Here is a 42,480-nt window from a genome sequence, read left to right as displayed (position 1 = left end):
GACGCTCCAGCGCTGCGCGCTATCGAGCCAGATATGCGCGACCGGGACCAGGGATGTCGTGTCGTCAAGTGTTCCAGGCTTGATGCTTATCATGTCCGGACGGCTTTCCTGACGATGGAAGAGGCGCGTGCCGCATTCGGGGCAAAAATCACAGTGCATGCGCTGGCCGGTCGGTGTTTCCCGCGTCCAGGACGCGAGTTGGCCGGAGCGCAGCGTCATTTCCGGGTGCTGTATCCACAGTGCCATGCCGAACGCGCTGCCGGATTGCTTCTGGCATTCGTGGCAATGGCAGGCGAACAGCGACAACGATTTGCCTCTGATGTGATAGCGGCAATGCCCGCATTGGCAGCTACCTTCGAACAGTTCAGTCATTGGAAATTTCCTTCAGCCTGCCGCTTGCAGGATTTGTAGCCCGATCTGTCGACCTGATCAGCTTCGACGGTGTCCTGTCTCGCCCAGCGACCGCACCAGATTTGCCGCCGCTTCGCCGGCACTCTCCATGTAGCTCGCATCACGGTGCAGCAGCACGACCGAAAAGGCGCCGTCGAGCAGGAGGATGAGCTGCCGGGCCGTTTGGCGGGCGGGCTCGGATTGGCCTGACGGGTCGAGGATCGCGCAGAACCAGTCCTCGACCCGCTTCTTGTGCAGCCTGCCGGCCAGAATGGCGGGATGGCCGGGCAGGTTGATTAGCTCGACCGACGTGCGCAGAAAGCCGCAGCCCTTCCATTTCGGATGCCGCGCGGCCTGGGCGAGCTTTGCGAAAAGCCTCCTTATCTTGTCGGCAACTGTACCCTCGCTTGCGTCGAACCATTGCTGGAACAGGGCCAGGTTCGGTTGGTCGCGCGCTTCGAGATGCGCGGCGATCAGGTCGTCCTTGCTGCGGAAGTGATAGTAGAGCGTGCGCTTCGTCACGCCCGTCCGTTCGGCGACGGCATCCATGCTGACGGCGCGGATACCTTCCTGGTGAAACAGTTTCCCAGCGGCAAGCACGATGCGGTCGCGGGTTGGAAGTTCGGCTTTGCTCATGATGCAATGTATACCGACCAGTGAATATACACAATGTGGAGGTGGCCGTATCGTCGCGGCATGATCGATGAAGTCGCCAGACCACGAGAAAGCTTCCCGAAGCCCGTTGCGATTGCGTGTCGCGATGGCCTTCTACTGCGCGGGCACCTTTGGGAAAGCGCGTTGCGGGGCGCGGCGGCAAAGGTTGTCATCAATCCGGCAACGGGCGTGACGGCGCGCTTCTATCACCGCTATGCGCGCTTTCTCGCCGAACGCGGTTTCGACGTTCTGACCTATGATTACCGGGGGATCGGCCTGTCGCGACCTAAGACCCTGCGCGGCTGCGGCTATCGCTGGCGCGACTGGGGCGAGCTCGATTTCGATGCTGCGGTCCGCTTTCTGGCCGGTTGCGGCGATGGTCCGCTTCTGGTGGTCGGCCACAGCATCGGCGGGTTTTTGCCGGGACTGGCGGAAAGCGGCGTGCGCGTTACGCGGATGCTGACGGTCGGCGCGCAATTCGCCTGGTGGGGCGACTACGCGCGGTCGCAGCGCTTGAAGCTCTTCCTGAAATGGCATCTTGCCATGCCGCTCCTGACGGCGCTCTGCGGCTATTTTCCCGGCCGGCGCCTTGGATGGCTGGAAGATCTGCCGGCTGATGTGGCCAACGAATGGAGTTTTCGCGGGCCGCGTTTCGAGCGCAGCCACCCGCGTGCGGATCGGGAGGTCGTCACGGCAAGGATGGGGGTGTTCGGCGCATCGATCCTTGCGGTGACGGTGTCCGATGACGAGCTAGGGACGCTTGCCGCCGCACGCCGCACGCTGCGCTATTATGCCGGTGCCGAACGAACGCTCGTCCATCTGTTGCCGGCCGATTGCGGGCGCGACGCCATCGGCCATTTCAACCTGTTTCACGACATGCACGCGTCGGGCTTCTGGTTGGACACGATCCTCTGGCTGCGTGATGGCATCAATCCCTGGCCGAATCGGATGGCGGATCTGGAAGCGTCGCTCGTGCCGGATTCTTCTTCCCTACCATCGGCAAGGATCCTCGGCCGGCCCTACTACTAAGCGCCCGCGCCCGGCTAAAGCAGTCTGAGATTGGCGAGCCGCGCGATGGCCTGCGTGCGGTTCCTTGCGCCGAGTTTTCGACGGGCCTTGTCGATGTGGAAGCGCACGGTCGTCTCGGTGATGCCGAGCAGATCTGCGATCTCCTGGTCGCGCCGGCCATCGGCGAGAAAGGAGAGGCAATCCCGCTCGCGGTCGCTGAGGGCGGGGATATCATCCTCGAGCCCGCCGGAGAATTCCATCAGCCGTTCCGTCAGGATCAGGCCGGCCATCTGCACTGCCCGCGCCGTATCGGCATCGATCCGGCGCTCGCCGAAGCCGAGATGCAATGAGGTGATCACGCCCCTGCCGCCATAGGAGGTGGCACAGAGCGCATCGGCGATATCGGCCTCGCCAAGTGCCTCCCAGTAGGCGCCATAGGCGGGGTCGCCATGCCGGGCGAAATCGGAAAAGCGGTAGCGGGTGCGGTTCTCGCGGATGGCCGACAAGAGCGGCTACGGCAACCGGTACGACAACAGCCTCTCCGGCAACAACGGCAACAACTATATCGAGGGCCGCGCCTGCAACGACACGATCTTCAGCATAGACGGTAATGACCTGCTGCATGGCGGCGACGGCAATGACGGCATCGGCGCGGACAAGATCGAAGGCTGTGCGGGCATCGACGCCCTGCATTGCGACGCGGGCAACGACACGCTGGTCGGCGGCGCGCTTGGCGACAGCCTCTGGGGCGGCACCGGTGCCGACACGTTCAAGTTCAAGTCGACCTCCGACAGCACGACCAGCGGATGGGACACGGTCAAGGACTTCGAGCGCGGACTCGACAAGATCGATCTGCCCGCAATCGATGCCGACCTCACCGCCGCGGGTAACAACGCCTTCAGCTTCATCAGCGCCAAACCGGTAGATGCGTCCGCCGGCGCCCTGTGGGCAACCAAGGCAGGCGGCAACACGACCGTCTTCGGCGACCTCAACGGGGACGGCACAGCGGATTTTGCAGCAGCAGCCGTAACCTCGATTGCGACACCGGCGCTCTTGTCCGGAAAAGCGCTGTAGTAGAAGATACCGCGTCACCACTCGCCGGACTGGATGAGTTCTTGGAAGCCACCTCACGCTGTGCAGGAAAGGAATCTGGAGATGACGCTTGTGCCCACTCACGCGCTCACGCAATTCGGGGACGCTGGTTCCCTCACGCGAATTGCCATCATCGGCCGTGGATTTACCGGCCTCATGACCGCGATTGCGCTGTTGAAGGCCTTCCATCATCCGTTCCATCTCGTGATGTTCGATCCGTTCCCGAAGATCGACGGCGGTGAGGGCATTGGCCGTCCGGCCTCGCCGCTTCTCAACAGCCGCGTGCGGGATCTTTCGGTCAATCCGTTGGTCCGGGATGATTTTCGCCGATGGTTGGAGGAAAGTGACAATTGGCGCGGCCTTGAACGGTCGGGATCCGGAAATGTCGATCATGCCTTCGTTCCCGGCGAGGTCTTCAGCGCCTACGCCTATCAGCGCTTTTCCGAGGCGCTGCGCGGACGGACCGATGTGCTGGTTCAGGTGCGTTCCGAAAGCGTGACGGCGATCGGGCGAGGTGAGACGGGTGGCCTCTCTGTTCGTTCCGGTGATGGAGACCCGACGCGCTTCGACGCGGTCTTCCTGGCGACAGGATACGGCCTGCGGGACGGCACCGAGAGGAATTCGGGGCTTACCGCTGCGAAGGAGGTGCAGGTCATCGGCGGCGGTGTTCACGCGGTCGATCGTGCCCTGCGTTTGCTGGCGGCCGGGGAGGCATCCCATGTGACGCTGATATCCGCATCCGGCTTTTTGCCGCAGCCGCATGCGCCATCGGCCGTGGGGGCTGTCTCACCGGATCGTCCATTTCCGAACACGCTTCGCGGCGCATTTCGGCATCTGCGCGAGGCTGCCAATAGGGCGGCGCTCGAAGGGACTGGCTGGCAAGGCATCATGAATGATTTCCGCTTGCGTGCGCGCGAACTCTGGCAGGGCCTGACACCGGACGAGCGGCGGCGGTTCAAGCGTCATGTCAAGCCGATCTATGACAGCCACCGCAATCGCCTTCCGCTCGGTCACTATGAACGTTTGCGTCGAGCCATAACGAGCGGCGCCATCGCCGTGCGCAAGGGCAAGGTCGAGCGCATTGCTACGAATGGCGTGTTGCTGTCAGGCCCTGGAGGTTTGCAGGTCCTGCAGGCGGATCGCACGATCGACTGCCGCGTTCGCCCCGTGGACATCGATTCCCCCTTGTTCCGCTCGCTGCTGTCGGCGCAGCTTGCAAGGCGCGATGAACTCGACCTCGGCATCACCGTCGATAGCGACGGGCGGACGACTACCGATACGGGCTTGTTCGAGGGCCTGTTCGCGATGGGGCCTGTTGGCCTTGGAAGTCTGCCCGATATCGATCTTGTCCCGGAGATCGTTGTCCAAGCCCATGCCGCGGCCAAGGCGCTCAAGACCTGGCTTGCCCAAACTGGCAGCACGGCGGGAGATCGCCGCACACACTGAAGACATTTCTGTCGGCGGTGCGGTGAAAGGCAAAAAATGCACCCTTGTCGAGGCCGCGCGAACAGGAAACAGACACTTCCCCTCTCACCGAAGAGGCACCGGCGGGGAGGCGGATGTCATGTTTGCCACGCAGATCATCGGAAAGGGCAGTGCGCATCTCGAGTAGCGGAATCAGCGTTTTACCTCTCCATTGATGGCCTCATGTTTGTTATGGTGAAGGGCAGGGATGACGCGTGCGAATGCGCTGCCATCCTGCGTCCCGTCATGGAGCCGAGTTTGCATGCTTGATCTCGACTCCTATCTGCTCAGGGCGTTCCTGGCGGTCGCCGAAATCGGAACCGTCAGCGGGGCGGCCGTGACGCTCAACCGGACACAGGTCGCCGTCAGCATGAAGCTTCGCAAGCTGGAAGATCTCGTCGGCGTCAGGCTGTTCGTGCGCTCTTCAAAAGGACTTTCGCTGACGGCACAGGGCCAGATCATGCTCCCCTATGCCCGCGAGATCGTCACGCTTGCCGACGAGGTCGGCAAAAGGCTGAGTGGCAAGACGATCCGGGACCGTGTCCGCCTTGGCGTCGTCGAGGATTTCGCAGCCGGTTACCTCATTGAAATCCTGCGCAATTTCCGGGATCAGAATCCCGATATCGAAATCGATATCATCATCGAGCCGAACCGGCAGCTTGCCACGCTTTTCAACGATGGCGTCATTGATCTCGCGGTCTGTGACGTCGGCTGCCTGTCGCGCAAGCCGACCCTTTTTTGAAAAATAACAAAAACGCCGGGCGCCTTTGAGAGCCGATCAGCATGATCTTACTGCCGAAATCACGCTGCGCCTAATCGGTCGGCGTTTTGGCGACGGCCTCTACACTCACGGCCGAAGGTCCTTCCTGTGAGGTAAAGAGGGCCATGCTCAGGATTGAGCCGAAGATGACGATGAAGGTCGCGAGCAAGCACATGCCGATGAGGTTTGTTCGCATAGATCAATCTCACTGTGAAAGAATCGCGCCATGCCTGGTGACGCAAGATATAACCGGCGTAGAGCTGACAAATAACCAATAGATCGCCTGATTGTTCCACCCTTGATTTGCGCGATTTCTGCATTCCTGCCGCGTAACTTGCTTTCATCATGACCGGAACATTGCCTCACATGGGGTGTTCTTAGAGCATGCGGACTTGACCGCGCCAAAGAGGAGATTTCCATGTTTACGAAATTCACCACGCTTGCTGCTGCCGCCACGCTTATCGGTTTCTCTGCCTTTGCCCAGACCAGCAGCGGCGAGACCGCGTCGGATACGACCAATGCCGGCGATCAGGCGCAGATGATGCAGATGGACGAAGCGACGGGCAACGTCTTCTACAGCGACATGAAGGCCCGCACGTTGCGCCCCGAAGCGGAATGGTCGAAGAACTGGGCGGGTTTGAGCGACGAGCAGCGCGCCAAGATGAAGTCGGATTGCTCGACGAACGGCGCCACGGCCCGTAGCGAAGGCGATACCCGCGTGTGCGAATGGGCTGGCAACAACTGAGCCAGCGTCATGAAATGATGTAAAAGGCCCCGCTAAGCGGGGCCTTTCTATGTGGATGCAACAGCACACGATTTTCGGCTGGAAGGATTTGTCGCGGTGACAATGTGGTTGATCGCCTTCAAGCTATCGGGCGGTCTATGATGGGCGAGAGGAGAACAGGATGACGCTTTTCAGTGGCCTCTCGGCCTTTTCCATCACCCCGACGGATGCGGCGGGTCATGTCGATACCGCGACGCTTGGCCGTCTGCTCGACCGCATCGCGCGCGCCGGTGCCGATTCCATCGGCCTGCTCGGCAGCACGGGCGGCTATGCCTTTCTCTCGCGCGACGAGCGGCGGCGTGCGGTGGATGCGGCGATGGAAAGTGTCGGCGGCAGGATTCCCGTTATCGTCGGTGTCGGCGCCTTGCGCACCGACGAGGCCGAAGCGCTTGCCCGCGATGCGAAGGCGGCGGGTGCGGACGGCCTGCTGCTCGCGCCGATGTCCTATACGCCGCTGACCGAAGAGGAAGTCTTTCAGCATATGGCAAGTGTTGCGGCGGCGGGCGACCTGCCGCTCTGCATCTACAACAATCCGGGCACGACGCGCTTCGTCTTCAGCGACGGTCTCATCGCGCGGCTCGCCGCGCTTCCCGGCATCGATGCCATCAAGATGCCGCTGCCCACCGACGGCGATTTTCGCCGTGAGCTTGCCCGGCTCAGCGCTTTGACACCCGAAGGTTTTTCCATCGGCTATAGCGGTGACTGGGGTGCAGGCCAATCGCTGCTGTCGGGTGGTGACGCCTGGTACAGTGTGGCCGGCGGGCTCCTGCCTGCTGAAGCGCTCGCCCTGACCCGCGCCGCCATGGCCGGCGACCTGGCGGAAGCCGAACGGATCGATGCGCGTTTTGAACCGCTCTGGGCGCTGTTCAAGCAGTTCGGCAGCTTCCGTGTGATGTATGCCATCGCGGAGTTGCTCGACCTCTGCCGGGTCCTCCCGCCGCGACCGGTCCTGCCGCTCGGCGCCGCAGATCGTCTCCGGGTGAAGGCCGCGCTGGAAAGCCTGCAATAATGTCCGTCGCCGGATTGCGCATCCCGGCTTGAGATGTTCTTCCCGCCCGGTCTAAGCTCCTCTCCTGAAATGCGAAAATGCAGAGGAGAGGATGATGCCGCACGTCATATTGAAAATGCTCGAGGGGCAGAGCGAAGAGCAGAAGCAGGCGCTTGCCGAAGCCCTCACCAGAGCGGTGACGACGACGCTCGGCTGCGGCGAGGATCTCGTCTCGGTCGGGATCGAGGATTTCAAGGACGAGGAATGGATGGTGAAGGTCTATGGACCTGACATCCGGGAGCGCTCCGGCACGATCTACAGAATGCCGGGTTACGGTCCGGAAGAATGACCCGCCGCCCCAATGCGCTTGGCAATTGCGGATTCCCGTCGCGTGGGGGCTTGCTCCCGGCCTGCGGGAGTGGTTCGAATAGCGTCCACTCTTTTAACGAAGGGTCGGAATTTCATTTTGGGAGAAGCCTGCAAGAAAGCGGGCAAAAAGGGAGTTGAAACATGAGAAAAATTCTGATCCTCGGCACGGCGCTTGGCCTGCTCATGGGCACTGCCGCGCGGGCTGAAGACATCACCTTCGCCGTCGCCGGCCCGCTCACCGGTCCGCTCGCGACGATCGGCGACCAGTTCAAGCAGGGTGCGCAGGCCGCAGCCGACGCCATTAACGCCAAGGGCGGCGTGATGGGCAAACAGATCAAGCTGCAGTTCGAAGACGACCAGTGCGATCCCAAGCAGGCCGTTTCGGTCGCCAACCGCATTGCTGCGGCCGGCATCAAGTTCGTCGATGGCCATGCCTGCTCGGGTTCGAGCATCCCGGCCTCGGCTGTCTATGCTGAAAACGGCACGCTGATGATGAGCCCGGCGTCGTCGAACCCGGTCATGACGGACGATGCCGCTGCCAAGGGCTGGACGAACATCATGCGCCTTTACACGCGCGACGATGCGCAGGGCGCCTTCATCGGTCCGTGGATCGCCAAGCAATATGCCGGCAAGAATGTTGCCGTGCTGCATGACAAGACGGCCTATGGCCAGGGCGTTGCGGATGCCGTGCGCGCCACGATGAACGCCAACGGTCTCAAGGAAGTGCTGGCCGAAGGCATCAATGCCGGCGAGAAGGACTATAATGCGCTCGTCACCAAGCTGAAGGACGCCAAGGTCGATGTCGTCTATTTTGGCGGCTATCACCCGGAAGCCGGCCTCATCCTGCGCCAAGCGGCCGAACAGGCCTACAAGTTCCAGCTGATCATGCCCGATTCCATCGCCTCGCCGGAATTCTGGCAGGTGGCCGGTCCGGCCGGCGAAGGCACGATGTTCGTCTTCCCGTCCGATCCGCAGGCAAAGCCAGAGGCGAAAGAAGCCGTCGCGAAGATCCAGGCGGGCGGCTTCAAGCCGGAGGGCTTCACGCTCTTCTCCTACGCCGTGATCCAGGCCTTCGCCCAGGGCATCGAGCGTGCCGGCTCGGATGACCCGACCGAAGTCGCCAAGGCACTGAAGGACGGAAAGCCGATCGACACCGTCGTCGGCACCGTCACCTTCGACGAGAAGGGCGACCTGAAGGATGCCAGCTACGACATCAACCAGTGGAGCAACGGCAACTACGCGCCGATCGCGCAGTAAGGCCGCGCAAGCGGATCCAGGATTGAAAGGCCCGGCCCAGCGCCGGGCCTTTTCATGTCGGCGCTTCGATCCGATGGTGCGGCAAAGGTGTTTCGGTAACCATATCTTCAAGAGATCGTCGCACTGTCCTGCCCAGGAGATCGGGCATGGCGAAGAAGACGACGAGACGGAAAAAGACGACGGGTGCGAAGCGGGCGTCGCCGGCGGCGCGGCATGGCGGCATGGCGCATTGGTATGTGCTGGGCGCGGCCGTGATCGGCGGGATCGTCTATATGGATTATCGCGGGCCGGGACCGGAGCCTTCGGCGACAGGCATCCGCACGGCCTCCATCGAGCGTAAGGAAAAGAAGGCCGCGCACGAGACGGTGCAGGTCAAGCCGAAGCAGCGGCCGTCTCCGCTTGACGAGCAGGCGTTGCCGGCCGCCGAAAAGCTGCCGGCCTTCTCCGGGAAATGGTTCATCTGCACGACGCAGACCGACTATTGCGTGCTCGACGGCGGCACGATCCTTTATGCCGGCCAGAAGGTGCGGCTAGCCGATATCGATGCACCTTCCATTGCGGAGGCGAAATGCGATGCGGAACGCTCGCGCGGCGGGGATGCGAAGCTGCGCCTGCGGGAAATCCTGAGCGAGGGCGATGTTTCGCTGGTCGCGGCCAGGGGTGAGGGGCGGCATCTCGTGATGCGCGGCGGCCAGTCGATCGGCCAGCGGCTTGTTCAGGAGGGCTTTGCCCGGTCCTGGACGGGGCGCCATCAATCCTGGTGCGGCTGACATTCGTTGTTGCGAACGCTGTCTCTTTCCGGCACAAGCCATGCGCAAGCCTGCGTCGCTATGGTTTGCATCAACCGGGATGGTGCCGGCTGAAAAAGGACAATGATATGTCGAACGACCTCGAGCGCTACAGCGATCCTGACAATGCGACGGTCGCGCTTTTCCTCCTCGAAAACGATGCGGACGAACTGACGGACATTCTGGTGGCTGCACTGGATGAAGCCTTCCGCATTCTCGATGACCAGGCGTCGCCCGCGACCTTCCACTGATCGCCGAAACGAAGAGGGGCCCTTGAGGCCCCTCTCGCTTTTTGAGGATATCGTTCAGCCGGCGGCCACGACCTGACGCTGCGTGCCGAGACCCGCAATGGAGACTTCCATGCGGTCGCCGGGCTTCAGGTAACGCGGCGGCTTCATGCCCATGCCGACGCCGGGCGGCGTGCCCGTCGTGATGACATCGCCGGGCTCCAGCACCATGAACTGCGAGATGTAGTGAACGAGGAAGGGCACCTTGAAGACCATGGTGCTCGACGAACCGTTCTGCACCAATTCGCCGTTGACGCTCAGCGTCATGGCAAGATCTGCGGTGTCCACTTCGTCTTCCGTCACCAGCCAGGGGCCGATCGGGCCGAAGGTGGGGCAGCCCTTGCCCTTGGTCCACTGGCCGCCGCGCTCGATCTGGTAGGCACGCTCGGAAATGTCGTTGCAGACGCAGTAACCCGCGACATAGTTCAAGGCATCGGCCTCGGAGACATAGGACGCGCGCTCGCCGATGACCACGGCAAGCTCGACTTCCCAGTCGGTCTTTTCCGAGCCGCGCGGGATGAGGATCGTATCGTCGGGACCGCCGATGCAGGAGGGAGCCTTGTTGAACAGCACGGGCTCGGCCGGCACGGCCATGCCGCTTTCGGCGGCGTGGTCGGCATAGTTGAGGCCGACGGCGATGAAGTTGCCGACGCGGCCGATGCAGGCGCCGTAGCGGCTGCTTTCCGGTGCGAGCGGCAGGCTTGCCGGATCAAGGGCGCGCAGGCGCTCGCGGCCGGCGCGGCTCAGCACATCGCCGGAAATATCCGCGACGACGCCCGAGAGGTCGCGGATCCTGCCATCCGCGTCGATCAATCCGGGCTTCTCCGCGCCCGCCGCGCCAAAGCGCACCAGTTTCATGCTGTCCTCCATTCAAATGCCGGCCTGCGCGGCCGGGGCGACCGATTTCGGTTGCAGGCACCATCTATCCGGTTTTACATGGAGTCAACGATTTTCGAAAATGTGCACGACTTTATAAAATGAGGTGACATGGAGCAGAAGCGCACGAGCGGCCGCACGCTGGCGGGCGATGCCTATGAGGCTATCCGTCAGGCGATCGGTGCGGGGACCTTCAAGCCGGGTGATCGGCTGCGCTTTGCCGATCTTCAGGCGCTCTGCAACATGAGCGTGACCCCGGTGCGCGAGGCTTTGGCCCGATTGACGGCGGAAGGGTTCACGGTGCTCGACGATCACCGTGGCTACACCGTCGCACCGCTGTCGCTGGCGGAACTGCGCGATGTCACGGCGACGCGCCAGCTTTGCGAAGGCGAGGCGCTGCGGCTGTCGGTGCTGAACGGCGATGCGGACTGGGAGGCAAGGGTCGTTGCCGCACACCACCTGATGGTGCGCATCCCACAGGTGCGGGAGGATCTTCCCTCGGCCATGCGCGAGGACTGGGAGGCGCGGCATGCGGCCTTCCATGCAGCGCTGGTCTCGGCCTGCGGCTCGCCGATCCTTTTGGAATTCTGTGAGAAGCTGTTTTCGCGGGCGGACCGCTACCGGCGCCTGTCCGTCAGTTTGGACGGCGGAGCGCGGGATGTCGCCGGCGAACATCGCCGGCTGATGGAGCTTGCGCTGGCGCGCGATGCGGAAGGGGCGGCACGAGCCCTTCGCGAGCACTACGGCCAGACAGCCGCAGCGCTCGAAGGGTTCTTTTCTGCCTAACTCTACTTGGTGGCCACGACGGCCGGGGTGCCGATGGCCGAGCCGCCGCCGATGGCGACGTTCAGCGAGACATAGTCGCGGGCGAGCTGGCGGATCGCCGAAGCGAGCGACAGGCGGGCGGTTGCAACGTTGCGCTCGGCATCGAGAACGTCGAGAATGGTGCTGGCGCCGCCGCGATAGCTTTCGCGGGCGAGGTTCAGCGTCTGCTCGTAGGAATTCACGACCTTGCGCAGGGCGGCGACTGTCTGGCCGTCGCGGATGAGCGCGGTCTGGGCGTTTTCCACTTCCTCGACGGCATTCAGCACCGTCGACTTCCAGGTCAGGTACTGCTGCTCGGCTTCCGAGCGGGCAATCTTGACCTGCGCCTTGAGCGCGCCGCCGTTGAAGATCGGCAGCGAGAGCGTCGGGCCGAAGGACCAGCTCGTGATATTGGCGGTGGGCCTGAAGTTGCGCGTCGCGCCGATCGAACCGCCGAGCTCGATGCTCGGATAGAGATCGGCTTCCGCAACGCCGATCGATGCCGTCGCCGCCTGCAGGCGGCGTTCGGCCGCGCGGATATCCGGACGATTGCGGATGAGATCGGCCGGTATGCCAGTGCGCGTCGCGTAACGCGGCATCGGCTGCGAAGAGCCCTTAATCAGGCTGGAGGTGATCGTTGAAGCGGGGACGCCAAGCAGGGTAGCAATATGGTTTGCCGCCTGATGGAAGCCGGTTTCCAGCGCTGGCAAATCTGCGAGCGTCTGGTTGACGAGGCCTTCGGTCTGCAGCACGTCAAGGCTGGAGGCGGCGCCTGCTTCTTTGATCTCGTTGGTCAGCTTCAGGCTTTCACGGCGCGACTGGAGGTTCTTGCGCGAGAGCGCAAGCGCTTCCTGATAGTAGCGCGCGTTGATGTAGCTCGACACGAGGTCGGAGAAATAGGCGAGACGCGCGACGTTGACGTCGTCATAGGCGGCATCGAGCGACGCGTTGGCTGCTTCTTTCTGGCGGCGGTACTGGCCGAAGAAATCAAGCACCCACGACGCGCTGAGGCCGGCACTGATTGATCTCGTTTGAGAGTGGCTGCTCCCGCTGTCCTTGCCTTCTGCTGTGCCTTGAGCGGATGCACCCAGGCTCGGCAGCGAACCTGCGCCGGCAACGATGACGTTTGCCTCCGCGGCTTCGATGCGCTCGAGCGCCTGCAATACGGTCAGGTTTTCGCCCATGCCCTGATGGACGAGATCGTTGAGGCGCTTGTCGCGGAAGGATTCCCACCACGGATTGAGCGTCACATTGTCGGCGCTTGCAGATTTGCTCTCCGAGAACTTCGCGGGCAGCGCGGTTTCGGGCTTCTGATAGTCAGGGCCGACGACGCAGCCCGACAGAAGAAGCATGCTCAGAGGAAAAAGCGTCCTGGTGAAATTCATGGGTCTATCCTGCCGGCCGTCGCGGCCTACTAAACTTAACGGAACATATGTGCGATTCACTCTTTATTCATGTTTGGACCCCAGATCGAGTCCTTCGCAAAAAAAGAATGGTCCCACAGCGTTTTTTCCCCGCTTCCTTCTGTGGGTGTGGCCGCACGGCAACTGGGGCATTTGCTCGGTCGCTTTGAATTTGCTCGCCTTGCGAAAGCGGCTGATTTGCGACGCCCCGCCAGGTTGCGTCACGGTATTTCCCGGGAATGTCCGTCTTCGCGACATATTTTCCTGAAAAATGCTGCAAGCGCGAAGATTATTTTGCGATTCGAATTGTCACACAAATCCGGCAGCAATTTATTCCAAAATCCTGCGGATTCCATTGACATCGAGAGGAGACCCTATTATGTGTTGCAGCATCGCATGAGGGCCGCATGCGTTTTTGTTTCGGTCCATCCTGACGCATCCTTTTTCAGCGTCAGCGCCAACAAGAGGGAGTGTGACATGTATCATATCAACAGCATCGCCTCCGCGTGTGTGGCGTGCTCCTGTCGTGAAGCGATTACCGGGAAAACGTCGACGCTCCGTCGAATGTAATCTGAAATTCCCTCTTCGATTTTAGAGCAAATGAAAATTGGCTGTGCCTTTGGGTGCGGCAGGAGTTGTTATGCAAAAGCAGGTTATCGAAATCGGCGGAGAAGCCTTGGGCGTCGTCGTTCCAGATGAGGATCGGCTAAAGTTTGTGGCCGTCAAATATTCTGTATGGGATCTGGATTCCCAGCGTTTCTCATCGGCAGACGAGGTGCGCGCGGCGATTCGCCGGCTCCTCAACGACCCGTCCGCTGCCCAGCGGGCGATGAACCCGGCCAGTGTCGCGGCCTGAATCTGAATTTTCACGAAACGGCATCGTTTCATGCTTGAAGACAACGGGCCTTGCTTTGCGCAGGGCCCGTTTCTTTTTGTGAACAATCCATTCACCGGACGCCGGCTGGCGCGGGGTGCGGAATTTTGATTGGGTACCTCTCGAAAGGAGGTGCCCCATGCAGAGCGGCATCCATCACATCACCGGTATTACCCGGAAAATCCAGGCGAACGTCGATTTCTACGCAGGCTTCCTGGGCCTGAAACTCGTCAAGCGCACGGCCGGCTTCGAAGACGCCGATCAGCTCCACCTCTTCTATGGCGACGCGGCCGCCAGCCCCGGTTCGCTGGTCACCTTTCTGGCCTGGGAGGATGGTTCTCCCGGCCGGGTCGGTCTCGGCCAGCCCGCCGAGATCGCTTTCGCGATCCGGCCGGAGGCGATCGGCTTCTGGCTGACGCGTGCCTTGACGAAGAATGTCGTCATGACCGGTCCCACGCAGGAGTTCGGCGAACCCGTGCTTCGGCTGAAGGACCCGGATGGCATCATCGTCAAGCTGGTCGGCGAGGCCGGCGTGGAAGGTCCGGCGCCGCATGTCACGAAGGAGATCACGGCCGAGGATGCCATTCAACGCATCCGCGGTGCGACGATCTTTTCGGAAAAACCGGCGGAGACAGCAGCCTTCATCGGAAGTCATTTCGGCTTCCGCGCGGTTGCCGAGGCAAACGGTATCAAACGGCTTGCCGGTGATGCCGGCGATATCCTCGACATCCGCGATGCCAGTGGTTTCTGGACCTCGGCCCCCGGTACGGGGACGATCGACCATATCGCGCTGCGTGCACCGGACAGGGCGGCCGTCGAGGCCGTTGCCGGCCGGCTGGCGGCGGAGGATGCGGGTGACGTCAACATGCACGACCGCACCTACTTCTACTCGCTCTATGTGCGCGAACCCGGCGGCTCGCTTGTCGAATATGCGACCGACGGTCCCGGCATGAGGATCGACGAAACCCCGGAGACGCTGGGCACCACGCTCTTCGTCCCGAAACATTTCGGTGCCGATCCGGCGGATGTCCGGGCGCGCCTTCCGCAATTTTCCTTGCCAGGAGAAGAAAGAATGACCGAACGAGACCTGCCTTTTATCCACCGGGTGCATCGCCCGGAAACCCCCGACGGCACCGCGATCGTGCTGCTGCACGGCACGGGCGGCAACGAGACGAGCCTTCTGCCTTTTGGCACGCGGTTGGCCCCGGACGCGGTGCTGCTCAGCCCCCGCGGCCGCAGCGCGGATGAGGGTTACCCGCGCTTCTTCCGCCGAATCACAGCAACGACCTTCGACCAGAAGGACATTGTCAGTGAGGCGGAAGCCTTTGCGGCCTTCATGGAAGGGGCAAATGCCGCCTACGGGCTCGATCCGGCAAAAACGCTGTTCGTCGGCTATTCCAACGGCGCGAACATGATCGGTGCCGTCATGCTGCTGCATCCCGGCATCATCCGCAATGCGGTGCTGCTGCGCGGCATGAATGTCTTGGAACAGGCACCGGCGGCCGATCTCTCGGGCGTCAACGTGCTGATGGTCTCGGGCCAGTCGGACCCCTATGGGCGCTTTGCCGGTGAGTTGGAGGCGCTGCTAAAGACATCGGGCGCAACGGTCGAAAGCAAGCTGCTGGCTGCCGGTCACGATATCGGCACGGCCGATCTCGAACTGGCCAAGGCCTACAAGGAGCGCATCATAGGCTGAGGCCGGTGATGGCAAAAGAAAAGGAGGGCACACCGCAAGGTGCGCCCTCCTTTTGTATCATCGAATTATCGTGTGTAGTGCGCGACGAAGGCGGCGAAGCCGGAAACGAAATCGCGCAGCTTCTTCTCTGTGGCCTCATCAACGATCTTGCCATCGGCGATGACAGACCCGGCGCGCGAAACCATCAGCTTGGCGCCGAACCACGGCACCGTGCCGAGCGTGCGCATGATCGGCAGCCAGGCTTCCTGCGAAAGCAGCGTGCCGAAATTGCCCGGCGAAGCGCCGGTGATGGCGAAGGGCTTGTTGCCGAAGACGCGAGGTATGTCGGAGGAGGGGCGGCTCATCCAGTCGATGGCGTTCTTGAAAACACCGGGAATGCCGTTGTTGTATTCCGGCGTGAAGAGAATGACGCCGTCGGCATCGGCGACGAGATCCTTCAGGCGCGTCACGGCATCCGGAATGCCCTCGACGGCTTCCACGTCGCCGTCATAGAGCGGAATGCCGTGAATCGAGCCTTCGACGAGCTCGACGCCTTCGGGCGCCATCGTCAGCGCGGCGCGCAGAAGAGCGGTGTTGAAGGAGCCCTTGCGCAGGCTGCCCGAGATAAGGACCAGTTTCGTCATGTCGTTTCTCCGTTTTCAGACATCAAAAACCCCGGCGGACGGTTTGTCACGCCGGGGTTTTCGGTGAGAGTTTAAGCGAGCGGCTTCAGCCTGGCCTCGATCTGCGCCCGGCGCGGCTCGAGGAAGGGCGGCAGCGACAGGCTTTCGCCGAGCGTCTGCATCGGCTCGTCCACCGCAAAGCCGGGACCATCGGTGGCGATCTCGAACAGGATGCCGTTCGGCTCGCGGAAATAGAGCGAGCGGAAGTAGAAGCGCTCGACCTCGCCGCTGGAGGGCAGGCGGAAGCCGCGCAGACGCTCCGTCCAGGCCTGCAGCGCCTCGACATCCGGTGCACGGAAGGCGACGTGGTGCACGGCGCCGGCGCCCTGATGGGCGGCCGGCAGGTTCGGCTCGACGGCGACATGCAGCTCGGCGGCCGGACCGCCTTCGCCCATCGAGAAGACATGAACCTCGCTTTCGCCATCCGGGTTCGGATAGGTCGAGGTCTGCGTCATGTTCATCACATGGACGAGCACTGTCTCCGTGTTGCGGATGTCGGGCACGCTGAGCGTGATCGGGCCGAGGCCCTTGATCTGGTGTTCGGCCGGAACCGGGCTCCTGTCCCAGGGATTGGAGGGCGCGCCGGCATTATCGACCGTCAGGCGGAAGCGCTGGCCTTCGCCATCCTCGAAATCGAGCGTGGCGCGGCCGCCGATCTCTCTGATGTCGCCGGCTTTGACTTTCTCTTCGGCAAAGCGGGCCTTCCACCATTCGAGCGTGGCAACGGTGGCGACGCGCAGGCCGGTACGCGAAACGCTGTGCGTGCCGCGCCGCTCATGGCCGACCGGCCAGTCGAAGAAGGTGAGGTCCGAGCCGGGCGAGGCGAGCCCGTCGGCATAGAAGAGATGGTAGGCGCTGGTATCGTCCTGGTTGACGGTCTTCTTGACGAGGCGCAGGCCGAGTGTCTGCGTATAGAAGCGCAGGTTCTCCGCCGCATTCGCGGTGATCGCGGTCAGATGATGGATGCCGGTAAGCTGAAGGGTCATGGCAAACTCCTCTCCGGAAGCGTCCGGGATGTTCGTGCGGTCCCGCCGTCGGGGCCGTCTGTTGAAGCGAATATCGCCCCTGGACCGCGCTGCCGGAAGACCGGGGGTGGCGAACGGATTGTTCACTTTTCCTGAACGGCGAGCGTGACCTGCCGAAGATCGTCTGCGCCTCGTGCCGTTCAGGCCTTCCGGCAACAGCGTTTTATCCACCCATTCTGTTCCAATATGCGATCATCCGAATTTTATCGTTTCATAAACCAGCTTGCGCTTACGCTGCCCGCCTGCGAAATGATTTCGTCCCTGTCTCGCCGTGCCGACGGCATGTTCCGCAATTTTCTTATTAATTGCCGGCGCGCTCCCCGCGCCCTTCAGGAGACGTTTCATGCTGCCCAAGACTGCGACTGCCCGAAACATGTTCGCCATTGTGGCGGCCGGTGTTGCCACGACCGTGGCGACGGCGGGCGTTTTGCTCTGGCTCTCCTACAATGCGGTGCAGGAGCGTTCGGTTTCCGAGATGGTCAATTCGGCACAGGCAAGCGCCGGCAAGGTGGAGACCACCTTCGCCGGAGTGAAGGCGTTGAGCTGGAACATGCGCTCCGTGCTCTTTGCGATGAAACAGGATGAGGCGCCCAGCCGCGAAAAGTTCAACGCGATGATGGACCGGCTGCTCACGGAAAACCCGATCGCCGTGGGCGTTTATACGGCATGGGAACCGAATGCCTTCGACGGCAAGGATGCCGACTACATCGGCAAGCCCGGTCACGACGCGAGCGGCCGCTATATCCCCTACACGATCCGGGCGAACGGCGGCACGACGATCGAAGCGCTGGTCGATTACGATAAGCCCGGTCCGGGCGACTATTACCAGGTGCCGAAGAATACCGGCAAGGATTACCTCTCCGAACCCTATCAGTACAATGTCGGCGGCAAGGACACGATGATGACGTCCTTCGTGGTGCCGCTGATGTTCGACGGCACCTTCAAGGGCATGGCCGGCACCGACATTGCGCTCGATGCGCTCGCGGTCGACATCGCCAAGCTGAAGCCGCTCGGGGAAGGCTATGTCGCGTTGTTGAGCGCCGGCGGCAGTGTCATCAGCCATCCGGACAAGGCAGCGCTCGGCAAGCCGCTGAAGGATTCCGGCCTTGATGCGACGGCCTGGCAGCAGCTGATCGACAATCCGGGCAAAGCTTTCGAGCTGACGGACGCGAGCGGAATCGCCTCCATGGCGGTTGCCGTTCCGGTTAATGTGAACCCTGGATCGATCTGGTTCGCCGTCGTCTCGGTGCCGAAATCCGTTCTGTTCGCTAGCCTTTCGACGCTGGCCATCACCTCGATCATCGTTATAGCCATCGCTACCGGCCTGATGATCGTCGTCGGCTGGCTGCTCGCCACGCGCTTCCGCAAGCGCCTCGCCACAGTCATCTCCGCTACGAGCGAGATTGCCCGCGGCCGTACGGATGTCGATCTGTCGGAATCCGAGCGTCAGGACGAAATCGGCGAAATGGCCCGTTCGCTGGCCGTGCTGCGTGATGCGACGCTGGCCAAGATCCGCCTCGAGGGCGAGGCCGAGCAGAACCGCGCGCTCTCGGAAGATGAGCGCCGCCAGCGGGCCGAACAGGCGGCCGAACAGGAGCGCCAGACGCGCCATGCCGTCGAGGCGCTGGCCGATGGTCTTCAGCGGTTGGCAGACGGCGACATGACCCACCGCATCGACACTGCCTTTGCCGGCTCGCTCGACGAGGTGCGCCACGATTTCAACGCCTCCGTTGAGAAGCTCCAGGCAGCGCTTCGTTCGGTCGGCGGCAATGCCAATGCCATTCAGGCAGGCTCGGCGGAAATCCGCTCGGCCTCCGACGATCTTGCCAAGCGTACCGAGCAGCAGGCGGCTTCCGTCGAGGAGACGGCGGCGGCTTTGGAGGAGATCACCACCTCGCTCAAGGACGCTACCAAGCGGGCGGAAGATGCCGGCCAGCTGGTCGAGCGCACCCGCATGGGCGCCGAGAAATCGGGCGAGGTCGTGCGCCGTGCCGTCACGGCGATGAGCGGCATCGAGACCTCCTCGCGCGAAATCTCCAACATTATCGGCGTGATCGACGAGATCGCCTTCCAGACTAACCTGCTGGCACTCAATGCCGGTGTCGAAGCCGCGCGTGCCGGTGAAGCCGGCAAGGGCTTTGCGGTGGTCGCACAGGAAGTGCGCGAGCTTGCCCAGCGTTCGGCCAATGCCGCCAAGGAGATCAAGGCACTCATCACCAAATCCGGCGAGCAGGTCAATCTCGGCGTGACGCTGGTCGGCGAGACCGGCTCGGCGCTGTCGGAAATCGTCGATCAGGTACAGGAAATCGACCAGAACGTTGCTGCCATCGTGCGCTCTGCCCGTGAACAGTCGACGGGCCTGCATGAGATCAGCGCCGCGGTGAACTCGATCGACCAGGGCACGCAGAAGAATGCGGCGATGGTCGAGGAACAGACCGCGGCAAGCCATGCGCTCGCCACGGAGGCCTCGGCGCTCAACACGTTGCTGGCGCAGTTCCGCCTCGGAACGGGTGCCACCGCGTCGCGTCCGGTTGCGGCTTCGGCTGTCGAGCATCGTCCGGCACCATCCGGTGCCCGTGCGCTCGGCAGCAAGCTCACCCGCGCCTTCGGCGGCGGGCAGGCCGCAACGGCCAGCGCTGCCGCGGCACAGGACTGGGAAGAATTCTGAGATTTCCCCTGGGGCTGAGGGGGAAGGGCGGTCCGGTGACGGGCCGCCTTTTTCTTTTGCGGGAAAGCCGCGCAAATTTTGGGCTTTGCCCAGGAATTGCACAGGTTGCGATAGTCGCTTTGCGGCTTCGGTGATTTAGGGACATCTTTAGTAATATGAAATCACTTTTGAATCGGGATTTTCTCCGCTTGGCACGCTTCCTGCTTACTCTTTGACAGGTCCAGAGGGGACCGAAGAGAAGCGTCCAACGAATGATGCTCCGATAAGGCCGCCGGGCTGCACGCAAGGAACCAGCAAGGTTCCGGTGCAGCTGGCGGCTTTGTTGTTTGCGGCGCGGGATCACTCTCCGAGCTTTGCCTGTATGCTAGGCCGCTGAAAAATATGATTTATTATATTTCCCTATCACAGCGCCTTGCCGGTTGGCTTTTTTCCTGAACTTCGCCACACTCGGGCCCAGCTTGCGCAACGCCCGATGGTGTTGAGGCTTGCCAGTCTGATCTTCGCGATATAATGAGGACCCATATTAAATGGGGTTTCTGCAAAGCTGGAGATGACGATGACCCGATCGGGCAGAATGATGCTGGCGGCCCTTTTGCTGTCTGCCACCCCCATACCGGCGCTTGCCGACGGCATGGCGCGGCCGGTGCGTATCGCGCCGGTGCATTTCGAGGAACGCGAACAATCGGTCACCATCACGGGTGAGGTCGTCGCACGGGTGGAGACGGATCTCTCCTTCCGCGTAGGCGGCCGCATCACCGGCTGGTTCGTCGATGTCGGAAGTGCTGTAAAGGAAGGCCAGGTCCTTGCTCGGCTCGACCCCGAGGAACAAAAGGCGGATGTCGAAGCTGCGGAAGCCGGGGTGCGCGCGGCGGATGCGCAGCTCAAGCTGGCCCGTGCCAATTTCGACCGCCAGAAATCGCTTCTGAACGACGGCATCAGCACGCGGCGCGATTTCGACGACGCCGAAACGGCCTTGCGCACCGCCGAGAGCGCCCGCGAATCCGCCATCGCCCAGCGCGACACGGCCAAGGATGTGCTGTCCTATACGGAACTGCGCGCACCGACGGACGGCATCGTCACCGCCCGTCTTGCCGAGACGGGCCAGGTGGCCCAGGCGGCGCAGACCATGTTCACCATCGCCGATACCGGCCCGCGCGATGCGGTCTTCGATGTCTATGAGTCGCTGTTCTTCGCCCAGCCGGCCAAGGACGGCGTGATCGTCACCCTGCTCAGCGACGACAAGGTGCGCACGACGGGCAATGTGCGCGAGGTCTCGCCGACCATCGACACGCAGACCGGCACGGTGCGCGTGAAGATCGCCATGGACCGGACACCGCCGGAAATGACGCTTGGCGCGTCGGTCGTCGGCGTCGGCGCCCTTGCGCCGCGGCGTGTCGCCGTCGTGCCCTGGCAGGCGCTGTCGGGCGTCGCGAGCAAGCCGGCGCTGTGGATCGTCGACAAGGCGAAGAACACGGTCAGCCTCCGCCCCGTCCAGGTGCTGTCCTTCGAAACCGGCTCGGCGCTGGTTCTCGATGGTGTCGAGGAGGGCGAGACCTATGTCGCCGACGGCACCAAGTTGTTGCGCCCCGGCCAGACCGTGACCGCCCTTGAAGGAGCCGCCCCATGAGGACGCCTGTTCCACTCGTGCTTGCTCTTGCCGCCGCTCTGGCGCTGTCCGCCTGCAAGAAGGAAGAGGAGGCCGCCGCGCCGCCGCGGCCGGTGCTCTCCGTCGTCGTGACGCTGACTGCGCTGCCCGGCACGCGCTTTGCCGGCACGGTGCAGGCGAAGGTGCAGGCGGCGCTGGGCTCGCGTGTTGCCGGCCGGCTCGTGTCGCGCTCCGTGCATGTCGGCGATCTCGTGAAGAAGGGCGATGTGCTCGCCGTTCTGGACGCGACGGCCTATGAATTGGCGGTCCGCTCGGCGCGGGCGGAGCTTTCCAGCGCCGAGGCGACGCTTTCGAGCGCGGTGGCCAGTGAGGATCGGCAGAAGACGCTGCTGCAATCCAACGCCGCCGCGAAAGCTGCCGTCGAAAGCGCCGAGCAGTCGCGCGAGGCGGCCGATGCCGGCCTCATCCGCGCCCGCACGGCGCTGGTGAAGGCGGAGGAGCAACTGTCCTATACGCGCATCGAAGCGGAATTCGACGGCGTGGTCGTCGCGACGGGAGCCGAGGTCGGCCAGACCGTTTCGCCGGGCGAAGCCATCGTCACGGTCGCCCGCCCGGAAGAACGCGACGCCGTCGTCGATATTCCCGAGACGGCGGAAACCATCGCTGTCGGCAGCCGCTTCACGGTGTCGCTGCAGATCAATCCCGCCATCACCGTCAAGGGCACGGTGCGCGAGGTGGCACCCTCGGCCGATGCCGTGACACGCACACGCCGGGTGAAGATCGCCCTGGAAAACCCGCCGGATACGGTGCGGCTCGGCACGACGATCACGGCGGAACTGGAAGGGCCGAACCTGACGGCGATCATGGTGCCGGAAACAGCCGTGCTGGAAAAGGACGGCAAGCCGCATGTCTGGCTGGTCGATGCGGTCAAGGGCGAGGTGCATCTCGCCGCTATCGAGACGGGCGCCGTCGCCGGCCGTTCCGTGCCGGTGGCCAAGGGGCTGAAGGACGGCGACCGCGTCGTCACCGCCGGGGTGCACAGCCTCGAGGAAGGCCAGAAAGTGAAGATCGAAGACGAGGCAAGCCTATGAAGACGTTCAACCTTTCTGACTGGGCGCTCGAACACGCATCGCTCGTCTGGTACTTCATGATCGTCTTCGCGCTGCTCGGCTTCTTCACCTACCAGAATCTCGGCCGCGAAGAGGATCCGTCCTTCGTCATCAAGACCATGACGATCAGCGCCGCCTGGCCCGGCGCCTCCGTGGAGGAGACGACGCGGCAGGTGACCGAGCGCATCGAGCGCAAGCTGGAGGAGCTGGAATCTCTCGATTTCAGCCGCAGCGTCACGACGGCGGGCCAGACGCTGGTCTTCGTCAACCTGAAACCGACGACGCGCGCCCGCGACGTGCCCGGCACCTGGCTGACGGTACGCAACATGATCAACGATATCAGGGGGCAGTTCCCCTCCGGTGTCATCGGCCCCGCCTTCAACGACCGCTTCGGCGACGTCTTCGGCAATATCTACGCCTTCACCGCCGACGGCCTGACGCCGCGCCAGTTGCGCGACTATGTCGAGGACGCCCGTACCCGCATCCTCACCGTGCCGAATGTCGGCAAGGTCGATCTCGTTGGTGCACAGGACGAGGTGATCTATCTCGAATTCTCGACCCGCCAGCTTGCGGCGCTGGGGATCTCCACCCAGCAGGTCGTCTCGACCTTGCAGGCGCAGAACGCCATCGCGCCCTCCGGCGTGGTGCAGGCCGGCGGCGAGCGCGTCAGCGTGCGCGTCGGCGGGCAGTTCTCCTCCGAGGCGAGCCTGCGCGACGTCAATCTGCGCGTCAACAACCGCTTCTTCCGCCTGAGCGACATCGCCACCATCACCCGTGGTTACGAGGATCCGCCGTCCAGCCTCTTCCGCTTCAACGGCGAGACGGCGATCGGTCTTGCCATCGGCATGAAACAGGGCGCCAACCTGCTCGAATTCGGCGCGAAGGTGGAGAAGGAAATCGAAATCCTCTCCCATGACCTGCCCGTCGGCGTCGACGTGCACCTGGTTTCCGACCAGCCGAAGGTCGTCGAGGAGGCGGTGTCGGGCTTCACGCAGGCGCTGTTCGAGGCGGTCGCCATCGTTCTCATCGTCAGCTTCGTCAGCCTGGGCATCCGCGCCGGTCTCGTCGTGGCGCTCTCGATCCCGCTGACGCTCGCGATCACCTTCGTCTTCATGTATTACGACGGCATATCGTTGCAGCGCGTCTCGCTCGGCGCGCTGATCATCGCGCTCGGCCTGCTGGTCGACGACGCCATGATCGCCGTCGAAATGATGGTGGCGCGGCTGGAGGCGGGCGACACGCTGCGCAAGGCGGCGACCTATGTCTATACGTCCACCGCCTTCCCCATGCTGACCGGTACATTGGTAACAGTGGCGGGCTTCATCCCGATCGGACTCAACAGCAGCGCGGCCGGCGAATTCACCTTCAGCCTCTTCGTGGTCATCGCGATCTCGCTCGTCGTGTCCTGGGTCGTGGCGGTCATCTTCACGCCGCTGCTCGGCGTCACGATCCTGCCGAAGAGCATGAAGAACCATCATGAGCAGAAGGGCTGGTTCGGCCGCACCTTCGCGCGCATCCTCGATGTCTGCATGCGCTGGAAATGGACGACGATCGTTGCGACCGTGCTCATCTTCTTCGTCTCGGTCTTCGCCATGCGCTTCGTGCCGGAGCAGTTCTTCCCGTCGTCGGACCGTCCGGAACTCGTCATCGACTGGGCCTTGCCGCAGAACGCCTCGATTGCCGAGACCAATGCGCAGATCGCGAAGTTCGAAGAGGAAAAGCTGAAGGGCAATCCGGATATCGAGCGCTGGTCGTCCTATGTCGGGGAAGGGGCCGTGCGTTTCCTCCTGTCCTTCGACGTGCAGCCGCCGTCGCCGGCCTTCGGCCAGACGGTCATCGTCAGCAAGGATCTGGAGGCGCGTGACCGTCTGAGGGCCGATCTTCAGGACTATTTGCGCAAAACCTTCGTCGGCACGGATGCTCTGGTCAAGCTGCTCGATATCGGCCCGCCGGTAGGACGGCCGATCCAGTATCGCCTCAGCGGCCCCGATATCCAGGAGGTGCGCAGCCAGGCGCTGGCGTTCGGCGAATTGCTCGGCAGAAACAGCCGTCTCGGCGATATCGTATATGACTGGAACGAGCCGGCGCGCGTCGTGAAGGTCGATGTCCTCCAGGACAAGGCCCGCCAGCTCGGCGTGACCTCGCAGGATATCGCCTCGGCGCTGAACGGCGTCACCGGCGGCACCACCGTCACCCAGATCCGCGACGACGTCTATCTGATCGACGTCATCGGCCGGGCGCGGGCGGTGGAGCGCGAATCCATCGAGACCCTGCGTCAGCTCCAGCTGCCGACGGCAAACGGCACCTCCGTGCCGCTCGCCGCCGTCGCGAACTTCCGTTACGAAATGGAGCAGCCCGTCGTCTGGCGCCGCTCGCGCCAGCCCACCATCACCATCAAGGCGAGCATCACGGGCGGCGTGCAGCCGGCGACGATCGTCTCGGAGATGGACAAGGACGTCGCAAGCTTCCGCGACACACTGCCCGCCGGCTACCAGATCACGGTTGGAGGTTCGGTGGAGGAAAGCGCCAACAGCCAGGCGCCGATCATCGCGGTCGTGCCGCTGATGCTGTTTGCCATGGCCACCATCCTGATGCTGCAATTGCAGAGCTTTTCGCGGCTGTTCCTCGTCTTCGCCGTAGCGCCGCTCGCACTCATCGGGGTGGTCATCGCGTTGCTGGGGAGCGGCGCGCCGCTCGGCTTCGTGGCGATCCTCGGCGTGCTTGCGCTGATCGGCATCCTCATCCGCAACTCGGTCATCCTCGTCGTGCAGATCGAGGACCTGAAGCGGGAGGGCATGCATGCCTGGGATGCCGTGCGGGAAGCGACGGAACACCGCATGCGGCCGATCATGCTGACGGCGGCCGCGGCCAGCCTGGCACTCATCCCCATTTCGCGCGAAGTGTTCTGGGGGCCGATGGCCTACGCCATGATGGGCGGCATCATCGTCGGCACGGTGCTGACGCTACTCTTCCTGCCGGCGCTCTATATCGCCTGGTTCCGAATCAAGCCGGAAGAACGGCAGGAGCCCGTGGCTCAGCCGGAGCCGGTTGAAGCGACATAGTGCTCTCTCAATTTCGCCCATATCCCTCGAAAGGGTGAGGCAAGGCACGGTTCCGAAAAGGAGCCGTGCTTGCGCGCTGCTGATTCCTCTGGACAAGCCTGCGGCCAGTTTGCTGGTCTTTGCTGTCGGCTGGGAGCGGTTGCGTTCTTTTTGTCGCACCCTCCGTTAAAAAGCCGGTGGAAAAAGTTGATTTTGAACACAAACGGGCAAGCCCGCTTTTCAGGCCGTAACGAATGTGCAAGGGATTTGCTCCATGGTGTCGGCGGGGGCCGTGTGGGTGTGCGTGATTGGGACAAGGTTTGGTCATGGGACTTGACGAAACGTCTGAACTGCATGTCTATGCCGATCCGTCGTGGCGAGCGGCCGGCTCTTGCCTCGTGTCTATGAAGGCGCGGTCAACAGGAAATGCAGTGTGATGATCGGAATTGAAGACGTGAGCGGGCTGCGCAAGGCGTTGAGCGTATTTGCGCGTATTCTTGCGGCCGGCACGGTGTTGACGCTGGCCGGTTGCGTGGTCCCCAATGACGGGCCGCTGACCCAGGAAGTGCTTTCCGCCGGCGCGGGCGGCAAGACCTACGAAATTCCCCAGACCAAGCTCATCTTCGACGTCGTCGATATCGACCAGCGCGTCGCCAATGGTGTGAATGCCGGCGTTCGCCAGGGGTTCTCGAGCACCTTCGGCTTCGGCGGTGGCGGCAGCACGCCGGTCATCGGTGTCGGCGACCGCCTGGAAGTCACCATTTTCGAAGCCGGTCCCGATGGCCTCTTCTCGACCGTCGAGCGCAAGTCGACGACGATCCCCGTCGTCGTGCAGCCGGATGGCCATGGCCAGATTCCCTATGTCGGTTCCGTGCGTTTCGCCGGCATGACCATCGATTCCGCTCGCTCGACCATCGTCGAAGCGCTGAAGGCTAAGGCCGTCGAGCCCGATGTCATCGTGGCGATGGCGGACAATGCCTCGCGCACCGTGTCTGTCCAGGGTGATGTGAACAAGTCCTCGATCGTACCGCTGGGCCTGAACGGCGTTCACCTCAGCGAGGCGATCGCCATGGCGGGTGGCGCGTCCAAGCAGCCTTACGACACCTATGTCAGCCTGAAGCGCGGCGGCCGCTCGCGCTCGGTTCTGCTGCAGACGGTCATCGACAATCCGAAGGAAGACATTTACGTCAAGCCGGACGATCAGATTTATGTCAGCTACGATCCGCAGACTTTCTCGGCGCTCGGCCAGACGGAAAAGAGCGGCAAAATCCCGTTCAACGCCGCCAAGCTCAGCCTCGTCGAGGCCGCAGCGCTCGCTGGCGGTGGCAATATCGCGACGGCTGATCCCAAGGGCTATTTCGTCTTCCGCTATGAAAACGAAAACGTCTATCGCAGTGTCGTCGGTGACGATCGCTTCCGTGATCTGATCTCGCGCGGCATGGCGCCGGATGGCGAGGGACGCTATCCGATCGTCTATCGCCTCGATCTCGGCGCGACGCAGAGCTATATCATCGCTCAGAACTTCCCCGTTCGGAACAAGGACGTGATCTATCTGTCGCGCCACATCGCCACGGATTTCGCGAAGTTCATGACCATTCTTTCCAGCGGATCCAGTGCGGCCTACAATATCACGCGTACCGCAAACGCGCTTTGACGGCGTCGCGTGTTGCCTCCGTGGTGCCGGTAGGCGCCACGGATTTGGTGCGGCGATCCGCCTGATCGATAGGAAGCTGGATGGCCGATCGGGCACGCAAGACCTATGCGCTTCTTTCGTATGGCCTGTGGCAGCAGCGGGACGACATCGCTCGCTTGCTTGACGCCGATATCGTTGCCTGGCCCTTCGTTCTTCCGCGCAGGATAGATGGTTTTGTCGGCTGGGGGCGGCGTCCTTCAGGGATACGCGCCGCGCAGCTTGCCAAACTGTTGGGCAAAGAAGTCCTCACGCTCGAGGATGGCTTTCTGCGCGGCTTTGCGCCGGGACAGGCGGAGCCGAGCCATTCCTATGTGATCGACCGGCAGGGCATCTACTTCGACGCGCGGCAGCCAAGCGATCTCGAAAACCTGCTGGCGCAGCCGCAGACCGATCCGCTGGCGCTGGAACGGGCGCGCCTGATGATGGCATGGCTGCGGGAAGAGCGCCTGTCCAAATACAACAACAGCCCGCTCGTGACCCCGGCAGCGGCCGGCGTGCCGCAAGGTCGTTCCTTCGTTCTTCTCGTCGATCAGGTCGCAGGCGATGCTTCCATTGCCGGAGCAGGCGCAAACGCGGCGCGTTTCCAGGTCATGCTGGAGCACGCTGCGGCGTCCAATCCGGGCAAGACGCTCGTCGTGCGCACCCATCCCGCCGCGGGCGAGAAAAGCCTGCTGCGCCAGGCCGCGGCAGCGCTTGGCCTGTTTATCGTCGTGCCGGAGCGCATGAACCCCTGGCCGCTGCTGGAAGAGGCTGACAGCGTCTATACGGTGTCGAGCCAGCTCGGCTTCGAAGCGCTGATGGCCGGGCGCCCGGTTCATTGCTTCGGCTCAACCTATTATTCCGGCCGGGGCCTGACGGTGGATCACGGAGAGCTGGCTGCCACCAAGCCGCCAGCCTCCCTGGAACAGGTTTTCCACGCGGCCTTTCTCGAATACACGCGCTATCTGGACCTGCACACGCGGCAGCCCTGTACGGCGGAATGCGCTGTCGAGCAGGCGATCACCACGCGCAACCAGCGCTCCCGTCTGACCCGCAAGGTCTTTACGGCAGGGTTTTCGCCGTGGAAGCGCCGCGCCATGACGCCGTTCCTGAAGGGCATGGCGGGCGATCCCGTGCACCTGCGCTCCATGGACGCGGCCGTGCCGGCGGCACAGGCGGCGGGTGGCATCGTGGCGGTGTGGGGCAGTGACAGGCCTTTGCCGGATGCCGTGCCCGCGATCCGTCTCGAGGATGGCTTCATCCGCTCGAAGGGCCTCGGTGTGGCGCTGACGCTTCCGTCCTCGATCGCCATCGACGATGATCATGTCTATTACGACGCGCGGGGCGCGAGCCGCCTTGAAACACTGATCGCGGAGGGGGTGTTCGACGAGCGCCTGCTGGCCCGTGCCCGAAGCCTTGCCCAGCTTCTAATCGACCGCGGTGTTTCGAAATATAATCTCGGCACGGTCGCCGAAGCGCCCGTCGTGGCGGACGGACGGATGAAGATCCTCGTCCCCGGTCAGGTCGAGAAAGATGCCTCCATCCGCTACGGTTCACCGAAGGTGCGGTCCAATGCCGGGCTCGTCACTGCGGTACGCGCACTCTTTCCCGACGCCTTCATCGTCTATAAGGCGCATCCAGATGTGGTCTCCGGCGTTCGAAGTGGCGGCGAGGCGCCGCGCGATGCGGACCGAATCGCCACGGATGGAGACATACTCCAATGGATCGCCTGGGCCGATCGTGTGGAAACCATGACGTCGCTGACCGGTTTCGAAGCGCTGCTGCGCGGCAAGCCCGTCGGCGTGCATGGCATGCCGTTCTATGCCGGCTGGGGCCTCACTGACGACCGCCTGACCATCCCGCGCTGCCGGCGCAGAATCAGTCTCGATATGCTCGTCGCCGCGAGCCTCATCGTCTATCCGTTCTATGTGCACCCCCTGAGCCGCCTTCCATGCCGACCGGAGGACCTGATCGCCGAAATTTCCGGCGGCGCCATGAAAAAGTCGGGTCCACTTGGCATGCTTTTTTTGGGTGCGGCGCAGCAAATAAACCGATTGGGGGTCTTGTTGCGCGACTCGCGGTTGCGGTAGTATAACAACCGCAAGGTGGGGATTGCAGTGCCGATCGGGTCATGGACATAGTTGCCCGTTCACATCGCATAGGGGATTTTCGGAGAAGGGTGGCGGATGCAATTGCTAAAGAGGCAGGTTTATGCCATGACGGGTGCCTTCAGCACCATTGCGAGTTGAGCCAGCCTGTCATGACTGAGCAGCATGATCCAGATTTGAAGGCCGGTCGATTTGAGTCCGAGCAGGGTTCCTTGCGTGGTTCGCGCCTGATCAATCTTTCATTGCGCCGCAAGCTTTCGAAACGTTTTCCCTCCAAGAGTGCGCCGCGCGTGCTTCTGTTGCAGGGACCGGTTGGCCCGTTCTTCCGCAAGGTACAGAATCTTCTCAATCAGAATGGTTTCGAAGCCTGGCGAGTCTGCTTCAATGCGGGCGACCGGCTCTTTGCGCGCGGCAATCAGAATCTTCATTTCTCGGGTACTGCAGACGCTTGGCGAGAATGGTTTACCGAGATTGTCGGTGAACATGGTTTCGACTATGTCGTGCTTTTTGGCTGCGAGCGCGAAATCCACCGAATTGCGAGTGAGCAATGCGCGGTGCTGGGTGTTCCAGTCCTCTGTCTTGAAGAAGGATATATCCGCCCCGGTTTCGTTACGATGGAACTTGGCGGCAATAACTGGCGCTCCCCGGCCATGGGTAAGTTGCCGGAGGAGGGGGACTCTGACTCCCGAACGGAACGGCCGAAGGGTGCAAGCTTCCCTTCTTCCTTTGGCGCTATGGCGACCTACGCCTATACCTATTTCGCCGTGCGTGGTGTGTTCTCCAGGCCGAGCGAGCGCAAGCTGTTCCACAAGCCCAGACGCTCGTTCGTGCGGGAAATGTTCTACTGGATCAAGAACTACTACAGGAAGTTCAGCAATCTCGGCCGCAATTACCGCTGCATGGAGCGGCTGCTTGAGCACCACGACAAGCGGTACTATCTGGTGCCGCTGCAGGTGCATGACGACGGCCAGCTCGGTGCCGCTGCGAGCGGTTGGAGCAATCAGAAACTCGTTCTGAAATCGATCGTATCCTTCGCGCGAAACGCACCCGCGTCGGCTCAGCTCGTGTTCAAGATCCATCCCATGGAGCGCGGACACAGCCAGGACAGTCAATTCATTCGCCAGGTAAGCGTCCTGAACAATGTAGCCGACCGGGTTCATATCCTCGATGGCGGGTCGCTCGGCCTTTTGACACGCCATTCTGCTGGCATGGTGACGATCAACAGCACATCAGGCCTCTCTGCTTTGCAGCACGGTGTTCCACTTGCCGTTTTGGGCCAGGCATTCTATCGGCATCCAGCCCTCGCCTTTTGTGTCAACAAGGGTATCGAACTCGATCAGTTCTGGTCGTCTGGTCATGTGGCTCCAGCAAACCTGCGGCGTGAATACCTGAATTGGATCACCCGCAAATGCCTGCAGCCGGGTGATTTCTATGCCTATGAGGGAATGGAAATTGCAGCGAATTCGCTTCTTATGAAGTTGCGTGACATTGTCGAATCCTCTGGATCCGTAACGCCACTGCGGCCGTCAGTCGGCGCGGTCAATTACACGCCCGAGCGTCTGCGCGCTGCCGGTGGCACATAAGCTGACTGTACTGAGTATGCAAAACGGCGACGGCCGCTGCTAGGCCGATTTTCGCTGCGCGGCCGAGGAGCGCAAAATTTCCTCGTGAACCTGAATGGCTTCTTCAATGTCGTTGAAGAACGTCAGCTGTCCATTGTGCATCACGCCGCCTACATCGCAGAACGAGCGAAGCAGGCCTGCCGAATGTGAAACGAGCAGAAGCGAGGAATTCTCCCGCCGCTGTTCGAAAACGTCCTTGCACTTCTTCTTGAATGTGGAATCGCCGACGGCGATGACCTCGTCGATCAGGTAATATTCGAACTCGATCGCCATACAGATGCCGAAGGCAAGGCGCGCTTTCATGCCGGCGGAATAGGTCTTGACCGGCATATCCAGGTAAGCCCCGAGTTCCGAGAACTCCGTGACGAAGTCGAGCACCTTGTTCCGCGGCTTGCCGTAGATGTCGGCAATAAAACGGGTGTTCTGAGCGCCTGTGAGCTTGCCGTGCACACCGCCATTGAAACCAAGCGGCCAGGAAATTCTGCCTTCACGTAGAATACGGCCGGAGTCCGGCATTTCTCCGCCGGAAATCATGTTCATCAGCGTGGATTTTCCCGCGCCGTTCCTGCCGAGGATGCCGATATTGATGCCTGGCGGAAAGGTCGCAGTGAAATTGTCGAGGATGATCTTTTTCCCCCCGTCAGGGCGGGGATACGCTTTACAGACTTTATCGAAGATGATCATGAGTTGATGATCTTTCGGCGGAAGATGCGTTCCATCGTCAAGCCAATTGCAAGCATGCCGGTGGAGAGGCCAACCAGGTATTCCTTGCTGAGCAAGGGGTTGTAGTCGAGATAGGTCGATGTGCGGAACCATTCAACGCAGTGCAGGAACGGGTTCCACCAGAGAATAGCCTGAAAATCCGGCGGTAGCTGGGACGGCAGGAAGAAGACCCCTGACATCAGCATGAGAGGCAGGCTGAGCATGTTGAGGAACGTGTCGTAGCGCGGAAAAAGGCCGCTGACCATCGCGTTAAAAACCGCAAAAGAGAGCGCGAAATACAAGACGGCCAGCAGGCATTCTGCAAAATCCGCGGGATAGACAATGACCGCACGGTCCATCGTGAGCGAAAGCCCTCCCAGGAACAGCCAGCAAATAATGAGCCAGAGCGTCGATTCCGTGAGGAACGCTGCAATGATGGTATCCAGGGGACGGACCAAGGGATAGGTCAGCATCGGCTGGTTGCTGATAATTGCCCGCTCCGACTTGCGCGCGATACCACGCGTCATTCGAAAACCGAAAACACCTGTCATCACGAAGAGGAGTGCGTTGTCCCCGAAGGGGATGCTCGTATCCATCGATGTGTGGAGCACAATGAAGATGGCAACATAGGCCATGGGTTCGAGCAGAACCCATACCACGCCCATACGGCTTTCGCCGAAGCGCGTCACCGCACTCCTCACGACAAGCGCGGCGATAACCCGTACATTTTCGCTGAGAGCGTAAGCGAAACTCTTCTCGGATACTACCTTCATTGTGCGGCTCGTGGTCGGGGTGCCGTCAGATCGCATGATCCTTGACGGAGCGGAATACGAAGTAGCCGATGAGCCAGAAGCCGAATGAAGCCAGGAGAACGATACCCGTATTCAGGACGCTGAATGGATAAAGGGCCACTTCCGGTTCGCGCGGCGGGACATACACGGCGAAATACCGTTCCTGCTTCTGCGCTTCCTGCATGGACGATTCCAGTGAGGCCAGTGACGCCGTATAGGCTTTAACAGCAAACTCCTGCTCGACGCCGAGTTCGGAGAAACGGCTGATCATCTGCGGCAGAGCGTTCGATGTATCGACGCCCGCGCGTGTCGTCTTGCTGTCGGCTGGTTGATCGGTATCTCCGGTCAGGCGTTTTTTCTGCTCGACCAATTGCGCTTCAAGCGCGCTGATATTGCGTTCGATCACCCGTGCCGAAGGTGCATCGCTGCTGACGGAATCGACGAGTGCCTTGTAGCGTGTGCGAAGGTTTGCCAGTTCCTGTTCGAGCGAGCTTATGATCGTTGCTTCCATCGTTGCAACCGCAGTCGGATCGACGGCCTGCTCGGTTATCTGCAATTCGGTCATTTGCTTGCGAATGTTGCGCAAGCGCTCTTCGGAGCGCGCCACCTGCTGGTTGGCAGTCTCGATGACCTGCCGACGCGACTTGTCCGAAAGGGTGTTCACCAGATGCTCGGAAACCGCCAGAATGGACTCGGCGACCTGCTTTGCGTCGCTCGATGAGAACGCGAAGACGCGCATCGTCACGTTGCCGGTGGTCGTGTTGTAGCTGACATTGATCATGTCACGCCAGTAATCGCGGAATTCGTCCAGCGAGCGCGTGCCGTTCTCGCGATAGAGGAAGTCGATCGTCGGACGGGAATACACCGTCCGGATATCGACGCCTGTCTGTTCCCTGATATCGGGCAGGATCTGGGCGGAGTGAATGTAATCCGCGACGATGTAGGAATCGCTGGACTGGCCGCCCCCGCCGACGAGAGCCGGCAGTCCCAAAGCACCCAGAGACGGTTGATTGGCGCCGCGAACGGCAAATTGCGTCTCGACGACATATTGCGGGCTGGCAATGAAGGCGAAGTAGAGCGCGGTCAAAATGGTGGGGAGGACCACAGCGAGGCCGAAGGAGATAGACGTCCATGGAAGCTGGCGCTTCCGCTTCGGCATTTCAGGCAGCGTCAAGATGGTCTTGACGATGTCGGTCGCCTTGCGGGCGCGTGCACCAAGTCCATCTTCGTCGTCTGCAAGCGCAACGGCGGGGCGCTTCGCCGGAGCCGGCTTTTTGATGGCCACGACTTTCTTGTCGTCGGCGCGCTGCTGGGCGCGCTGCTTGGCGATATCAAGCAGGCTGCTGGCACCGGTAGCGACGTGGGGCTCGGCTTCCGCCTGTGCGGGCGTCTTTTCTTCTTTCACGTCGGACCACTCTTTCCAAAGAAAACGGGTTAGTCGCCTAAATGCTTGTCTTCGGCAGATTATTCGAAATAACCTTTACAGACAACAAAAATGCCATGGGCAATCCGGGAGAACGGTCCCTCCGACAGCGATTTTCCGCATTTTTCGTCCCCCCGAGGCTCGGCTTTGTCGCCACGCAATCGGGTTATTTTATGGCCCTGCCGGCGTCCCCGCTCCAGCCCGCACCTGAAGCGATGAAGTTCGGGTTGGCGAAGTCGGTGTCGTTGGGCTGGTTGCGTTTGCCATAGGCAAGCGGCGCGCCGTCGAGGGTGCGGGTTTCGCCGCCGGCCGCGCGCAACACGGCGTCGCCCGCGGCGGTGTCCCATTCCATGGTGCGGCTGAAGCGGGGATAGACGTCGGCGAGGCCTTCGGCGACGAGGCAGAATTTCAACGAGGAGCCGATGGCCGTGCAGGCGTCGATGCCGTGGTCCTCAAGGAAACGCCCGGTCTCGGGCGTATCGTGCGAGCGGCTTGCGACGGCGGTCAGCGCCTTGCCGCGACCCCGGCAGCCGATACCTTGCCGGTTGGCGAGGGTGTGACCATCTGCCACGGTGAAGCGTTCCGCGCGGCCGTCGACGGCAATGAAGCCGGCGGCAAGCGCCGGCGCATAGACGATGCCGGCGATCGGCACGCCCGATTCGATGAGGGCGATGTTGACGGTGAACTCGTTGCGGCCGGCGACGAATTCCTTGGTGCCGTCGAGCGGATCGACGAGGAAGAACAGGCCGCCGGAAATGTCGGGCACTTGGCCGGCGGCGACCGCTTCTTCGGCGATGACGGGAATCTGCGGGAAATGCCGGGCGAGTGCCGCGAGAATCACACGCTCGGCCTCCTCATCCGCCTCGGTGACGGGAGAGCTGTCCGGCTTGAAATGCACATCAGGGCCTGCGCTGTGAATGGCCATGATGGCACGGCCGGCGGCGAGCGCGGCACTTTCCATCACGCGTTTCAGCTCTGCTGCCTCTGCCTGCATCGTTTCCGGCCTTTCTGCTTCTGGCTTAGCCTCGGCGTTGCCGGAAAGCAAATACTGCATGTGGAAACCGCGCCGGACTTTCGCCATGGACTTGCCGTTTGTGCTGCATATGCGAATGTGGCGCGTCTGATCCGGGATTTTTCATGCGCTACTCCGCTCTTTCGATCTTAAAACAAGCCTTTGCCGGAAATCTCGGCTGGAAACCTGCCTGGCGGGAGCCCGAACCGAAGGCGCACTACGATGTGATCGTCGTTGGCGGCGGCGGGCATGGCCTTGCGACGGCCTATTATCTCGCCAAGGAATTCGGCATCCGCAATGTCGCGGTCATCGAGAAGGGCTATCTCGGCTCCGGCAATGTCGGCCGCAATACGACGATCGTGCGATCGAACTACATGCTGCCGGGCAACGAGCCTTTCTACGAGTTTTCGATGAAACTGTGGGAGGGCCTGGAGCAGGACCTCAACTACAATGTCATGCTCTCCCAACGTGGTATCATCAGTCTCTTCCATAATGACGGCCAGCGCGATCATTATATCCGCCGCGGCAACGCCATGATGATGGAGGGGGTTGCGGCGGAGCTTCTCGACCGCGAGACTCTGAAGAGCATGCTGCCCTTCCTGAATTTCGACCATGGACGCTTCCCGATCATCGGCGGCCTGCTGCAGCGCCGGGCGGGCACGGCACGGCACGATGCCGTTGCTTGGGGTTTTGCGCGCGGGGCCGACCGGCTCGGCGTCGATCTCATCCAGAATTGCGAAGTCACCGGCATCCGCCGCGAGAACGGCGTCGTCACGGGTGTCGAGACGACGAAGGGTTTCATCGGCTGCAACAAGCTGGCGCTGGCGGCGGCGGGCAACTCGTCGCGCGTCGGCGAAATGGCGGGGTTGAAGCTGCCGCTGGAAAGCCATGTGCTGCAGGCCTTCGTGACGGAGGGGCTGAAACCCTGCATCGATCACGTCATCACCTACGGCGCGGGGCATTTCTATATCTCGCAGTCGGACAAGGGCGGGCTGGTCTTCGGCGCGGAGATCGACGGCTATTCCTCCTATGCGCAGCGCGGCAACCTTGCGACGGCCGAGCATGTGATGGAGGAGGGGGTGACGATGATCCCCGGTCTTTCGCGCGTGCGCGTTCTGCGCAGCTGGGGCGGGGTCATGGACATGTCGATGGACGGCTCGCCGATCATCGACCGGACGTCCATCGAAAATCTCTATCTCAATTGCGGCTGGTGCTACGGCGGCTTCAAGGCGACGCCGGCCTCCGGCTTCTGTTTCGCGCATCTTCTGGCCAAGGGCGAGAGCCATCATGTGGCGCGCGCGCTGCGGCTCGATCGCTTCGAGCGTGGCTTCCCCATCGACGAGGCGGGTGCAGGCACCCAGCCCAACCTGCATTGAGCTGAACCATGGCAAGCCTGATTTCCTGCCCGCATTGCGGCACGCGGCCCAAGGAAGAGTTTTTGATCCGTGGCGATGCCACGCCCGTTCGCCCTGCGCCGATGGCGGCCGAAGAGGTGTGGCACGACTATGTGCATCTGCGCGCCAATCCGCGCGGCCGCATTCGCGAACATTGGCAGCATGTCGCCGGCTGCCGGCGCTGGCTGGTGGTGGAGCGGGACAATTTTACCCATGAGGTGTTCGGCGTGACCGATGCGGCCAAGGCCGGGGAGGGCGCGCGATGACGGCCTATCGCCTCGCATCCGGCGGTCTCGTCGATCGCAGCCATGCCGTCCGCTTCACCTTTGATGGTACGAGCCTCACGGGCCATTCCGGCGATACGCTGGCCTCAGCCTTGCTTGCCAACGACACGCTGCTTGTCGGCCGCAGCTTCAAATATCATCGCCCGCGCGGCATCGTGACTGCTGGACCCTCCGAGCCGAACGGGCTGGTGACGGTCGGCAGCGGCCCGCGGCGCGATCCCAACACCAGGGCGACGGTTGCCGAGCTCTATGACGGTCTGGAGGCCCGCAGCCAGAACCGCTGGCCGAGCCTTGCCTATGACATCGGCGCCGTGAACAACCTGATGTCGCGGTTCCTCTCGGCCGGGTTCTACTACAAGACCTTCATGTGGCCGGCCGCCTTCTGGGAAAAGGTCTATGAACCGCTGATCCGCCGTGCCGCCGGCCTCGGCCGCACCGACCTGCCGCGCGATCCTGACAGCTACGAGAAGAGTTGGGCGCATTGCGACCTGCTCGTCGTCGGTTCCGGGCCGGCGGGTCTGTCCGCAGCGCTCGTCGCTGCCCGCTCGGGCCTGCGTGTCATCCTTGCCGAGCAGGATTTCGTGCTCGGCGGTGCGCTGCTCTCGGAGACGATGCCGATCGGCGGCGAGCCGCCTTATGTCTTCGCCCGCCGCGTGGTCGAGGAATTGCAGGGCAATCCCAATGTCACGCTCCTGCCGCGCACCACGGTGTTCGGCTGGTACGACGACAATGTTTTCGGTGCGGTAGAGCGCGTCCAGAAGGATGTCGCTGTCGTCGATGCCGCAAAGCCCGTCGAGCGGATGTGGCGCATCGTGGCGAAACACGCGATCCTTGCGAGCGGTGCCGAGGAGCGGCCGCTGGTGTTCGGCGGCAATGACCGGCCGGGTATCCTCACGGCGAGCGCGGTCAGCACCTATGCCAACCGGTTCGGCGTCGCCGCCGGCAAGTCCGTCGTCGTCTTCACCAATGGCACGTCCGGTTATCGCACGGCAAAGGATTTGATCGCGAAGGGTGTGGAGATCGCGGCACTGATCGATAGCCGCCCTGCATCCGGCGATGTCGCGCCGGCCGGTGTTCGCCTCATTCGCGGCGGCGCGATCGTCGATACGAAGGGGCGCCATCGTGTGCGGACTGTGGTTGCTGATCGCGGTGGCTTCGAGGAGCTGATTGCCTGCGACGCGGTCGCCATGTCGGGCGGCTGGAGCCCGGTCATCCATCTCGCCTGCCAGCGCGGCGGCAAGCCGGTCTGGTCGGAGGCGCTTCAGGCGTTCCTGGCGCCGGATGTCGGCGCGGGGCTCGTCATGGCGGGGGCTGCGGCGGGGCACTATCGCCTCTCCGAATGTTTTGACGACGGTGCGCGTAAGGCCACGGCTATTGTTGAAGCGCTCAGCCGGCCGGCGGCCGGTCTCGAGCGTCCGGCAATTGGCGAGGAAGCCGATCCGTCCTTCACGGCGCTCTGGCATGTGCCGGGCGCGAAATCCAAGGCCTTCGTCGATTTCCAAAACGACGTGCACACCAAGGACCTGGGCCTCGCCGTGCGTGAGGGCTTCGGCCATGTCGAGCATGCCAAGCGCTACACGACGGGCGGCATGGCGACGGACCAGGGCAAGCTCGGCAATATCAACGCCATCGGCATTCTCGCCGGCATGCGTGGCGTCAGCCCCGCCGAGGTCGGCACCACGACCTTCCGGCCGTTCTACACGCCGGTTTCCTTCGGGGCGATGGCCGGCACGTCGATCGGCGAACATGCCATGCCCACCCGCCGCTCGCCGCTGCATGGCTGGGCGGCGCGCAACGGCGCAGTCTTCATCGATGCCGGGCTGTGGTATCGCTCCTCCTGGTTCCCGAAGGCCGGTGAGAAGACCTGGCGCGAGAGCGTCGATCGCGAAGTGCGCACCGTGCGCGAAAACGCCGGTCTCTGCGATGTCTCGACGCTCGGCAAGATCGAGGTCTTCGGGCCTGATGCGGCCGAATTCCTCAACCGGCTCTATTGCAATCCCGTGCTGAAACTGCCCGTCGGCAAGGCCCGTTACGGCCTGATGCTGCGCGAGGACGGTATGGTCTATGACGACGGCACGGTGAGCCGGCTCGGCGAAGAGCATTTCTTCGTCACCACGACGACGGCGATGGCCGGCGGCGTGCTCTCGCATATGGAGTTTGCCGCGCAGGTGCTGTGGCCGGACTTGCGCGTGCGCTTCCTCTCCGTCTCCGACCAATGGGCGCAGATGTCGATTGCCGGGCCGAAGGCGCGCACGATCCTGCAGGCCGTGGTCGAGGACGATATTTCCGGCGCGGCCTTCCCGTTCCTGGCGGCACGCGAGGTGCGGCTGAAGGGCAATCTCAAGGCGCGGCTGTTCCGCATCTCGTTTTCGGGCGAGCTTGCCTATGAGCTGGCGGTGCCGGCGGGGCATGGCGAGGCGGCGGCCGATGCGCTGATGCGGGCCGGTGCGCCGCATGGCATCTGCGCCTATGGCGTGGAGACGCTGAATGTGCTGCGCCTCGAAAAGGGCCATGTCACCCATGCCGAACTCGACGGCCGCGTGACGCCCGACGATGCCGGCCTCGGCCGCATGATGGGGTCGGGCAAGCCCGATTTCATCGGCAAGCGCCTCTCGAGCCGCTTCGGCCTGACGGCGGCGGACCGGATGCAACTGGTCGGCCTCAAATCGGTGGAGCTGGAGAAGGACATGCGGGCCGGCGCGCATCTCTTGAAGGACGGCGCAAAGCCCTCGACGATCAACGACCAGGGCTGGGTCAGCTCCACCTGTTTCTCGCCGACGCTCGGCGGCCACATCGCGCTCGCCTTCCTGAAATCCGGCCGCGAACGCTATGGCGAGAAGATCGTGGTCTGGGATCAGCTGCGCGGCGTGGAGACCTTTGCCGAGGTCTGCGATCCCGTCTTCGTCGATCCCGAAAACACCAAGCTGATGGCGTGAGGTAGAGGCGATGGCTTACGAATATCAGGCGGTGCATGCGCTGGACGGGACGATCGGTGCGATTGCCGAGCGGCGTGCGAATCACCTTTCCGTGCATCGCACGACGGCCGTTGCCATGGTGCTTGCCGTCCCCGGCCAGACGGCCGAGGCGGCCGGCATTCTCGTGTCGAACGGCGAGTTCGAGGCGCGGTTCTCCGGCCCCGGTGAATGGCTCGTCCTGTCGGAGGTGCATGCGCCGGAAACGCTTGCCGCGGAGCTTTCCGTCCGGCTCGGCGATTTCGCATTCGTCGTCGATCAGAGCCATGGCCGGGTCGTGCTGACGCTATCGGGTCCGGATGCCGCCCGCATTCTGGCAAACGGCATTGCGGTCGATCTGCATGCCGATGCCTTCCCGGTCGGGCGTGCGGCGAATGTGCTCTGCAGCCACCTCTCGGTCAACCTCGCCCACATCGGCGAGGAGCGTTTCGACCTCGTGGTGATGCGCAGCTTCGCCGAGGCGCTGGTCGATGATCTCAAGGTGATGGCGCGCAGCCACGACCTGTCGGTGGATTTCGCGACGCGCTGACGACGGTCCGCGCGCCGCTGCCCGACATTCAAAATCGACAAAGCGACATGAGGTTTCGCACCACGGGCTTGTGAGGCCTCCGGGGGACAAAATAGGCTGCGCTTCGTCTGCAGCACGAAGTTCCCTTCAACCCGCCAAGCCGGAGTTTTTCATGAAGAGCCATGCAAGGGTCGTCGTCATCGGGGGCGGCGTCGTCGGCTGTTCCGTCCTGTATCACCTCACCAAATTCGGCTGGACCGATGTTGTGCTCGTCGAACGCTCGGAACTGACCTCCGGCTCGACCTGGCATGCCGCCGGCGGCATGCACACGATCAACGGCGATCCCAACGTTGCCAAGCTGCAGAAATATACGGTGGAGCTCTACAAGGAGATCCAGGATTATTCCGGCCAGGACATCGGCCTGCACATGACCTCGGGCATGATGCTCGCCTCGACCAAGGACCGCTTCGACTGGATGAAGTCGATCCTCGCCAAGGGCCGCTACATGGGGCTCGACGCGCATCTGCTGACGCCGAATGAAGCGCATGACCTGATGCCGCTGCTCGATCCCGACCAGTTCGTCGGTGCGGTGTTCGATCCGGTGGAAGGTCATCTCGATCCCTACGGCACGACCCATGCCTATGCGAAATCGGCCAAGAAGAACGGTGCCGACATCTATCTGCACACCAAGGTAGAGGACCTCGTGCAGCGCGAGGACGGCAGCTGGCGCGTCATCACCAACAAGGGTGAGATCATCGCTGAGCACGTGGTCAACTGCGGCGGCCTCTGGGCGCGCGAGGTCGGCCGCATGGTGGGGCTCGAGCTGCCGGTGCTGGCCATGGAGCACATGTATCTCATCACCGAGGACATGCCCGAGGTGATCGAGTTCAACCAGACGCGCGGCAAGGAGCTGATGCACTGCGTCGATTTCGACGGGGAAATCTATCTCCGCCAGGAGCGCAACGGCATGCTGATGGGCACCTATGAAAAGGCCTGCCGCCCCTGGTCGCCGCTCAACACGCCCTGGGATTTCGGCCACGAACTGCTCGCAGAAGACATTGAGCGCATCACGCCGGAGCTGGAAGTCGGTTTCCGTCACTTCCCGGCTTTCAACAAGGCAGGCATCAAGAAGGTCATCAACGGCCCCTTCACCTTCTCGCCGGATGGGAACCCGCTCGTCGGCCCGGTGCGCGGCATGACGAATTTCTGGTCGGCCTGCGCGGTCATGGCCGGCTTCAGCCAGGGCGGCGGCGTCGGGCTGGCGCTCGCCAACTGGATGATCCATGGCGATCCCGGTTTCGACGTCTTCGCCATGGATGTTTCGCGCTACGGCGACTTCGCGACGCTCGGCTACACCAATGCCAAGGTGCGCGAAAACTATTCCCGCCGCTTCTCCATCCGCTATCCGAATGAGGAGCTGCCGGGCGGACGCCCGCTGCTGACCACGCCGATCTATGACAAGCTCAAGGAAGCCGGCGCCGTCTTCGGCGCCTCCTATGGTCTGGAGGCGCCGCTGTGGTTCGCGCCCGAAGGCGTAGAGGATCAGTTCTCCTGGCGCCGCTCGACCGATTTCGACACGGTCGGCGCGGAGGCCAGGGCGGTGCGCGAAAGCGTCGGCCTGATGGAGACGTCGGGCTTTGCGAAGTATGCGGTGAAGGGCAGGGGGGCGGAAGCCTGGCTCGACCGGCTGCTGACCTGCCGCATTCCGGCGACCGGCCGCATGACGCTCGCGCCCATGCTGAAGGATGACGGCAAGCTGATCGGCGACTTCACGCTGGCCAAGCTCGGCGAGGGCGATTTCCTGCTCATAGGCTCCGGCATCGCGGAAGACTATCACATGCGCTGGTTCGAGAGCCATCTGCCGGACGATGGCTCGGTGACGCTCGAGGCGTTGAACCTGTCGCTCGTCGGCCTCGCCATTGCCGGTCCGAAGGCGCGTGACGTACTGCAAAAGCTGACGCATCAGGATCTGTCGATGTCAGCTTTCGCCTTTATGGACGTGCGGCGCATGGATCTCTGCATGGCGCCGGCCGTTGTCGGGCGCGTCAGCTATACCGGCGATCTCGGCTATGAAATCTGGATGAAGCCGCAATACCAGCGCTACCTCTACGATCTCATCCTCGAAGCCGGTGCCGAATTCGGCATCCGCCTCTTCGGGCTTCGTGCCTTGAACGCACTGCGCCTCGAAAAATCCTATGGTAGCTGGTCGCGCGAATATCGCCCGCTCTATGGCCCGGTCGAGGCTGGGCTGGAGCGTTTCGTTGCGCTGCGCAAGGACGCCGATTTCATTGGCAAGGACGCGGCCAAGGCCGAGCGCGAGACGGGCGGGGAGCTGCGCCTGCGCACCTTCATCCTCGAGGCGAAGGACGCCGACGTGATCGGCGACG

The 42,480-nt window shown here is 62.6% G+C and carries 35 protein-coding genes and 1 pseudogene; 25 read left to right on the top strand and 11 right to left on the bottom strand.

Going from position 1 to position 42,480, the window contains the following annotated elements; genetic code table 11:
* Both ACOZK4_RS02790 and ACOZK4_RS02785 read right to left on the bottom strand, forming a co-directional pair.
* The coding region (locus ACOZK4_RS02790) for a GFA family protein (protein ID WP_421590309.1) at positions 1-372 on the bottom strand (372 nt) is incomplete at its 3' end.
* A gap of 57 nt (positions 373-429) precedes the next feature.
* Positions 430-1,026, bottom strand: coding sequence for a TetR/AcrR family transcriptional regulator (locus tag ACOZK4_RS02785; protein ID WP_421590307.1), 597 nt, complete (start codon positions 1,024-1,026; stop codon positions 430-432).
* Positions 1,027-1,086: 60 nt separating this feature from the next.
* Between ACOZK4_RS02785 and ACOZK4_RS02780 the strand changes: the two genes are divergently transcribed.
* Complete coding sequence (locus ACOZK4_RS02780; protein WP_421590376.1) at positions 1,087-2,073, top strand: alpha/beta fold hydrolase; 987 nt, start codon at positions 1,087-1,089, stop codon at positions 2,071-2,073.
* A gap of 14 nt (positions 2,074-2,087) precedes the next feature.
* Here the strand turns inward: ACOZK4_RS02780 and ACOZK4_RS02775 are convergent, their stop codons facing one another.
* Complete coding sequence (locus ACOZK4_RS02775) at positions 2,088-2,558, bottom strand: helix-turn-helix transcriptional regulator (protein WP_421590305.1); 471 nt, start codon at positions 2,556-2,558, stop codon at positions 2,088-2,090.
* Between ACOZK4_RS02775 and ACOZK4_RS02770 the strand changes: the two genes are divergently transcribed.
* From ACOZK4_RS02770 to ACOZK4_RS02730, 9 genes and pseudogenes are all read left to right on the top strand, one after another.
* Entirely contained in the window at positions 2,548-3,126 is a 579-nt protein-coding gene (locus tag ACOZK4_RS02770; RefSeq protein ID WP_421590303.1) for a M10 family metallopeptidase C-terminal domain-containing protein, read from the top strand. The genes ACOZK4_RS02775 and ACOZK4_RS02770 overlap by 11 nt on opposite strands.
* 81 nt (positions 3,127-3,207) lie before the next feature.
* Positions 3,208-4,590: an FAD/NAD(P)-binding protein gene (locus ACOZK4_RS02765; RefSeq protein ID WP_421590302.1), complete on the top strand. Its 1,383-nt coding sequence runs from the start codon at positions 3,208-3,210 to the stop codon at positions 4,588-4,590.
* 280 nt (positions 4,591-4,870) lie between these two features.
* Positions 4,871-5,344 (top strand): annotated as a pseudogene (locus ACOZK4_RS02760) (LysR family transcriptional regulator); the annotation flags it as partial.
* Between the two features lie 442 nt (positions 5,345-5,786).
* Complete coding sequence (locus ACOZK4_RS02755) at positions 5,787-6,113, top strand: hypothetical protein (protein WP_421590301.1); 327 nt, start codon at positions 5,787-5,789, stop codon at positions 6,111-6,113.
* 160 nt (positions 6,114-6,273) lie between these two features.
* Positions 6,274-7,161 (top strand): dihydrodipicolinate synthase family protein, encoded by an 888-nt coding sequence (locus ACOZK4_RS02750; protein WP_421590300.1) that lies wholly within the window; start codon positions 6,274-6,276, stop codon positions 7,159-7,161.
* Between the two features lie 94 nt (positions 7,162-7,255).
* Complete coding sequence (locus ACOZK4_RS02745) at positions 7,256-7,489, top strand: tautomerase family protein (protein WP_421590298.1); 234 nt, start codon at positions 7,256-7,258, stop codon at positions 7,487-7,489.
* A gap of 161 nt (positions 7,490-7,650) precedes the next feature.
* Complete coding sequence (locus tag ACOZK4_RS02740; RefSeq protein WP_313527587.1) at positions 7,651-8,766, top strand: ABC transporter substrate-binding protein; 1,116 nt, start codon at positions 7,651-7,653, stop codon at positions 8,764-8,766.
* A gap of 146 nt (positions 8,767-8,912) precedes the next feature.
* Entirely contained in the window at positions 8,913-9,536 is a 624-nt protein-coding gene (locus tag ACOZK4_RS02735) for a thermonuclease family protein (protein ID WP_421590297.1), read from the top strand.
* A 107-nt stretch (positions 9,537-9,643) separates the two neighbouring features.
* Positions 9,644-9,805 (top strand): hypothetical protein, encoded by a 162-nt coding sequence (locus ACOZK4_RS02730; protein ID WP_313527591.1) that lies wholly within the window; start codon positions 9,644-9,646, stop codon positions 9,803-9,805.
* A gap of 54 nt (positions 9,806-9,859) precedes the next feature.
* Here the strand turns inward: ACOZK4_RS02730 and ACOZK4_RS02725 are convergent, their stop codons facing one another.
* Positions 9,860-10,699, bottom strand: a complete 840-nt coding sequence (locus ACOZK4_RS02725; protein WP_421590295.1) for a fumarylacetoacetate hydrolase family protein — start codon at positions 10,697-10,699, stop codon at positions 9,860-9,862.
* A gap of 129 nt (positions 10,700-10,828) precedes the next feature.
* Between ACOZK4_RS02725 and ACOZK4_RS02720 the strand changes: the two genes are divergently transcribed.
* On the top strand, positions 10,829-11,503 hold the full coding sequence (locus ACOZK4_RS02720; protein WP_421590293.1) for a GntR family transcriptional regulator: 675 nt from the start codon (positions 10,829-10,831) through the stop codon (positions 11,501-11,503).
* A gap of 2 nt (positions 11,504-11,505) precedes the next feature.
* Here the strand turns inward: ACOZK4_RS02720 and ACOZK4_RS02715 are convergent, their stop codons facing one another.
* The gene (locus ACOZK4_RS02715; RefSeq protein WP_421590291.1) at positions 11,506-12,906 is read right to left on the bottom strand and encodes an efflux transporter outer membrane subunit; all 1,401 of its coding nucleotides are present in this window, start codon (positions 12,904-12,906) and stop codon (positions 11,506-11,508) included.
* A 658-nt stretch (positions 12,907-13,564) separates the two neighbouring features.
* On the opposite strand from ACOZK4_RS02715, the gene ACOZK4_RS02710 reads away from it, so the two are divergent.
* Together ACOZK4_RS02710 and ACOZK4_RS02705 are read left to right on the top strand one after the other, a co-directional pair.
* Positions 13,565-13,780, top strand: a complete 216-nt coding sequence (locus ACOZK4_RS02710; protein ID WP_313527599.1) for a hypothetical protein — start codon at positions 13,565-13,567, stop codon at positions 13,778-13,780.
* Between the two features lie 157 nt (positions 13,781-13,937).
* Positions 13,938-15,494: a VOC family protein gene (locus tag ACOZK4_RS02705; protein WP_421590289.1), complete on the top strand. Its 1,557-nt coding sequence runs from the start codon at positions 13,938-13,940 to the stop codon at positions 15,492-15,494.
* A gap of 65 nt (positions 15,495-15,559) precedes the next feature.
* Here ACOZK4_RS02705 and ACOZK4_RS02700 read toward each other — a convergent pair whose 3' ends face one another.
* Both ACOZK4_RS02700 and ACOZK4_RS02695 read right to left on the bottom strand, forming a co-directional pair.
* Entirely contained in the window at positions 15,560-16,117 is a 558-nt protein-coding gene (locus ACOZK4_RS02700) for an NADPH-dependent FMN reductase (protein WP_421590287.1), read from the bottom strand.
* 71 nt (positions 16,118-16,188) lie between these two features.
* Positions 16,189-17,142 carry a ring-cleaving dioxygenase gene (locus tag ACOZK4_RS02695; RefSeq protein ID WP_421590285.1) on the bottom strand — a complete coding sequence of 318 codons (954 nt, stop codon included), beginning with the start codon at positions 17,140-17,142 and terminating at the stop codon, positions 16,189-16,191.
* Positions 17,143-17,524: 382 nt separating this feature from the next.
* Here ACOZK4_RS02695 and ACOZK4_RS02690 point away from each other — a divergent pair, with 382 nt between their 5' ends.
* The 7 genes from ACOZK4_RS02690 (at position 17,525) to ACOZK4_RS02660 (ending at position 30,968) form a co-directional block, all read left to right on the top strand.
* Complete coding sequence (locus ACOZK4_RS02690; RefSeq protein WP_421590283.1) at positions 17,525-19,849, top strand: methyl-accepting chemotaxis protein; 2,325 nt, start codon at positions 17,525-17,527, stop codon at positions 19,847-19,849.
* 556 nt (positions 19,850-20,405) lie between these two features.
* Positions 20,406-21,476, top strand: coding sequence for an efflux RND transporter periplasmic adaptor subunit (locus ACOZK4_RS02685; RefSeq protein WP_421590281.1), 1,071 nt, complete (start codon positions 20,406-20,408; stop codon positions 21,474-21,476).
* Positions 21,473-22,546 (top strand): efflux RND transporter periplasmic adaptor subunit, encoded by a 1,074-nt coding sequence (locus tag ACOZK4_RS02680; protein WP_421590280.1) that lies wholly within the window; start codon positions 21,473-21,475, stop codon positions 22,544-22,546. Before ACOZK4_RS02685 ends, ACOZK4_RS02680 begins: the two co-directional genes overlap by 4 nt.
* Positions 22,543-25,626 carry an efflux RND transporter permease subunit gene (locus tag ACOZK4_RS02675; RefSeq protein ID WP_421590278.1) on the top strand — a complete coding sequence of 1,028 codons (3,084 nt, stop codon included), beginning with the start codon at positions 22,543-22,545 and terminating at the stop codon, positions 25,624-25,626. Before ACOZK4_RS02680 ends, ACOZK4_RS02675 begins: the two co-directional genes overlap by 4 nt.
* A gap of 415 nt (positions 25,627-26,041) precedes the next feature.
* Positions 26,042-27,259 (top strand): polysaccharide biosynthesis/export family protein, encoded by a 1,218-nt coding sequence (locus tag ACOZK4_RS02670; protein ID WP_421590277.1) that lies wholly within the window; start codon positions 26,042-26,044, stop codon positions 27,257-27,259.
* Between the two features lie 80 nt (positions 27,260-27,339).
* Positions 27,340-29,367, top strand: coding sequence for a capsular polysaccharide biosynthesis protein (locus tag ACOZK4_RS02665; RefSeq protein WP_421590276.1), 2,028 nt, complete (start codon positions 27,340-27,342; stop codon positions 29,365-29,367).
* 170 nt (positions 29,368-29,537) lie between these two features.
* Positions 29,538-30,968, top strand: coding sequence for a capsular biosynthesis protein (locus ACOZK4_RS02660; RefSeq protein WP_421590274.1), 1,431 nt, complete (start codon positions 29,538-29,540; stop codon positions 30,966-30,968).
* 39 nt (positions 30,969-31,007) lie between these two features.
* Here the strand turns inward: ACOZK4_RS02660 and ACOZK4_RS02655 are convergent, their stop codons facing one another.
* From ACOZK4_RS02655 to cysQ, 4 genes are all read right to left on the bottom strand, one after another.
* On the bottom strand, positions 31,008-31,691 hold the full coding sequence (locus ACOZK4_RS02655; protein ID WP_313529001.1) for an ABC transporter ATP-binding protein: 684 nt from the start codon (positions 31,689-31,691) through the stop codon (positions 31,008-31,010).
* On the bottom strand, positions 31,688-32,482 hold the full coding sequence (locus tag ACOZK4_RS02650) for an ABC transporter permease (protein WP_313528998.1): 795 nt from the start codon (positions 32,480-32,482) through the stop codon (positions 31,688-31,690). The genes ACOZK4_RS02655 and ACOZK4_RS02650 overlap by 4 nt, the downstream gene beginning before the upstream one ends.
* Before the next feature lie 25 nt (positions 32,483-32,507).
* Positions 32,508-33,905, bottom strand: coding sequence for a hypothetical protein (locus ACOZK4_RS02645; protein WP_421590272.1), 1,398 nt, complete (start codon positions 33,903-33,905; stop codon positions 32,508-32,510).
* A gap of 184 nt (positions 33,906-34,089) precedes the next feature.
* A complete protein-coding gene (cysQ, locus tag ACOZK4_RS02640) occupies positions 34,090-34,896 on the bottom strand; it encodes a 3'(2'),5'-bisphosphate nucleotidase CysQ (RefSeq protein ID WP_421590375.1) in 807 nt (268 codons plus the stop codon).
* A gap of 164 nt (positions 34,897-35,060) precedes the next feature.
* On the opposite strand from cysQ, the gene ACOZK4_RS02635 reads away from it, so the two are divergent.
* The 5 genes from ACOZK4_RS02635 to ACOZK4_RS02615 all read left to right on the top strand — a co-directional run.
* Positions 35,061-36,311 (top strand): sarcosine oxidase subunit beta family protein, encoded by a 1,251-nt coding sequence (locus tag ACOZK4_RS02635; protein WP_421590271.1) that lies wholly within the window; start codon positions 35,061-35,063, stop codon positions 36,309-36,311.
* Positions 36,312-36,319: 8 nt separating this feature from the next.
* The gene (locus tag ACOZK4_RS02630; RefSeq protein ID WP_421590270.1) at positions 36,320-36,595 is read left to right on the top strand and encodes a sarcosine oxidase subunit delta; all 276 of its coding nucleotides are present in this window, start codon (positions 36,320-36,322) and stop codon (positions 36,593-36,595) included.
* The gene (locus ACOZK4_RS02625; protein ID WP_421590268.1) at positions 36,592-39,549 is read left to right on the top strand and encodes a sarcosine oxidase subunit alpha family protein; all 2,958 of its coding nucleotides are present in this window, start codon (positions 36,592-36,594) and stop codon (positions 39,547-39,549) included. The genes ACOZK4_RS02630 and ACOZK4_RS02625 overlap by 4 nt, the downstream gene beginning before the upstream one ends.
* Before the next feature lie 10 nt (positions 39,550-39,559).
* Positions 39,560-40,114 (top strand): sarcosine oxidase subunit gamma, encoded by a 555-nt coding sequence (locus tag ACOZK4_RS02620; RefSeq protein ID WP_421590267.1) that lies wholly within the window; start codon positions 39,560-39,562, stop codon positions 40,112-40,114.
* A gap of 151 nt (positions 40,115-40,265) precedes the next feature.
* Positions 40,266-42,480, top strand: a 2,215-nt coding sequence (locus tag ACOZK4_RS02615) for a GcvT family protein (RefSeq protein WP_421590266.1), incomplete at its 3' end; no start/stop codon positions are given.

Source organism: Shinella sp. M27, assembly GCF_049199905.1.
In the GTDB taxonomy this organism is placed as follows: Bacteria; Pseudomonadota; Alphaproteobacteria; order Rhizobiales; family Rhizobiaceae; genus Shinella.
This window is presented reverse-complemented; position numbering and strand designations above follow the sequence as displayed.

Bases quoted from the DNA above. Each gene is read 5' to 3' on its own strand.
- ACOZK4_RS02785 (WP_421590307.1), bottom strand. From the start codon at position 1,026: ATGAGCAAAGCCGAACTTCCAACCCGCGACCGCATCGTGCTTGCCGCT.
- ACOZK4_RS02780 (WP_421590376.1), top strand. From the start codon at position 1,087: ATGATCGATGAAGTCGCCAGACCACGAGAAAGCTTCCCGAAGCCCGTT.
- ACOZK4_RS02770 (WP_421590303.1), top strand. From the start codon at position 2,548: ATGGCCGACAAGAGCGGCTACGGCAACCGGTACGACAACAGCCTCTCC.
- ACOZK4_RS02765 (WP_421590302.1), top strand. From the start codon at position 3,208: ATGACGCTTGTGCCCACTCACGCGCTCACGCAATTCGGGGACGCTGGT.
- ACOZK4_RS02755 (WP_421590301.1), top strand. From the start codon at position 5,787: ATGTTTACGAAATTCACCACGCTTGCTGCTGCCGCCACGCTTATCGGT.
- ACOZK4_RS02750 (WP_421590300.1), top strand. From the start codon at position 6,274: ATGACGCTTTTCAGTGGCCTCTCGGCCTTTTCCATCACCCCGACGGAT.
- ACOZK4_RS02745 (WP_421590298.1), top strand. From the start codon at position 7,256: ATGCCGCACGTCATATTGAAAATGCTCGAGGGGCAGAGCGAAGAGCAG.
- ACOZK4_RS02740 (WP_313527587.1), top strand. From the start codon at position 7,651: ATGAGAAAAATTCTGATCCTCGGCACGGCGCTTGGCCTGCTCATGGGC.
- ACOZK4_RS02735 (WP_421590297.1), top strand. From the start codon at position 8,913: ATGGCGAAGAAGACGACGAGACGGAAAAAGACGACGGGTGCGAAGCGG.
- ACOZK4_RS02730 (WP_313527591.1), top strand. From the start codon at position 9,644: ATGTCGAACGACCTCGAGCGCTACAGCGATCCTGACAATGCGACGGTC.
- ACOZK4_RS02725 (WP_421590295.1), bottom strand. From the start codon at position 10,699: ATGAAACTGGTGCGCTTTGGCGCGGCGGGCGCGGAGAAGCCCGGATTG.
- ACOZK4_RS02720 (WP_421590293.1), top strand. From the start codon at position 10,829: ATGGAGCAGAAGCGCACGAGCGGCCGCACGCTGGCGGGCGATGCCTAT.
- ACOZK4_RS02715 (WP_421590291.1), bottom strand. From the start codon at position 12,906: ATGAATTTCACCAGGACGCTTTTTCCTCTGAGCATGCTTCTTCTGTCG.
- ACOZK4_RS02710 (WP_313527599.1), top strand. From the start codon at position 13,565: ATGCAAAAGCAGGTTATCGAAATCGGCGGAGAAGCCTTGGGCGTCGTC.
- ACOZK4_RS02705 (WP_421590289.1), top strand. From the start codon at position 13,938: ATGCAGAGCGGCATCCATCACATCACCGGTATTACCCGGAAAATCCAG.
- ACOZK4_RS02700 (WP_421590287.1), bottom strand. From the start codon at position 16,117: ATGACGAAACTGGTCCTTATCTCGGGCAGCCTGCGCAAGGGCTCCTTC.
- ACOZK4_RS02695 (WP_421590285.1), bottom strand. From the start codon at position 17,142: ATGACCCTTCAGCTTACCGGCATCCATCATCTGACCGCGATCACCGCG.
- ACOZK4_RS02690 (WP_421590283.1), top strand. From the start codon at position 17,525: ATGCTGCCCAAGACTGCGACTGCCCGAAACATGTTCGCCATTGTGGCG.
- ACOZK4_RS02685 (WP_421590281.1), top strand. From the start codon at position 20,406: ATGACCCGATCGGGCAGAATGATGCTGGCGGCCCTTTTGCTGTCTGCC.
- ACOZK4_RS02680 (WP_421590280.1), top strand. From the start codon at position 21,473: ATGAGGACGCCTGTTCCACTCGTGCTTGCTCTTGCCGCCGCTCTGGCG.
- ACOZK4_RS02675 (WP_421590278.1), top strand. From the start codon at position 22,543: ATGAAGACGTTCAACCTTTCTGACTGGGCGCTCGAACACGCATCGCTC.
- ACOZK4_RS02670 (WP_421590277.1), top strand. From the start codon at position 26,042: ATGATCGGAATTGAAGACGTGAGCGGGCTGCGCAAGGCGTTGAGCGTA.
- ACOZK4_RS02665 (WP_421590276.1), top strand. From the start codon at position 27,340: ATGGCCGATCGGGCACGCAAGACCTATGCGCTTCTTTCGTATGGCCTG.
- ACOZK4_RS02660 (WP_421590274.1), top strand. From the start codon at position 29,538: ATGACTGAGCAGCATGATCCAGATTTGAAGGCCGGTCGATTTGAGTCC.
- ACOZK4_RS02655 (WP_313529001.1), bottom strand. From the start codon at position 31,691: ATGATCATCTTCGATAAAGTCTGTAAAGCGTATCCCCGCCCTGACGGG.
- ACOZK4_RS02650 (WP_313528998.1), bottom strand. From the start codon at position 32,482: ATGAAGGTAGTATCCGAGAAGAGTTTCGCTTACGCTCTCAGCGAAAAT.
- ACOZK4_RS02635 (WP_421590271.1), top strand. From the start codon at position 35,061: ATGCGCTACTCCGCTCTTTCGATCTTAAAACAAGCCTTTGCCGGAAAT.
- ACOZK4_RS02630 (WP_421590270.1), top strand. From the start codon at position 36,320: ATGGCAAGCCTGATTTCCTGCCCGCATTGCGGCACGCGGCCCAAGGAA.
- ACOZK4_RS02625 (WP_421590268.1), top strand. From the start codon at position 36,592: ATGACGGCCTATCGCCTCGCATCCGGCGGTCTCGTCGATCGCAGCCAT.
- ACOZK4_RS02620 (WP_421590267.1), top strand. From the start codon at position 39,560: ATGGCTTACGAATATCAGGCGGTGCATGCGCTGGACGGGACGATCGGT.